44 protein-coding genes and 5 tRNA genes are annotated in these 46,361 nt (G+C 43.8%); 26 read left to right on the top strand and 23 right to left on the bottom strand.

The genetic code is table 11. From position 1 onward, the window contains the following. Window positions 1-1,170: 1,170 nt before the first annotated feature. The 5 genes from DFP76_RS17525 (at window position 1,171) to DFP76_RS17545 (ending at window position 4,996) form a co-directional block, all read left to right on the top strand. Entirely contained in the window at window positions 1,171-1,380 is a 210-nt protein-coding gene (locus tag DFP76_RS17525) for a cold-shock protein (RefSeq protein WP_013795215.1), read from the top strand. A gap of 145 nt (window positions 1,381-1,525) precedes the next feature. Further along, on the top strand, window positions 1,526-2,071 hold the full coding sequence (locus tag DFP76_RS17530) for a DUF2058 domain-containing protein (protein WP_113875856.1): 546 nt from the start codon (window positions 1,526-1,528) through the stop codon (window positions 2,069-2,071). Window positions 2,072-2,329: 258 nt separating this feature from the next. Continuing rightward, complete coding sequence (locus tag DFP76_RS17535; protein WP_113875857.1) at window positions 2,330-3,382, top strand: porin; 1,053 nt, start codon at window positions 2,330-2,332, stop codon at window positions 3,380-3,382. Window positions 3,383-3,633: 251 nt separating this feature from the next. Beyond that, window positions 3,634-4,269 carry a cupin domain-containing protein gene (locus tag DFP76_RS17540; protein WP_245931972.1) on the top strand — a complete coding sequence of 212 codons (636 nt, stop codon included), beginning with the start codon at window positions 3,634-3,636 and terminating at the stop codon, window positions 4,267-4,269. 19 nt (window positions 4,270-4,288) lie between these two features. Next, window positions 4,289-4,996, top strand: a complete 708-nt coding sequence (locus DFP76_RS17545; protein ID WP_245931973.1) for a fumarylacetoacetate hydrolase family protein — start codon at window positions 4,289-4,291, stop codon at window positions 4,994-4,996. Here DFP76_RS17545 and DFP76_RS17550 read toward each other — a convergent pair. Both DFP76_RS17550 and DFP76_RS17555 read right to left on the bottom strand, forming a co-directional pair. Continuing rightward, window positions 4,986-5,444 carry a DTW domain-containing protein gene (locus DFP76_RS17550; protein WP_113875860.1) on the bottom strand — a complete coding sequence of 153 codons (459 nt, stop codon included), beginning with the start codon at window positions 5,442-5,444 and terminating at the stop codon, window positions 4,986-4,988. The two genes, DFP76_RS17545 and DFP76_RS17550, sit on opposite strands and share 11 nt — an antisense overlap. A gap of 115 nt (window positions 5,445-5,559) precedes the next feature. Then, on the bottom strand, window positions 5,560-6,771 hold the full coding sequence (locus tag DFP76_RS17555; protein WP_113875861.1) for an ammonium transporter: 1,212 nt from the start codon (window positions 6,769-6,771) through the stop codon (window positions 5,560-5,562). A 593-nt stretch (window positions 6,772-7,364) separates the two neighbouring features. Here DFP76_RS17555 and DFP76_RS17560 point away from each other — a divergent pair. Then, complete coding sequence (locus DFP76_RS17560; protein WP_063334426.1) at window positions 7,365-7,577, top strand: cold-shock protein; 213 nt, start codon at window positions 7,365-7,367, stop codon at window positions 7,575-7,577. A gap of 106 nt (window positions 7,578-7,683) precedes the next feature. Then, on the top strand, window positions 7,684-8,346 hold the full coding sequence (locus tag DFP76_RS17565; RefSeq protein ID WP_113875862.1) for a glutathione S-transferase: 663 nt from the start codon (window positions 7,684-7,686) through the stop codon (window positions 8,344-8,346). Window positions 8,347-8,369: 23 nt separating this feature from the next. Here DFP76_RS17565 and DFP76_RS17570 read toward each other — a convergent pair whose 3' ends face one another. Continuing rightward, window positions 8,370-9,212 (bottom strand): outer membrane protein assembly factor BamD, encoded by an 843-nt coding sequence (locus DFP76_RS17570; protein ID WP_113875863.1) that lies wholly within the window; start codon window positions 9,210-9,212, stop codon window positions 8,370-8,372. Window positions 9,213-9,372: 160 nt separating this feature from the next. Here DFP76_RS17570 and rluD point away from each other — a divergent pair, with 160 nt between their 5' ends. The 3 genes from rluD (at window position 9,373) to clpB (ending at window position 13,850) form a co-directional block, all read left to right on the top strand. Further along, window positions 9,373-10,356, top strand: a complete 984-nt coding sequence (gene rluD, locus DFP76_RS17575; RefSeq protein WP_113875864.1) for a 23S rRNA pseudouridine(1911/1915/1917) synthase RluD — start codon at window positions 9,373-9,375, stop codon at window positions 10,354-10,356. A 55-nt stretch (window positions 10,357-10,411) separates the two neighbouring features. Continuing rightward, entirely contained in the window at window positions 10,412-11,155 is a 744-nt protein-coding gene (gene pgeF, locus DFP76_RS17580) for a peptidoglycan editing factor PgeF (RefSeq protein WP_113875865.1), read from the top strand. Between the two features lie 115 nt (window positions 11,156-11,270). Then, window positions 11,271-13,850, top strand: a complete 2,580-nt coding sequence (clpB, locus tag DFP76_RS17585) for an ATP-dependent chaperone ClpB (RefSeq protein ID WP_113875866.1) — start codon at window positions 11,271-11,273, stop codon at window positions 13,848-13,850. 105 nt (window positions 13,851-13,955) lie between these two features. Here the strand turns inward: clpB and DFP76_RS17590 are convergent, their stop codons facing one another. From DFP76_RS17590 to DFP76_RS17650, 13 genes are all read right to left on the bottom strand, one after another. Continuing rightward, on the bottom strand, window positions 13,956-14,555 hold the full coding sequence (locus DFP76_RS17590) for a TIGR04219 family outer membrane beta-barrel protein (RefSeq protein ID WP_113875867.1): 600 nt from the start codon (window positions 14,553-14,555) through the stop codon (window positions 13,956-13,958). Window positions 14,556-14,669: 114 nt separating this feature from the next. Next, a tRNA-Gln gene (locus tag DFP76_RS17595) sits at window positions 14,670-14,744 on the bottom strand. 19 nt (window positions 14,745-14,763) lie between these two features. Beyond that, window positions 14,764-14,840, bottom strand: a tRNA-Met gene (locus DFP76_RS17600). Between the two features lie 13 nt (window positions 14,841-14,853). Beyond that, window positions 14,854-14,928: transfer RNA gene (locus DFP76_RS17605), tRNA-Gln, on the bottom strand. Window positions 14,929-14,945: 17 nt separating this feature from the next. Beyond that, window positions 14,946-15,022 (bottom strand) — tRNA-Met (locus tag DFP76_RS17610). Window positions 15,023-15,031: 9 nt separating this feature from the next. Next, a tRNA-Gln gene (locus DFP76_RS17615) sits at window positions 15,032-15,106 on the bottom strand. Between the two features lie 111 nt (window positions 15,107-15,217). Beyond that, window positions 15,218-16,309 carry a redox-regulated ATPase YchF gene (ychF, locus tag DFP76_RS17620; protein WP_113875868.1) on the bottom strand — a complete coding sequence of 364 codons (1,092 nt, stop codon included), beginning with the start codon at window positions 16,307-16,309 and terminating at the stop codon, window positions 15,218-15,220. A gap of 25 nt (window positions 16,310-16,334) precedes the next feature. After that, the gene (pth, locus tag DFP76_RS17625) at window positions 16,335-16,919 is read right to left on the bottom strand and encodes an aminoacyl-tRNA hydrolase (RefSeq protein ID WP_113875869.1); all 585 of its coding nucleotides are present in this window, start codon (window positions 16,917-16,919) and stop codon (window positions 16,335-16,337) included. A 17-nt stretch (window positions 16,920-16,936) separates the two neighbouring features. Then, on the bottom strand, window positions 16,937-17,515 hold the full coding sequence (locus tag DFP76_RS17630) for a 50S ribosomal protein L25/general stress protein Ctc (protein ID WP_113875870.1): 579 nt from the start codon (window positions 17,513-17,515) through the stop codon (window positions 16,937-16,939). Between the two features lie 70 nt (window positions 17,516-17,585). After that, window positions 17,586-18,533 (bottom strand): ribose-phosphate diphosphokinase, encoded by a 948-nt coding sequence (locus DFP76_RS17635; RefSeq protein ID WP_063334411.1) that lies wholly within the window; start codon window positions 18,531-18,533, stop codon window positions 17,586-17,588. Window positions 18,534-18,590: 57 nt separating this feature from the next. Continuing rightward, on the bottom strand, window positions 18,591-19,448 hold the full coding sequence (gene ispE / locus DFP76_RS17640; protein ID WP_113875871.1) for a 4-(cytidine 5'-diphospho)-2-C-methyl-D-erythritol kinase: 858 nt from the start codon (window positions 19,446-19,448) through the stop codon (window positions 18,591-18,593). Window positions 19,449-19,453: 5 nt separating this feature from the next. Next, window positions 19,454-20,029, bottom strand: a complete 576-nt coding sequence (lolB, locus tag DFP76_RS17645; RefSeq protein WP_113875872.1) for a lipoprotein insertase outer membrane protein LolB — start codon at window positions 20,027-20,029, stop codon at window positions 19,454-19,456. Beyond that, window positions 20,026-21,804 (bottom strand): tetratricopeptide repeat protein, encoded by a 1,779-nt coding sequence (locus DFP76_RS17650; protein ID WP_113875873.1) that lies wholly within the window; start codon window positions 21,802-21,804, stop codon window positions 20,026-20,028. Before DFP76_RS17650 ends, lolB begins: the two co-directional genes overlap by 4 nt. Before the next feature lie 238 nt (window positions 21,805-22,042). Here DFP76_RS17650 and hemA point away from each other — a divergent pair, with 238 nt between their 5' ends. Genes hemA through prmC form a run of 3 tightly spaced genes read left to right on the top strand, consistent with a single transcriptional unit; the run spans window position 22,043 to window position 25,262 of the window. Next, window positions 22,043-23,311, top strand: coding sequence for a glutamyl-tRNA reductase (hemA, locus tag DFP76_RS17655; RefSeq protein ID WP_113875874.1), 1,269 nt, complete (start codon window positions 22,043-22,045; stop codon window positions 23,309-23,311). A gap of 2 nt (window positions 23,312-23,313) precedes the next feature. After that, entirely contained in the window at window positions 23,314-24,402 is a 1,089-nt protein-coding gene (prfA, locus tag DFP76_RS17660; protein ID WP_113875875.1) for a peptide chain release factor 1, read from the top strand. A gap of 8 nt (window positions 24,403-24,410) precedes the next feature. Next, window positions 24,411-25,262 (top strand): peptide chain release factor N(5)-glutamine methyltransferase, encoded by an 852-nt coding sequence (prmC, locus tag DFP76_RS17665; protein ID WP_113875876.1) that lies wholly within the window; start codon window positions 24,411-24,413, stop codon window positions 25,260-25,262. Window positions 25,263-25,335: 73 nt separating this feature from the next. On the opposite strand, the gene yaaA is transcribed toward prmC, so the two are convergent. Then, the gene (gene yaaA, locus DFP76_RS17670; protein WP_113875877.1) at window positions 25,336-26,118 is read right to left on the bottom strand and encodes a peroxide stress protein YaaA; all 783 of its coding nucleotides are present in this window, start codon (window positions 26,116-26,118) and stop codon (window positions 25,336-25,338) included. A 91-nt stretch (window positions 26,119-26,209) separates the two neighbouring features. On the opposite strand from yaaA, the gene DFP76_RS17675 reads away from it, so the two are divergent. The 3 genes from DFP76_RS17675 to DFP76_RS17685 all read left to right on the top strand — a co-directional run bounded on the left by DFP76_RS17675 (window position 26,210) and on the right by DFP76_RS17685 (window position 29,000). Continuing rightward, window positions 26,210-26,395: a hypothetical protein gene (locus tag DFP76_RS17675; RefSeq protein WP_113875878.1), complete on the top strand. Its 186-nt coding sequence runs from the start codon at window positions 26,210-26,212 to the stop codon at window positions 26,393-26,395. A 50-nt stretch (window positions 26,396-26,445) separates the two neighbouring features. Continuing rightward, entirely contained in the window at window positions 26,446-27,357 is a 912-nt protein-coding gene (locus DFP76_RS17680) for a hypothetical protein (RefSeq protein WP_113875879.1), read from the top strand. 95 nt (window positions 27,358-27,452) lie between these two features. Next, window positions 27,453-29,000: a methyl-accepting chemotaxis protein gene (locus tag DFP76_RS17685; protein ID WP_113875880.1), complete on the top strand. Its 1,548-nt coding sequence runs from the start codon at window positions 27,453-27,455 to the stop codon at window positions 28,998-29,000. A 65-nt stretch (window positions 29,001-29,065) separates the two neighbouring features. Here the strand turns inward: DFP76_RS17685 and DFP76_RS17690 are convergent, their stop codons facing one another. From DFP76_RS17690 to hemC, 4 genes are read right to left on the bottom strand one after another with little or no spacing between them, the layout of a single operon-like run. After that, complete coding sequence (locus DFP76_RS17690; protein ID WP_113875881.1) at window positions 29,066-30,304, bottom strand: heme biosynthesis HemY N-terminal domain-containing protein; 1,239 nt, start codon at window positions 30,302-30,304, stop codon at window positions 29,066-29,068. Then, window positions 30,301-31,599, bottom strand: a complete 1,299-nt coding sequence (locus tag DFP76_RS17695) for a uroporphyrinogen-III C-methyltransferase (RefSeq protein WP_113875882.1) — start codon at window positions 31,597-31,599, stop codon at window positions 30,301-30,303. Before DFP76_RS17695 ends, DFP76_RS17690 begins: the two co-directional genes overlap by 4 nt. 1 nt (window position 31,600) lies before the next feature. Continuing rightward, on the bottom strand, window positions 31,601-32,353 hold the full coding sequence (locus tag DFP76_RS17700; protein ID WP_113875883.1) for a uroporphyrinogen-III synthase: 753 nt from the start codon (window positions 32,351-32,353) through the stop codon (window positions 31,601-31,603). Between the two features lie 17 nt (window positions 32,354-32,370). Further along, window positions 32,371-33,294, bottom strand: coding sequence for a hydroxymethylbilane synthase (gene hemC, locus DFP76_RS17705; RefSeq protein WP_113875884.1), 924 nt, complete (start codon window positions 33,292-33,294; stop codon window positions 32,371-32,373). Window positions 33,295-33,450: 156 nt separating this feature from the next. On the opposite strand from hemC, the gene argH reads away from it, so the two are divergent. Then, window positions 33,451-34,851: an argininosuccinate lyase gene (argH, locus tag DFP76_RS17710; protein ID WP_113875885.1), complete on the top strand. Its 1,401-nt coding sequence runs from the start codon at window positions 33,451-33,453 to the stop codon at window positions 34,849-34,851. An 86-nt stretch (window positions 34,852-34,937) separates the two neighbouring features. Here argH and DFP76_RS17715 read toward each other — a convergent pair whose 3' ends face one another. Further along, on the bottom strand, window positions 34,938-35,666 hold the full coding sequence (locus tag DFP76_RS17715) for a hypothetical protein (RefSeq protein ID WP_113875886.1): 729 nt from the start codon (window positions 35,664-35,666) through the stop codon (window positions 34,938-34,940). A gap of 183 nt (window positions 35,667-35,849) precedes the next feature. Between DFP76_RS17715 and lptM the strand changes: the two genes are divergently transcribed. The 6 genes from lptM (at window position 35,850) to trxA (ending at window position 39,886) form a co-directional block, all read left to right on the top strand. Beyond that, window positions 35,850-35,969 carry an LPS translocon maturation chaperone LptM gene (gene lptM / locus DFP76_RS18410; protein ID WP_113875887.1) on the top strand — a complete coding sequence of 40 codons (120 nt, stop codon included), beginning with the start codon at window positions 35,850-35,852 and terminating at the stop codon, window positions 35,967-35,969. A gap of 10 nt (window positions 35,970-35,979) precedes the next feature. Then, window positions 35,980-37,233, top strand: a complete 1,254-nt coding sequence (gene lysA, locus DFP76_RS17725; RefSeq protein WP_113875888.1) for a diaminopimelate decarboxylase — start codon at window positions 35,980-35,982, stop codon at window positions 37,231-37,233. Window positions 37,234-37,243: 10 nt separating this feature from the next. Beyond that, window positions 37,244-38,074 (top strand): diaminopimelate epimerase, encoded by an 831-nt coding sequence (gene dapF, locus DFP76_RS17730; RefSeq protein ID WP_113875889.1) that lies wholly within the window; start codon window positions 37,244-37,246, stop codon window positions 38,072-38,074. A 7-nt stretch (window positions 38,075-38,081) separates the two neighbouring features. Then, window positions 38,082-38,747 carry a DUF484 family protein gene (locus DFP76_RS17735; protein WP_245931974.1) on the top strand — a complete coding sequence of 222 codons (666 nt, stop codon included), beginning with the start codon at window positions 38,082-38,084 and terminating at the stop codon, window positions 38,745-38,747. Beyond that, window positions 38,744-39,457: an HAD family hydrolase gene (locus tag DFP76_RS17740; RefSeq protein WP_113875891.1), complete on the top strand. Its 714-nt coding sequence runs from the start codon at window positions 38,744-38,746 to the stop codon at window positions 39,455-39,457. Before DFP76_RS17735 ends, DFP76_RS17740 begins: the two co-directional genes overlap by 4 nt. A 102-nt stretch (window positions 39,458-39,559) precedes the next feature. Then, window positions 39,560-39,886, top strand: a complete 327-nt coding sequence (gene trxA, locus DFP76_RS17745; RefSeq protein ID WP_113875892.1) for a thioredoxin TrxA — start codon at window positions 39,560-39,562, stop codon at window positions 39,884-39,886. 63 nt (window positions 39,887-39,949) lie between these two features. Here trxA and DFP76_RS17750 read toward each other — a convergent pair whose 3' ends face one another. Then, window positions 39,950-41,350, bottom strand: coding sequence for a peptidoglycan DD-metalloendopeptidase family protein (locus DFP76_RS17750; RefSeq protein ID WP_245931975.1), 1,401 nt, complete (start codon window positions 41,348-41,350; stop codon window positions 39,950-39,952). A gap of 105 nt (window positions 41,351-41,455) precedes the next feature. Between DFP76_RS17750 and tyrS the strand changes: the two genes are divergently transcribed. The 3 genes from tyrS (at window position 41,456) to DFP76_RS17765 (ending at window position 46,034) form a co-directional block, all read left to right on the top strand. Next, complete coding sequence (gene tyrS, locus DFP76_RS17755) at window positions 41,456-42,760, top strand: tyrosine--tRNA ligase (protein ID WP_113875893.1); 1,305 nt, start codon at window positions 41,456-41,458, stop codon at window positions 42,758-42,760. Window positions 42,761-42,878: 118 nt separating this feature from the next. Then, window positions 42,879-43,898: an AraC family transcriptional regulator gene (locus DFP76_RS17760; protein WP_113875894.1), complete on the top strand. Its 1,020-nt coding sequence runs from the start codon at window positions 42,879-42,881 to the stop codon at window positions 43,896-43,898. A 120-nt stretch (window positions 43,899-44,018) separates the two neighbouring features. After that, entirely contained in the window at window positions 44,019-46,034 is a 2,016-nt protein-coding gene (locus tag DFP76_RS17765; protein ID WP_113875895.1) for an acyl-CoA dehydrogenase family protein, read from the top strand. The last annotated feature ends 327 nt before the right edge of the window (window positions 46,035-46,361 follow it).

Genomic DNA, 46,361 nt, shown 5'->3' on the forward strand with positions numbered 1-46,361 from the left:
GGAAGACATCCGAAGGATGCCCGTAGGGGATAAAGCGAAGCTTTAGATCTGTGAGGTCGTCTCTAATATCCTCAGTATTCTAAGACCAGCCCCACCCCACACAACACGATCCCAACCAGCGACGCCTTGCGTCACTGCCGTCGTCAGCGGCTTACGCTGCTTGGGATCTGACCCCTGAGATACCATCGCCGATGGTAATAGTAACTTCTTTTGTCTGCAGGAAATGCCATCTTACCATTGCCTTCGCTTGCGCTTGTTTCGCAAGCTCAACGCGTCAGCGCGACGTCAATGCCAAGATGGCATGTATTAGGATATAGTCTCTTGTTCCTTCCCCTTATGTCTTCAAGGGACATACCGTCCCTAGAAGTGTGTCTCGGCGCTTTAATAAGCGCCTCTTTTTCGTTAAATTTATTTTGTTCCGATCAAAACAAACTAAATAACAAAGTAGCGATAGATCAACTTGGTAGAAGTAGAAGAGTTACGATCCCAAACAGCAACGCCTTGCGTCACTGCCTTCGACATAGGCTTACGCTGCTTGGGATCTTACTTATTCAGTCGTTGAATTGGCAAGGGTCAAATTCCTAATCCGTTAATAGTGGAAAGAACCTGATGTGCGGAAAGGTATCTGACCCTCTGAGATACCATTGTCTCAAATTATTGTAACTAAAGGGCCTATATAGGTCGTCATTTCTTTGTCTTCAGTTTTCTAAGTCATCCAGACATAACACGATCTCAACTGTGTCACTGCCATCGACTTGTTTAGCTTTGGCGTGTTTCTTTTAAGTGCATTTTAGTATTGCACGCATTTCTGTTTTTACTTGTATCAAGATTCACTCTTGTGTTGAATTCTTATCTGATCCGTTATTTTGTTGCTATGAGAAAAATAGTGCTCGTTTTTTGATCTAAAGAGTAGAATTAGGGACTTTGCCTCAGAAAAGGGCAGTTGTTTTACAAATAGGTGCAAATTTGTTCAAAACTTGATTGACCCTAGTGTTAAAAGAGGACTACAATCAAGTTCGTTTAAAAGAGTTGGCAATATTTATGTCCAGAGTTGCGAATACTACGTTAAGTATGTTCGATCCTGTTAAGTCATAAGTAATACCGAGTTTTTTTAGCACTATAACGGAAATTTTTCCGTGTAAATTAACTTAACCTACAGGATAAACAGACATGTCTGACGTAGTAACTGGTACAGTAAAATTCTTCAACGAAACTAAAGGTTTCGGTTTCATCACTCAGGATCAAGGTCCTGATGTATTTGTTCATTTCTCTGCTATCAACAGTTCTGGTTTCAAAACTTTGGCTGAAGGCCAAAAAGTTGAATTCCAAGTAGCTCAAGGTAAAAAAGGCCCTGAAGCTCAAAACGTAACACCTTTATAAGGTAGCGTTTTAAGAGATTTGATCTAGTTATAGATTGACAAAAGCGACTCTCGAGTCGCTTTTTTTGTATCTAAATTTTGAGTTCTCAATTAAACCTGAATGATGAATTTGGTGATAGGTATGATTTTTTCTAAAGGAGGTTCTGATGGCCGCTAAATCATTACAAGAGCAGCTTTTAGGTGCTGGTATTGTCGATAAAAAGAAAGCCAAAAAAATTAAGGCTGAGAAATTACAGCAGAAGCAAAAAGTAAAAAACGGTAAAGCCGTTGACGATGAAAAAGATAAGCGTGCAGCTGAGTTGAAGAGGCAAAGAGATGAGAAACTTGAAAAGGATCGTCAATTAAACTTGCAGCGCCAAAAAGACATTGAAAACAAAGCTATTCATGGTCAAATCCGTCAGATGATTCTGCAAAATCGAATTGTCAAAGAGGATGGTGATATTGCTTATCATTTTACCGATAACAAAAAAGTTAAGCAGCTTTATATTAGCCAGAGTATGCATAATGACTTGAGTGGTGGTCGATTGGCAATTGCGAAGCTAGACAGTCAATATGAAATTATTCCGGAGCCTGCCGCAGTGAAGATCAGTGAGCGTGATGACAGCTATATTCTGGTTTGTAATAACAGAGTTGAAACTCTTGATGACGATCCTTATGCAGATTTCCAAATTCCTGATGATTTAATGTGGTAATTCGTACCAAGGTTTTGCTTTAGTAAAGCCTTGGTTGTCTATTTTTAGTTGTTTATGAGCTAATTTCATTAAGATTTTACACTTATCTTTCAATTCCTCTTTTTTTTGTTTAGCCCTCACTCCTTATTATCTCCATATTCTCTTTCTTTAAGTTTTGTAAACTACTGATTTTAATGTCTTTTTAAGATATTCATTTTTTTGCCTCCTTCCTTTTTTAGTAACAGATGTTATGAAGTGTGCATAGTTAATGGATTGCTTATGCAATTAGTGTGTGTGGTATTGTTAATTTCTGCAGAATCTTTAGATTGTTTTGTTGTTGCTTGCACGTATCAAGCGCCTACAAGAAACTATGTACACATTAAAGGGAAAACGAGAATGAAAAAATCGATTATTGCTATTGCTGTATCTAGTGCAGCCCTTGCGTCTGTATCCGTTCATGCAGCTGAAGGTTCAACCGTTGATGTTTACGGTAACATCCAGTACGCATTGACAGACACTGATTCCGGATCAGAGTTCGCTGACAACGGTTCTACATTTGGTTTCAAAGGCGAAACGCTAATTAATGATGATTTAACGGCTTTCTTCAAATATGAGCTTGAAGCCGATGCAGATGAAAAAAGTGGTGATGTTAGTGTTGGTCTTGATCAGGCCTTTGTTGGCTTGAAAGGTGGATTTGGTAAAGTGCAAGTGGGTACGTTTGACAGTATCTACAACAACGCTATCCAAGATTCTGTAGATCAGTTCGAGCAACTAGGGTTTACCAATGCCACAACAACAGCAGAAGGTGACACTCTTGCTTTCTTCTCTCCATCAATGAATGGTTTTGAAGTTCAGCTTTCTACACAAGTGACAGGTGATGGAGAAACAATTCCGACTGCAACAGGTGATGATCTTCAGACTGAAGATGGTTCAAGTGTAACTGGTGTTGTTAAATACTCTACTGGCGCCCTGACCGTTGCTCTAGGTTACGACCAAAACGGAAATTATACTGATGTTGAAGAAACAGTTGGTTTGTCTGCTGGTTATGAACTTCAATCTAATCTGAATGTCACTGCTAAATTTGAAACGACTTCTGATGTTCAAGATGTAATCGGTCTTGCTGCTCGTTACGGTTATGGCGCGGGTGATTTGTATGCGTCTGTACAGTCTGTTTCTCCAGATGCAGGTGATGATTACAACGAATACGGTGCTGGTGTGACATACAGCCTTGCGTCTAACGTATACGTTTACGGTGAAGTGGGTAGCTTTGAAAACGCTAACAACAGCGATACAGACACTCAAACAGCCGTTGGTGTTTACTACGGTTTCTAAAATCAGTTAGTTGATTTTATTTACTCTAAGGTTTCAACTCATTTACGAGTTGGAACCTTATGTTAAGTATGATCATTCAAGGTTCCATATTTCTTCTCTTGTAGGCGGATTGTTGGAACATTTTTGGCACCAAGTGGCAACATTTGGTGCCTTTTTTTATTTCTAATAAGTTGATTCTTTTACGGATTTACTTGATTACAATTTAAGCTAACCGTTAAACTGAGTGTATTTTGTTCAGTTGGTTGTTGCTTATGCTCAATATGGATTTTGCTCAAACTGTCGTTATAGATACGAATCAAGAAGAGTGGATTGGTAGCCCTATGACAGGTGTGTTTAGGAAGCCTCTGGCGCGGGAAGAGGCGGAAAGAGGTCACGCGACTAGCATAGTGCAATATCAACCAAAATCGGTTTTTCGCCCTCACCCTCACCCTCTAGGAGAAGAGATTCTGGTATTGAGCGGTGTGTTTTCGGATGAATCTGGTGATTTTAAGGCTGGCTCTTATTTTCGTAACCCCCCGGGGACCAGTCATGCTCCTCATAGTGATGAGGGATGTTTACTGTTTGTAAAATTGCATCAATTTCATCCATCTGATTTAAATCAGGTTTCCTTAGATGCTTCTAGTATTTGGTATCAACAAGACTCATCAATATTGCCTTTGTATCAATATGGTGAGGAAAGGGTGTATCTAATCCGAATGTCAGGTGAAAATACATTAGCCACATTGGCTTTGTCTAAAGCGGTTGAGGTTTTTGTGATCTCTGGACAAGCGAGCTATGGAGAACACACACTGTCTACAGGTGTTTGGTTTCGAGAGCCTAGCTTTTCGCCCATGGATTGGCGAGTTGATGGTGAGTGCTTTATTTGGCTTAAAACAGGTCATTTTTAATAACAATAAGGTGTGTAATGTGAAGTATATAGTGCCTGTACAGCAACAAACTAGTTTGCCTATTGAAGGTGATGAGCGTTTTTTTCCAGTGGGCCGAGTGTTTTGTATTGGCCGAAATTATGCTGCTCACTCAAGAGAAATGGGGGATGATCCTGATCGCGATCCGCCTTTCTTTTTTAAAAAAGACGCTACTTGCGTTACGCCAGTCGCTTTTTCTGAGAAGTCTTCGATTCGCTATCCGTTAGCTACGTCTCAACTGGAGTATGAAGTGGAGCTTGTGGTAGCGCTTGCGAAAGGGGGGAGTCAGTTGTCTATTGACGAGGCAGAAGACGCCATCTTAGGCTATGCCCTGGGTTTAGACATGACACGCCGAGACCTTCAGGCTCAAGCTAAAAAGAAAGGGCGACCTTGGGAAGTTGGGAAGTCGTTTGATGAGTCTGCCCCCATCAGCCCTATCGTCTTAAAAAGTGCAGAATTAAATGCCAAGGTGCGTAAGGCGGAGATCGGACTAAAAGTAAATGGTGATGTTAAGCAGTTAAGTTCTGTTGATCACTTAACTTGGTCCATTGAAGAGGTTATTTGCAAGTTATCAGAGGTGTATGAATTACGTCCTGGAGACTTAATCATGACTGGAACGCCTGAGAATGTAGGCCCGGTGATAAAAGGAGACGAAATGTTTGCCTGGATTGAAGGGTTAGGTGACATCAGGGTTCGAGTTACTGGTTAAAATCATCATACGCTTTTTGTAGTTTTGTTGCGGCTGGGTGTTGATGCACTGTTAGTAGATGAATCGCCACTTCGGCCGTACATAATCCTGTCTGTTTTTGGTTACGACGTTTAGTGTATGTTGATTGAATGTCACGAATTTCATGATGAGTGAAGTCATGTAGATAAGGGGAGCGGTTGTATATTTTTCGAGCTTGCTGCCATGTTCCATCAATGATAATGAGGTGCTTGATAGGTCGGTTAATCATTGGTTGAGTTTGTTCTTGGGCTTGATTGGATGGGTAGACTAATAAAGTGTTTTGTTTATCGAGTGCTAAGATTTCAGGGTGTGGTTCAACTCTTGACCATTCTATGGTTTCACAATCTTGTTGCAGGGCTTGCTTAACTAATTTTCCGGTACCGGTACTTTTCTTCAGCTCTTCTGAGTGGGTTATGAGCCACAGTTTCATACAATTTACTCACAAAAAAAGCCTAGTATAGCGAGCTTTGTAGGAGAGAGAAGTAAAAAGCCAATTAATTGACTTCTTACTTCTTACTTCTTGGTTTGTTGTTTAGTATTGCGAATTATTCTTTGCCAATTGATCCTATCTTATGAATCGCAAGATCTGCTCCGTTAAATTCATCTTCCTCTGACAAACGTAAGCCGCTGATGGATTTTATGACCCCATAAACGATCAATCCACTGATCAAGGCTACTGCCGCACCAAGAAGGCTACCAACGACTTGTGCATAAAAGCTAACACCACCTAACCCGCCAAATTGTTCAAGACCAAAAATACCAGCAGCGATGCCACCCCAAAGTCCACATACGCCATGTAAAGGCCAAACTCCTAAAACATCATCTGTGTGTTTGAGTTTCTGTTGAATAAAAGTGAAAAGGAAGGTGAAAATAGCGCCAGCGACCACGCCCGTTGCCAATGCTCCGATAGGATGCATGATGTCAGAGCCAGCACAAATTGCCACAAGGCCTGCCAAAGGGCCGTTATGTATAAAACCAGGGTCATTTTTGCCAAAAATCATCGCCGCTAATGTGCCGCCGACCATTGCCATCAATGAGTTAACGGCTACTAAGCCACTGATGCCATCCAGAGTTTGTGCGGACATAACATTAAAGCCAAACCAGCCTATACATAAAATCCAAGCTCCTAAAGCAAGGAAAGGGATATTAGAAGGTGCGAAGGCGACCAATTTCCCTTGTTTAAAGCGTCCATTACGTGTGCCAAGCAAGATAATAGCCGCTAGAGCTACCCAGCCACCAAAGGCATGGACAACGACAGATCCTGCAAAGTCATGGAAAGGCGCACCAAATGATCGCTCCAGCCAAGTCTGAAAGCCATAGTTACCGTTCCAGATTAAGCCTTCAAAAAATGGATAGGCCACACCAACAATGATGGCTGCTGAAATTAACATGGGGTAAAACTTGGCGCGTTCAGCGACTCCCCCAGAGATAATAGCCGGAATAGCGGCAGCGAAAGTCATTAAAAAGAAGAATTTGACCAGTGCATATCCATTGTTCTCAGCTAGGACGCTAGCGCTGTCAAAGAAGCTTACTCCGTAAGCAATTTGATAACCAATTAAGAAATAGACTAGTGCCGATATGGCAAAGTCGGTCATGATTTTTACGAGAGCGTTGACTTGGTTTTTATGGCGAACAGTACCAACTTCTAAGAAAGCGAAGCCTGCATGCATAGCAAACACCATAATGGCGCCGAGAAGTATGAAAAGTGTATTTGAGCTGGAAATCAGAGTTTCCACTGCACTATTTAAGGGGGTCACAAGTGTCTCCTGTGTATTATTTTGCCCCAAAATGGGGTTTCGTTATTGTTGTTTTGCATTATCTTGAGGCTTTTAAGGCCAAAACAATTACAAATACTTTGTTCAGGGTCATCTTATGCAATACTTGTTCCATTCATGCCTCTATTTGGTGCTTTATTTTGTCTTTGCCCTAATATGGGTTGGCTGTTTGGGGCTTTAGGATGCTAAGGAAGGTGCGAATAGGTCTACTAAGACTCGCAGGGCAAGGTCTAAAAGCCTTTATTTTTTGTTGAGTACTTCGAATAGGCCAACGATTCACATTCACATTCGCCACTCGTCTCGAACAACAGGCTTATACCCACATGCTGAGGCAAGAGGACTTGTTCGCACCTTCACTAGGCTCATTGAAGTGAGTTGTAAAGTCAGTTTACTTTTTTTAACAATACTTATATTCGAATGGCTTTCTATTTTTTTTGTAACATCATATTATCTGTTGATTGTTAATTTTATTAAGGTACATATTATCTTATGTAAACTTAACATTAAGTTGTTTCTTAAAATTATGGAACAATCGATTTTATTTAATGGATATTATTTATAATAACGAGGTTATTATGTCTGATCAGTTAGTTTCTGGTGTTGTTAAATGGTTTAACGACGAGAAGGGTTTTGGTTTTATTGAGCGTGAAGGTGGTGCTGATGTGTTTGTTCATTTCAGAGCTATCAATGGTACAGGCCGTAAAACTTTGCTTGAAGGACAACAAGTAACTTTTGAGGTAACTCAAGGTCAAAAAGGCCCTCAAGCAGAAAACGTTACGATTGTATAATTGACATAATTTGTCATTATAAAACACGAAACCATGTTGCCTAAGTCATTCTAATTGAATGCTTTAGGCAACATGGTTTTTTTTTGATTCATTGGTGTATTGTTCCATGCCTATTTTGTATTCCTTTAGACGTTGCCCTTATGCTATTAGAGCTCGCTATGTATTAGCTTTTTTGGGGTGTGAGGTGGTTCTTCGAGAGGTTGATTTGAAGTCGAAGCCTTCTGCTTTATTGGCGTTAGGAGGCAGAACCACTGTGCCTCAAATGCTTGATGATAAGGGAAATCGTTATCCTGAAAGTCTGGATGTTATGTTTTGGGCTATAAAGCAGACAATTCGAAAAGAGCAGGCAGAACGGCTTTGGCCTAACTCTGCTGTGCGACAGAAAAAAATAAACACTTGGATTGCTTGTAACGATAACCGGTTTAAGTATTGGTTGGATCGATACAAATATGCCGATCGCTACCCCGAGAAAACGGAGTTGGAATATCGACAGAATGCAGAAGTGTTTATTAAACGTTTGAACAAACGGTTAGGGAAATGTCGGTATTTATTAGGTGATGATATGAGTTTGGCTGATATCGCTATTTTTCCTTTTATTAGGCAATTTTCTAATGTTGATAAAAGCTGGTTTGAAATATCTGAATACGATAATTTAAAATTATGGCTTGACTCATTTATAAAAGAAGATTTTTTTACGGATATCATTATGAAAAAATTACCTGCTTGGCAAAATGGTCAAGAGGATGTCTTGTTCCCATTTTGCCAATAGGGCAAATTTTTTAAATATGTTTTTTAATCAATTAAGCCAAATGAAACCCAGTACCAAAAACCAGGGTCGGCATCATTTGGTAGTTTAAACCGAATAAAGTTACCTTGATTATCTATATATTTAGAAGTAGGAAAGTTTGCTTTCAATATATCAAGGTTTAGTTTTGCTAACTTTTCCTGTGACAGGTCTTGATAGGCTTGAATAGTAACGGCTAAAGCTTCTTCTACAGAGTTGGTGCTTGGATAGTGCTGTAATACTTCTTGGCCGCGACGTAAGGCTGAAATGGGTGCCTTTCGCTTCATATAGTAGTGCGCTACTTGCAATTCGTGACGGGCAACCATTTCTCTTAAAAAGTACATTCTGGCTTTTGCATCAGGTGCATATTGACTTTTTGGGTAACGTGCAGAGAAATCCGCTAGCTCATTAAAGGCTTTGGTGAGCTCTTTTGAGTCTCGCTCGCTGGGATCCATGCCTAAATAACGAGAAAGTAAACTCTCAGCGCCTTTGTACGTGGCTAAGGCTCTCATATAGTAGGCATAATCAATGGAATCATTATCTGGATGGTTTTTGATAAATCGTTCAGCTGTAGCGTGAGCAGCAATAAAGTCCCCTGCTTCGATTTGAGCATAGATTAAGTCGAGTTCTGCACGCGTGCTAAATTTGCCAAAAGGGTAGCGTGAATCCAAATCTTTTAAATGTTTAATGGCGGTAGAAGGTAGATTTTCAGACAAAGCTTGCTGTGCTTTATCATAATAAACACGCTCTGGTAGATCTGGTTCTTGTACTTTTTGGCTAGAACAGGCAACGGTCAATAAAGAAAAACCGACTATTCCTGTGAATCGGAGTAATGAGTGGTAAAATCCCATGTATAATCAAAACCTTGATGTAGTTGATTGGCCTTGTTTGGCGTTCGTAGCGTTATATTGCGAATCCTAACTCGGTGCAAGTTGCTACACATTTTTATTCACTTTCAGACATCATATTTACATTGGGATGGACTGAAAACAATTAGTTAAAGTGTATTGTATGGCAGAGCGCATAGTAAAAGAAGCCCAAGTTCCGTTTGATTTGGGAGGAAGTCGATTTGATCAGATTGCCACAGATTTATTTAGTGACTATTCTCGTTCTCGTATTCAGGCTTGGATAAAAGAAGGGGTCATCTTAGTAGATGGTCAACCTACAAAAGCAAAAGAGAAGCTTTTTGGTGGTGAAACTATCAGTTTGAATGTTGAGATTGAAGCACAAGAAGAACATCAAGCACAGGAAATGGATCTTGATATCGTTTATGAAGATGAAGATATTATGATCATCAATAAGCCTGCTGGTTTGGTGGTTCATCCCGCGGTCGGTAACCGCGATGGCACTTTAATGAATGCGATACTTCATCATGCGCCAGAAACGGCGCACGTCCCAAGAGCTGGGATAGTTCATCGTCTTGATAAAGAGACAACAGGCTTAATGGTTGTGGCTAAAACGCTTGTAGCACAAACGGATTTGGTTGCTCAGCTGCAGGAACGCAGCATGGGGCGAGAATATGAGGCCATTAGTATTGGTGTCATGACTGGTGGCGGGATTGTGGATGAGCCGATTGGGCGCCATCCTCATAACCGTCAAAAACAAGCTGTTGAACCCATTAATGGCAAAGACGCTGTAACGCACTATCGTTTAGTGAATCGCTATAAAAATCACACCCATATTCGTTTGAAGTTGGAGACGGGGCGCACGCACCAGATTCGTGTGCACATGGCTCACATCCAATATCCTTTGGTGGGTGACCCGCAATACGGTGGTCGTTTAAAAATGCCCAAGGCTTGCTCGCCTGAATTGCAAGAAGCCCTAAGAGACTTTCGTCGTCAGGCGTTGCATGCGAAAAAGCTAGAATTGGCCCATCCTACTACTGGTGAATGGATGGAATGGGAAATTGATCTACCGGATGATATGCAGCATCTGCTGGACGCGCTAAAGCGGGACATGCAGGAATCCGGCAGTGAGGACTCGGAATACTATTAAATTTAAATAAAGCAGCTAAGGCTGCTTTTTTATTATGACATGAAAGGAGTTTTTTATGTCAGGAGCGTCTTATATTACACCAAATTGGCCGGCGCCATCTTCTATTAAAGGTTTTGTGTCTACTCGAGAGGGAGGCATTAGTCAGTCACCATTTGCGACTTTAAATTTAGGGGCACATGTTGGTGATGAGCCGCAAGCTGTGGAGACCAATCGAGAGACATTTGCTCAGAAAATCAATATGCCTGGCAGTGTTGTTTGGCTGAATCAGGTTCATGGAACTGAAGTGGTGACCTTGCCAACGAAAGAGCAAATTGATTCGGCAGATGCGGCGTATTCTAAGTCAATAGGGCAAGTGTGTGCGGTATTAACAGCAGACTGTCTTCCTGTCTTTTTTTGTGATTTGGCAGGTCAGCAGGTGGCGGTAGCACATGCTGGCTGGCGCGGTTTGTGTGCTGGTGTTTTAGAGACCACGCTGGCTAAGTTTACTGATCCTAAGCAGGTTATGGCGTGGTTAGGACCTGCTATTGGGCCGAATGCTTTTGAAGTGGGGCAAGAGGTATATGAAGCTTTTTGTGAACAGGAGGCAAATGCGCATGTGGCGTTTAAGCCGACTTCAGAAGGAAAGTGGTTAGCGGATTTGTATACCTTGGCGCGACAACGCCTAGAAATGGTTGGGGTTGAGCGAGTATACGGTGGCGATTATTGTACCTATACCGAGGAAGAGCGGTTTTTTTCGTACCGGCGTGATGGGCAGACCGGAAGAATGGCTTCCGTTGTTTGGATCGAGGCGGAAAAGTGACATTTTATTGATGGGTGTCAAAAAAATGACACCTCTGTCTTGAAAAGTGTTTTTTGATAACCATTAAGTCCTTAAATGAACTATTTGACCTTATTTATTTAAAGGATGTCAGATTATGCGTATTGACCGATTAACAAGTAAATTACAGTTGGCTCTTTCTGACGCTCAGTCCGTAGCGCTCGGACAAGATCATTCTTATATTGAGCCTTTGCATTTAATGATCGCTCTGATTGATCAGCAAGGTGGTGGCGTTCGTCCAATCCTTCAGCAGGCGGGTATCCCTGTCGCTAAGTTCCGTGATGGTTTAAATGAATTACTGAGTCGCCTACCAAAGGTTCAGGATCATGATGGCAATGTACAAATGTCCCCAGAATTGGGACGTTTATTAAACCTAGCAGACAAAGAAGCGCAGAAGCGTAAAGATCAATATATTTCTTCAGAGCTTGTTTTGCTGGCAATGTTTGATGGTAAAGATGATTTAGCGAAAAGCCTCAAAGATACTGGCGTTACCAAAGCCGACATTATTAGTGTGGTAGACAGCATTCGCGGCGGTGATTCGATAAATGATCCTGATGCTGAGGAAAGTCGTCAGGCCCTAGACAAGTATACGGTTGATTTGACAGCAAGGGCGGCTGAAGGTCGTTTGGATCCAGTCATAGGTCGCGATGATGAAATTCGTCGTACGATACAGGTCTTGCAGCGTCGTCGTAAGAATAATCCGGTATTAATTGGTGAGCCGGGTGTAGGTAAAACTGCCATTGTAGAAGGTCTGGCTCAGCGTATCATTAATGGTGAAGTGCCAGAAGGACTAAAGAAAAAGCGTGTCTTGTCTCTAGACATGGGGGCGTTAATTGCCGGAGCTAAATATCGAGGCGAGTTTGAGGAAAGACTAAAAGCATTGTTGAATGAGCTGTCTAAACAAGAAGGGCAGGTAATCTTATTCATTGATGAGATTCATACCATGGTTGGTGCGGGTAAATCCGAAGGTTCAATGGATGCCGGTAATATGCTGAAGCCAGCATTGGCAAGAGGTGAGCTTCATTGTGTTGGTGCGACGACATTGGATGAATATCGTCAATACATTGAGAAAGATGCAGCACTTGAAAGACGCTTTCAAAAAGTGCTGGTGGATGAGCCAAGTGTGCTGGATTCCATCGCCATTTTACGTGGTTTAAAAGAGCGATACGAAGTACATCATGGCGTTGATATCACTGATTCCGCCATTATCGCATCGGCGAAATTATCTCAGCGTTATATTACGGATAGACAGCTTCCGGATAAAGCCATTGATTTGATCGATGAAGCCGCCAGTCGTATTCGTATGGAAATGGACTCTAAGCCAGAAGACATGGATCGATTGGAGCGTCGACTTATTCAATTAAAAATTGAAAAAGAAGCGCTTAAAAAAGAGAAAGATAAGGCTTCTAAACTGCGTTTGGATGAATTAGGCAGTGAAATAGATCGTTTACAGAAAGCGTTTTCTGACTTGGAAGAGATTTGGAACGCAGAGAAAGCAGCTGTGCATGGCGCGCAAAAGCTGAAAGAAGAGTTGGAAGGCGTCAGACATGAAATGGAAGAGGCTCGTCGTAATGGCAATTTGGCGAAAATGTCGGAGTTGCAATACGGTGTGATTCCAATGCTGGAAGCGGAAATTGAAAAAGCGGGTCAAGAGGAAGAGAACACCGAAACTCGCCTATTGAAGCGACATGTGTCAGAAGAGGAAATCGCCACGGTGGTTTCTCGCTGGACAGGGATTCCAGTAGATAAAATGTTGGAAGGTGAGCGTGATAAACTGTTGCGTATGGAAGAGGCATTGCATGAGTCGGTTATGGGGCAAAATGAAGCGGTTTCAGCTGTCTCTAATGCTGTGAGACGATCTCGTTCTGGTTTAGCTGACCCTAACAAGCCAAATGGCTCTTTCCTCTTTTTGGGGCCGACAGGTGTTGGTAAAACCGAGTTATGTAAATCCTTAGCCAAGTTCTTGTTTGATACTGAGCAAGCGATGGTGCGAGTAGACATGTCAGAGTTCATGGAAAAACATTCTGTTGCGCGCTTGATTGGTGCGCCACCAGGGTATGTTGGCTATGAAGAGGGCGGTTACCTAACCGAAGCCGTTAGACGTCGACCATACTCTGTGTTGTTGCTTGATGAGGTCGAAAAGGCGCATCCAGATGTGTTTAATATCTTATTGCAAGTATTAGACGATGGGCGTCTGACAGATGGACAGGGTCGTACCGTGGACTTTAGAAATACGGTGATCGTCATGACGTCGAACTTGGGGTCGGATCTGATTCAAGAATATCAGTCTGATGATCAATATGATGAGATTAAAGCTAAGGTGATGTCAGTGGTCGGAACGCACTTCCGTCCCGAGTTTATTAACCGGATTGATGAAACGGTTGTTTTCCACCCATTAATGCGTTCGCAGATTAAAGGGATCGCTGCTATCCAGTTAGCTCACCTTAACGACAGGTTGACTGAGATGGGTATGAGCTTAACTCTTACTGAAGAGGCTCAGGAGCGTCTGGCAGAGGTCGGTTATGATCCAGTATATGGAGCGCGACCATTGAAGCGTGCCATTCAGCAGTGGATTGAAAACCCATTGGCAAATGAGCTGTTATCTGGCCAGTTTGTTACGGGAGATCAGATCTTAGCGGATGTAGAGGGGAGTAATATCGTCTTTACTAAGGGCTAATTTTTCGTTGGCTTAAAAAAATCCCCAGTATCTTTGATGCTGGGGATTTTTTTAAGCCAACGTCATGAACCTTAACAGTGACTTAGTTTAAAGTCGCTTTCAGGATTAGAAGTCGAGGAATGCGCCAATGAAGACACCTGTAAACTTGATGTCAAAAGCAGAACCATCAATATCATCAATGTCTTCTTCAACTTTACGGTAACCCGCTTCTAGGCCACCAAAGTATAGAGCTTGATATTTGATTTTAAATGTTGTGTCCGTGATATCAGCATCGCTACCACCGCCAGTTTTGTATTCAGCGCCGACAGATAGGTTGGTGCCTGGGAAAGTAACGTAAGCCGATGCATAACCTAGAGGGTATGAATCACTTACATCTGTTGAGCCGATAGAGCCATCAATGCTGCGCAGTGTGATACCTGCGTCTAGGTCCAGCCAAAGTAGGCCATCTAGAAACTCGTAATAAAGCGTGTAGTCATTGTAAGACGTGTCTACTGTAGTGCTACCCACTTTGCCTTCAAGGCTTTGGCTTTGCAGACGAACGTTAGGGATAACTGGAATTGGGTGTTCAACAGCCACACCAAAGTATGAGTTGAAGTCTTCACCGTCGTTTGTCACGTAAGAGCCAGCCTCAGCCGTCAGTCCTAAAACATCAGCTTGTGCAGCGCTTGCTAGCAAAGCGGTGGAAAGTAAAAGTGCAGATTTCATAATCAGTATCCATATCTCGTTAGACGGTTAAAGCTAATTATAAATTTTAGTGGGGTAAAATCCAGTAAAAAAATTGCATGCTTTGTATAGGGAGGGGGATTCGAGTAAGAAATATGGCTGGGGTAGCTGGATTCGAACCAACGCATGACGGGATCAAAACCCGTTGCCTTACCGCTTGGCTATACCCCATTAGATTGTGTATCTTTCGTGGTGGCTATGACTAGATTCGAACTAGTGACCCCATCATTATGAGTGATGTGCTCTAACCAACTGAGCTACATAGCCTTTGAAATAAGAGTGGCTGGGGTAGCTGGATTCGAACCAACGCATGACGGGATCAAAACCCGTTGCCTTACCGCTTGGCTATACCCCAATACTCTATTTAAAAGTTGGTGGCTATGACTAGATTCGAACTAGTGACCCCATCATTATGAGTGATGTGCTCTAACCAACTGAGCTACATAGCCGTTTGTCTGTGGCTGGGGTGGCAGGATTCGAACCTACGCATGACGGGATCAAAACCCGTTGCCTTACCGCTTGGCTACACCCCAACAGACAACACAAAAACAAATCCTCTAAGAAGATACTCTGTCTCTGTGGCGCGATATTATTCATATAACCCATTCATGGGTCAAGTGTTTTCTTTAATGTTTTCCAATTAATCAAACATTAAAACGGAAATGCATCACGTCGCCATCTTTTACGATGTAATCTTTACCTTCTAGGCGCCACTTGCCGGCTTCTTTTGCTCCGCTCTCACCCTTATATTGAATGAAATCATCATAGCTAACCACTTCAGCACGGATGAAGCCTTTCTCAAAGTCCGTATGGATCACACCAGCGGCTTGAGGTCCTGTTGCACCTTGCTTTACTGTCCAAGCTCGAACTTCCTTTACACCCGCTGTGAAGTAGGTCTGTAGGCCTAATAGTTCATAGCCTGCGCGGATGACTCGGTCAAGGCCGGGTTCTTCCATGCCCATTTCGTCTAGGAAGTCTTGCATCTCTTCGGCATCAAGCTCAGAGATTTCAGCTTCTAACTGGTTACAAATTGGTACTACCATAGCGCCTTCGGCAGCGGCAATTTCTTTGACCACGTCAAGGTGTGGATTGTTTTCAAAGCCATCTTCAGACACATTGGCAATGTACATAGTTGGCTTGGTGGTCAGTAAGTGAAGTTGTTTAATTTCTTTCGCCTGATCATCACTCAGTTCCATAACGCGAACTGGTTTGCCATCTTCCAAGTGCTGTTTAACAGATTCTAAAAAGGCTTTATGTGCAATGGCATCTTTGTTACCGCTTTTGGCATTTTTGGCCGTGCGGACGATTTGCTTTTCAATGGATTCAAGGTCCGCGAAAATCAATTCTAGGTTGATGACTTCAATATCGGCTTTTGGGTTTACTTGATTCGATACGTGAATAACGTTGTCGTCTTCAAAGCAGCGAACAACGTGCGCGATTGCATCCGTTTCACGAATGTTTGCAAGAAACTTGTTGCCTAGGCCTTCCCCTTTGGAGGCGCCTTCTACTAGACCTGCAATGTCTACAAATTCCATTGTTGTCGCCAGAACTTTTTCCGGTTTAACAATGTCGGCTAATGCGTCGAGTCGTGGGTCTGGCATGGCGACCACACCAGCATTGGGTTCAATGGTGCAGAACGGGAAGTTTTCAGCGCCAATGCCCGCTTTGGTTAATGCATTAAATAGAGTGGATTTACCAACGTTAGGTAGACCTACGATGCCGCAGTTAAAGCCCATAATGAAATTCCTAATATATGTGTGTTTATGCTTTGAAGCTATGTAGTTGGTTCATTACGGCATTTAAATTGCCTGAAACAATGTCATTTACATAGCGCAATGATTCGTCAATGGTTTGTTCTATTTTAGCGTATTCTACCGGTGCGGCTTTTTTAAGTACGTAATTCGCTACTTGACTGGCATGGCCAGGGTGGCCGATACCAATTCGTAAACGCCCAAACTCTCGGTTATTGCCCAGTTTTGCAATGATGTCTTTTAAACCATTATGGCCACCATGACCACCACCTTTTTTTAGCTTCACTGAGCCGGGTGGAATGTCCAGTTCGTCATGAATGACTAAGACTTCTTCAGGAGGGATTTTATAAAATTGACAGACAGCTTGAACCGCTTTGCCACTTAAATTCATATAGGTGGTGGGAATCAATAAATAACATTCTTCACCAGCTATAGAAACTTTTCCGAATTGACCAAAAAATTTCTTTTCTAAACGAAGAAGACACTGGCTCTGACGAGCCAGTGTCTCAATCCATTGAGCGCCAGCATTATGGCGAGTGTTCTCGTATTCGCTGCCTGGATTTCCCAAGCCGACTAATAATTTGAAACCTGCCACAATACTGCCTTCAATGCTTAGCGTTTAGCTTTACCAATACGAGCGATTGGTTGGTCATGATCTTCGCCTTTCAACAAAGAAATCAACTCAACGCCTTCTGGAGCAATAACGTCAGATAGGTGGAAGATGTCACCAAGTTGACCTTTTGCAATGTCTACTTCCAATACTTCAGGTAGATTTGCAGGTAGGCAACGAACTTCAGCAAGCTTAGCTTCGATAGTCAAACGACCACCTTGCTTAGCAACACCGTCACTTTGAGCGGCATTAATGAAGCTTAAAGGAACACGAGTTGTGATCACTGCATCTTCTTGTACACGCTGTAGGTCCATGTGCATAACATCGCCCGTTGCTGGGTGACGTTGCAATGCTTTAACTAGTACTTTTTGAGCGTTGCCATCAACAGTTACTTCAACAACAGATGTCAAAAAGCCAGGTGTAGAAACGGCTTTAAGAAGTTCGTTGTCTTTTAGAGAGATAGAAGCTGGCTCAGCGTCGCCACCATAAATGACAGCAGGTACTAGACCTTGGTTACGAAGGCGGCGGCTCGCACCTTTACCTTCTTCAGAGCGTGCTACGGCATTAATAGATAATGACATGATATTTTCCTAATAATAATCAAAGTTTGTGCCCAAAACTGCGACCCGTTCCGAGCGTAAATGTTTGGTTTTAGGCCCCAAACATGGCACTGATTGACTCTTCGTTGCAAACGCGACGAACAGCCTCCGCCATAATGTCAGACATCGACAATTGGCGAATTTGAGGGCAGTTAAGCGCCTCTTGTGTTAATGGAATGGTGTCAGTGACAACCAATTCATCAAGCACAGAATTCTTAATGTTTTCAATGGCTTTGCCGGATAAAACCGGGTGAGTACAATAAGCCAGTACTTTTGCTGCACCGTGTTCTTTTAGTGCTTTTGCTGCGGCACATAAGGTACCACCGGTATCGCACATGTCGTCTACGAGGACACATGTTTTGCCTTCAACGTCACCAATCAAATGCATGATTTGAGCTTCGTTGGCGCGCGGACGACGTTTGTCGATGATAGCCAAATCCGCGTCTTCTAATAATTTGGCAAAAGCTCTTGCTCTAACCACACCGCCCACATCTGGTGAGACGACAGTAATATTTTCATGGCCTTGACGTTGCAAATCATCTAGCAGTAAAGGCGTTGCATAGACATTGTCCACAGGGATGTCAAAAAAGCCTTGGATCTGATCCGCGTGTAAATCGACGGTTAGTACACGGTTAATGCCGACTGCCGAAATCATATCCGCGACCACTTTCGCTGTAATTGGCACTCGTGCAGAGCGTACGCGACGATCTTGGCGAGCGTATCCAAAATATGGAATAACTGCGGTCACGCGTGTTGCAGAGGCACGGCGCAAAGCGTCGGCCATCACAATCAGTTCCATGAGATTGTCATTACTAGGCGCACAGGTAGACTGAATAATAAAAACGTCTTTACCTCGTACATTTTCATTGATCTCAACCGTAATCTCACCGTCACTAAACTTTCCAACGGTTGCGTTACCGATGGGTAGTCCTAGGCGGCGTACCACCCTGCGAGCGAGTTCAGGGTTTGCATTACCGGTAAAAACCATCAACTTGGACACTGTGTATACCCTTTGTTTTTCATAGCGATGTAATAGACTGGTCTGACAAAAAAATGACTATTTGTCTTTGTGTTGCTTAATCCACTGGTTTAGCGCTTCATGAGTAGGAGATTGATTGCATCCAAGACAAACCCAAGCTTGCCATTTTGATGGTACTAATCGTTTTACTCGCTCTGCATCCTGCTGATTATCAAAGGCAATAAAGAGGCAAGCTCCAGTCCCAGTTAATTTCGCATCGCCATGGTTTTTCAGCCATAAATACGCTTCATCGACTTCGGGATTGTGCTTTCTGACCACGTCCAAGCAATCATTGTGCCCACCCAGCTTCAAGGCGTGCGATATTTTGATGGGAGGGGTGTCTCTTGTCAAATGTTTATCGGTAAAAATTTGACCAGTTGTCACATGGCAATCGGGTTTTAAAAGCAAATAATAAGGAGTTGCTGGTTGAACCGCTTGTAGCTTCTCACCAACCCCTTCTGCGAAGGCCGCAAACCCCATAACAAAAATGGGGACGTCGGCGCCCAATGTTACGCCAATGTCAGCCAACTGTTGATGAGATAATCCGCATTCCCATAATTCGTTAAGTGCTAACAACGTCGTGGCTGCATTGGAGCTACCACCACCAATACCGCCGCCCATGGGTAAGCATTTTTCAAGATGAATGTCGGCACCCCATTGAGAATGTTTCCGATAAGGAAGCAGTTGCTGAGCGGCTTTGTAGATCAGATTATCAAAGACAGGTAATTCCGATATAACGGGAGTGATTACTATGTCATCAAGTGTATTTAGATGAAACGTTAAGGTGTCACATAAATCGATGAACTGAAAAACAGTTTGCAGTTCATGGTAGCCATCGTCTCTTTGTCCTGTGATGTGTAAAAAGAGATTAAGTTTTGCGGGGGATGGTAATTGCATAGTACTTACTGAATGGTCCATTGATTGATAATAAGGTTGACCTTGAAGGGCGGTTTAGCGACTTGGATTTTTTGTGGCAGTTCTAATCCGTCAACGTCGGTGAAGCGAGTATAGTTCACCAGCCAGCCATCTTGTTCGATCGACTTGAGGCGCTGTTCCTCATCCAGTTCAATGTTTGCGTCTGTCTCTGGATATGCCATTCCTCGAATCCAGTATGTCACTTGTTGAATTGGGAAATCCCACCCTAACTCGTTGTAAAGAAGCTGACTTGGGTCTTGGCCCGTAATGGTTTTATCTTCATACGTTAAGGTCACTGTGTTGTCTTGGCTTTGACTGAGTTTGGTTGCGCCTTGACCAAATGGACCGACAATATTTAACGAGAAAGTAGTAGGAGTATGGTGCCAATTAAAGTTACCTGAAATGGCATCATCAGGGGTGCGTATTCCAACTCGACCAGAGGTTTCCCACTGCTTAATTGCACTCACGCTTTGTGGTGGTGGCACAATAGGTCCTTTGGGTTGAGTGCTACAGGCAGCAAGAACAAGACTCAAGGCCAATAGGCTGGTCAATCGGTACATCATGAATTTTCATCCTGTTGGTGGTTTTCAAGCAGCGACGGTGAAAGGCGCTTGATGGTATCTAATAAAATAGTGGCGTTCGGCGACTGTTGTAAGGCCGTTTCCCAAATGCTAAGTGCTTGATCGTAATGACGCTGTCGCCATAGTGATTCACCATAGTGAGCCGCAATTTCGGCATCTTGTAAAATGGACCAAGCTTTTTCAAGGTAATAGGAAGATTGCTCGTATTCACCCTTCAAAAACATGCCCCATCCCAAGCTATCTATGATGGCAGGATCATCACCTGAGAGTTCATAGGCTCTTTCGATATAGATCATCGCTTTATCTAGCTGGTCGGTACGAGTCAATAAGGTATATCCCAGCGCGTTTAGATACTGAGCATTGTCAGGGTGTTTTTCTAATAAATTGTTGAGCTCTTCAAGGGTGATGTCCCAATAGCCTAAATGTTCAGCAAACAAAGACTTTTGATAACGTAATTCGTCTGATTCTGGAAATAAGTCGACGGCTTTTGTTAATAGATCATAGGCCAGCATAGGTTGGCCTTTTTCTTGGTGAAGCTGACTAATGGTGGTGACTTGTTCTGGTAGGTATTCACGATTGGTTCGAGTGAGTACTAAATCATTAATGTCTTTTTGTCTGCCTTGATCATAAAGCCACAAAGCCATTTGGTTGGTGGCACTGCTTTGTAACGTTCCATGGACTTTATTCATTATTTCAATGGCATCGTTATGACGACCTAATTCATCTAGTGCAATGGCCTGCAAATAATGTATTTGATTGCGAAAACCTCTTTGTTGCGGGAGCCCGTTAAGTACGTTAAAGGCTAACTCTGGTTGTTTGTATTCGAGTAGCGTGCGCGCTAAGTTTAGGCAGGCTTGAAGTTTGTCGTCTTCGCTGAGTGAAGCGTTGTCTAATAGTTTAATGGCTGTTTGAGCTTGTTCGTTTTCGACCAATAGGCTCAATAATGGGCTTAGGATGTTGACGCTTTGTGGATAGATCTGATTAGCCGTTGTAAGTGTTGAGATGGCTTTGTCTGATTGATTTTGATTCTTTTCACTGTACGCCAGTATCAAGTATAAGGCTTCACTTTTTTCTGTACTTGGATCTTCTATAAGAGCGTTTGCCTGTTGACGGGCTTGTTCATATTGACCTGATAGTAACCACAAATGGGCTTGGCTCAAGCGAATAAACTGATTTTTTTGAGTTAAAGGAGACGCCATTTTGATGGCGCTTTCTAATGTATCCATCACCTGACTGTCACGTACATTGTCTTCAAGGTACAGAGGGAAAAAGCGTAAGGGAACATGATTTAGCATTGCCGTATCAAGTAGCTTGGCGATGTCATTTGGCCGTTCACCTTGCGCATATACTTGCATGGCGAGTGAGTAGGCTTGTTCTGATGTTGGTTCAACAGAGCGCCATAGGTCGGCACTTTGCTCTATGTAGACTTTGTTTCTGGACGCGACGGCGATACGAACAAGTCGTTCAATGAAGGTAGGGTCTTTTGATTCTTGGGCTATGCTGTAAAAATTGTCGTAAGCTTTATTGGGGCCTTCTCGTTGTAGAGTGAATTCGGCCTTGAGTAAATCACTGATTTGGCTTTCTTCATGGCGTTGCGTTTGGTCATTAGCTGTTTCTTGAAACACGGTACTTTCTGGTGGGCGAGTTTGGCTACAAGCAAACAAAAAGGGTAAACAGAAAGACACTAGCCACCACTTAGCTCGAGTGTACGATGCCGTTGAGCGTTGAGCCGATGATGGGGTAAAACCAAATAGCATGAAATTCCTTAACAATATCGTTTTAAGCCACTTATAGTATCCATGGTGAACTTGAATGTCAGTGGTCACCAGATCACTTGTGCTAACTATAAACTAATCCTATTACTTTTATTGACTTTTTGGGGTGCGAAAAAAAGCGAATTTCTCGTATAATGTGTCTTCTTTATGTAAAGAGTCATGTAGAGACGGTATTGTCCTGTCGTTATCTTAATATCTCGATTTTTGAGAAGAGTCCTGAATGCCGCTAATTACCGTAGGTGTCAATCATAAAACTGCTCCTGTTTCGATACGCGAGCGGGTGGCGTTTGCGCCGGAGAAAATGATTGAAGCGTTGTCTTCTCTGGTGGCAGAGAAGCGAGCGCAGGAAGCCGTTATTGTGTCGACCTGTAATCGCACCGAGTTGTATTGTTCGGTTGAAGATTCAGATAAAGCACAAGAGGTAGTGGACTGGCTAGGGCAGTATCACAACATTGACTTGGCTGATCTGAAGCAATATTGCTATACCCATGTGGCGGATGACAGTGTTCGTCACATTATGCGAGTGGCGTCTGGACTGGATTCTCTGATATTGGGCGAGCCACAGATCCTTGGACAAGTGAAGTCAGCATACGCTGTTTCTCAAGAAGGCGAATGCATAGGTCCAGAACTTGAGTCCTTGTTTCAGCGTACTTTCTCAGTGGCAAAGCGAGTCAGAACCGATACGGCCATTGGTGAAAATCCTGTGTCGATTGCGTTTGCCGCCGTTAGTTTGGCGCAACGAATTTTTGCCGACATCAAACGCAGCACCGCTTTACTGATAGGTGCAGGGCAAACCATCGAATTAGTGGCGCGTCATTTAAAAGAGAATGGTGTCAAACGAATTATTGTTGCTAACCGAACATTAGCCAGGGCCGAAGCTCTTGCTAATGAATTGAATGCCGAAGCCATTATGCTTGGTGAGCTTGGAGACTATCTGTCACAGGCTGATATTGTGATCTCCTCAACCGCCAGTCAGTTGCCGATTATTGGTAAAGGTATGGTGGAACGTGCGACGGCAAAGCGACGCCATTCACCAATGTTGTTGGTGGACATTGCGGTCCCTCGTGACATTGAACCAGAAGTTGAAGACGTTAAGGATGCTTACCTTTATACCGTTGATGATCTGCATTCTGTTATCGAAGAAAATGTCAGGGCGCGGCAAGATGCGGCGAAAGCTGCTGAGGCTTTAATTGAACAAGGTGTTGAGTCTTACCGCAAAGCGTTGGACTCCAGAAAAGTATCGGACTTAATTGTCAGCTTTCGCCAATCCGCTGAAATGACCAAGCAGGTTGAGTTGGAAAAGGCCTTAAAAAGTTTAGAAAGTGGCCAATCTCCAGAACAAGTTATGAATAAACTTGCTCATGGCTTGATGAACAAGCTGATCCATGCTCCGACCCGTTATTTACGGGAGGCTGGTAGTGAAGCCGACCAAGAAGCATTAACCATTGCCGCAGATGTGCTCGGCATTAATGAAGAAAAAGATAATTAAAAATGAAAGAATCGATTAAGTTAAAACTAGAAAGCTTGGCAGAACGCTATGAGGAATTGGCCGCTTTATTAAGTGAAGCCGACGTGATCATGGATCAAGATTTGTTCCGCACCTATTCAAAAGAGTACGCGGAGCTTGAGCCAGTAGTTCAGTGCTTTAATGAGTATCAGCAAGTAATGGAAAATATCGAAGAAGCTGAGCTGATGATGACGGACTCTGACCCAGATATCAAAGAAATGGGTGTGGAAGAGATGAAAGCAGGTCAGGAGCAACAAGAAGCCTTGCAGCTCACCTTGCAGAAACTCTTGTTGCCAAAAGACCCAAATGACTCACGTAACGTTTTTCTGGAAGTTCGTGCCGGGACGGGTGGTGATGAAGCCTCTATTTTTTCTGGTGACTTATTCCGCATGTATTCTCGTTATGCTGAAACCCAGCGTTGGAAAGTGGAAATAGTGAGTGCCAGCGAAGGTGAGCACGGCGGTTACAAAGAGGTGATTGCTCGAATTGTTGGTGACGGCGCTTATTCTAAATTGAAGTTTGAGTCAGGGGCTCACCGTGTACAGCGTGTGCCTGCGACCGAGTCGCAAGGGCGAATTCATACCTCCGCTTGTACGGTTGCCATCATGCCAGAAATGGATGAAGTAGAAGGCATTGATATTAATAAGGCTGATTTGCGTGTGGATACTTTCCGTGCCTCTGGAGCCGGTGGTCAGCACGTTAACAAAACCGATTCTGCGATTCGTATTACACACATTCCAACCGGTGTAGTAGTGGAGTGTCAGGATGAACGTTCGCAACATAAGAACCGTGCTAAAGCCATGTCTTTATTGGCATCTCGTTTGTTGGCTGCTGAGCAAGAAAAAGCGGCCAGTGAGCAATCCGAAGCACGTAAATCCTTGGTGGGAAGCGGCGATCGATCCGAGCGTATTCGAACTTACAACTACCCTCAAGGTCGAGTGACAGATCACCGAATTAATTTGACCTTGTACAAGCTAGACGAGATTGTCACAGGGGATTTGGATGTTCTGATTAACCCTTTGGTTAATGAGTTCCAAGCAGAACAGCTTGCTACTTTGAGTGGTGATAATTGATTTCGCCTATGCGCATAGATGAATCCTTACAAGGCGCCTCTGAGCGCCTTCGTTTTATATCAGATACCGCATTACTTGATGCTCAGCTGTTATTGGCGCAAGTGCTGAAGGTTACAACATCTTATTTTTACTCTTGGCCAGAAAAGACATTAACGGACAAAGAGCAGTTTCAGTTCGACGTGCTTTTGAAACGCCGAGAGCAAGGTGAACCGATTGCTTATATTTTGGGCAAACAAGCATTTTGGACCTTAGATCTAGAAGTCTCACCTTGCACGCTAATCCCTAGAGCGGATACGGAATGTTTGGTTGAAGCGGCATTGACGGTATTACAAGCAAAAGGCAAGCAAATATTGGACTTAGGCACAGGAACCGGTGCGATTGCCCTGGCATTGGCGACTGAATGTCGTGATTCAGAGGTGCTTGGGGTGGACCTGATTGCCGATGCGGTGTCGTTGGCTAAGCGAAATGCGGCCAGTCATCAGATTAGTAATGCTCGTTTTGTGCAAAGTCGTTGGTTTGAACAGTTAGCAGAATCAAGTAAATTTGATTTGATTGTATCAAACCCGCCTTATATCGACCCTGAAGACCATCATTTGTCTGAAGGTGATGTGCGTTTTGAGCCAAAGACGGCGCTGGTGGCGGAAAATCATGGCTTGGCTGATATTGAGCACATTATTGAACAAGCCCCAACATTTTTGAAAGCAGGCGGACATCTTATGTTTGAGCATGGTTATGACCAAGCGAGAGCCGTCCGTGGTTTGTTGATTGACGCTGGTTTCAGTGACGTTCAAAGTGTCCAAGATTTTGGTGGTAATGACCGTGTGACAATGGGGTGTTTGTCTCAACTTAACCCTTCATAAAGGACTTCTCAGTGATACTAAGGGTATGTAATCTATCCTGAGTATCACTGAGGTCATTTTGCTTTATCTGTGTTTACTTATTAGGTTGTGCGCTTTCCGGGCGGACAAACACAGGAACGTCGGCAGTTGAGCGATCAGCGTCATAGCGATAGCCTGCCAGATCAAAAGCTTTTAACTCTTCTAATGTCTGACAACGATTTTCAATTAAGTATCGAGCCATTAAACCTCGCGCTTTTTTAGCGTAGAAGCTGATGACTTTAAATTGACCGTTTTTCTCGTCTAAGAAGTTAGGGCTGACCAGTGGTGTCGTCAGCTTTTTCTTATTGACGGCTTTAAAATACTCATTAGAGGCAAGGTTAACCAATAGCTCACCTTCATCCAATTCTTGGTTAAGTTTGTCGACAATAATGTCACCCCAAAACTGGTAAAGATTAGAGCCGCGAGGGTTGGTGAGTTTAGTGCCCATTTCAAGGCGATAGGCCTGCATGAGATCAAGCGGTTTCAATAGGCCATATAGCCCACTCAAGATTCTTAAGTTTTGCTGTGCATACTGCATGTCTTCTTCGTTTAGGGAATATGCATCTAAGCCAGTGTACACATCGCCCATAAAGGTATAAATCGCCGGGCGGCTATTGTCACTGGTGTGGTTTTCTTGCCATGCTTGGTAGCGTTCCACGTTTAGTGTTGCTAGTTTGTCGCTGAGTTTCATTAAGCTGGCAATATCAGCGGGAGAATAGTTAGACAATGTCTTGATTAATAATTGAGACTCCTGCGTTAGTTGCGGCAAGCTGGAGAGGGGCAAGCTTGGTTCAGAGGTTAGATCCAGAGTTTTCGCTGGGGAGATTAAAAATTTCATAATATTCTCATCTACGTCGAGTTTGCGTTTTCTAAAGATTATCCATAGAGTGTCGATAGATATCCAGACAATGCATTAATAGAGATAATTTATGAATGATAATCTGATACTATTCCCAAGAATAAATCAGCGTTCTAATGAAAGTCTATGGCCGGTTGAAAAGCGTGCTGAGTTGATTGCTCTACGTGAAGAGTTCGATCGTGCTCGTGAGGACTGGCCATTAGAAATGGCTGAATTGCCTGAAAATAATAAACGATATTGTGGCTCAGAAAAATAATCGCACTTACGGACGAATTTTATCTAGGGCTGCCTAACTAAGGTGCCGTCATGTTGTCCTTCTTGGTTCGCCATTCTCTTCCTGTTATGTTTTTGTTTGCCTTACTAGGATTTGTCTTCCCGTCTCTCTCTCTAGCTGTCTTTCCTTATTTACCTCTGGTGTTATTTAGTTTAATGACGTTAACGCTGCTTGGTATGAAACAGAGCGAACTGCTGAAACGACTGAGCCAAGTTCGTGTTTGGCGATATGCTGCTTTACACGCGTTCCTTTTTATGGGGCTGGCGACACTTTTAGGTTGGGTGTTTTCATTAACGGCCGATTTGTTGCTAGCGATACTCGCAGTTGCTGCGACGGGTTCTTTGTTTGCTACGCCAGCCATCGTTAAGGCATTAGGCTTTGATAATATTGAAGCCATGGCAATGACCATTGCAACGACCTTGCTCTTACCTGTTACGGTAAGTGTGGCGTTATTGAGTGCGCCTTTGAATGACTTGGGGCTTGATTGGGCCAGTTACTTTGCTCGTCTTGTTATTTTTATTTTTGGTCCCATGGTGTTCTCATTTTTAGTGCATGCTTATTGCCCTACAGAGCGGCTTAATCGTGTGTTGTTGAAAATTTCCCCGTATACCATATTGCTCGTTTTTGCTTTTCCTTTAGGGTTAGTGGGGAGTTTTCGTTTGATGTTTGATGCTGATCCTATGATGGCGTTGCGCTACTTTATAATTGCGGTGGTACTGTGCATGGTGTTTTTCGTGACTACCTTTATGGTGTTTCGTAAACAGGGAGTGGAAATTGCGTTAACGGCGGCGATTACATCAGGAAATCGAAATGTGTTGCTAACTTACAGTGTGGCTGGAGTTTTGTTGGGACCTGCTTTTTTACCTTTAGCTGGCGCATTACAAATCCCTACATATCTGTTGCCTGTTGTTACTCGCTGGCTACATAAAAACTTACTACAGTAATTCTTAATTCATTGTTTATGAATTTGTTATCCTCGCTGTATCTTAGGGGGACCTAGGATGAAGGAGATAATTGTAAACTGATTAAGGATAATTTTATGCGCAATAACACCCCAGTAACGGATCAAGAAAGAAGTTTTGATCCAAGTGTTAAACTGGTGTCCACAACAGATCTAAAAGGTAAGATTCTTCATTGTAATGACGCTTTTATTCAAGTTAGTGGTTTTGAAAAAGAAGAACTGATCGGCAGTCCCCATAACTTAGTTCGACACCCAGATATGCCGAAAGAGGCGTTTGAGGTGATGTGGCAAACCCTTAAACAGGGTAAGGCTTGGATGGGGTTGGTAAAAAATCGTTGTAAAAATGGCGATTTTTATTGGGTAGATGCCTATGTCACACCAGTGACGGAGAATGGCAAGGTCGTTGGCTATGAATCGGTGCGAACGGTACCGAAGCGTGAAGACGTGACTCGAGCGGAGAAACAATATAAAGCGATCCGCCAAGGGAAACAGGTCATTCCTAAAAAATGGCAGTCTTGGCAGCTGCTTTTGCCGCTAGCTTTAGTGGTGGTGTCTTTTCTGTCTGCGTTGCAAAATCTCTACCTTGGCTTAGGCGTGTTGCTGTTAGCCAGTTTGCTGGCGAATGTTTTATTTTGGCGTTATCAAGTCAACTTGAATCAACAGCTTAAAAGTCGATTACCTGATGCTTTTATGCACCCGTTAGCGGCCGTGACCTATTCAGATCAAGCGCTTTCTATTGCTCAGCTGGAAGTCGGGGCGAAGAGTATGATGTCACGCATTGATACTGTGTTAACACGCTTTGAAGATGAGTCATCTAAAGTCTCTGAACAATCGAGAGTTGGGCTTTCTTTCACCATGGAAACGACCAAGGGCATGGTAAGTCAACAGCATGAAACGCAAGATGTGGCTACCGCTATGCAAGAAATGACATCGACTATTAATGATGTGGCGCACCATGTTCAAGTGACGGCCGACAGTGCGAAATCCTCGCTTCATTCTGCGCAATCTGGTCAGGTGATCATTACGGATGCACAAGCTTCAATTCAAGACCTCAGCGAAACAGTAAATGAGATCAGTGCGACTGTTCAGGACTTAGCTCAGCATTCGGAAAAAATTGCAGATGTGGCTCAAGTGATCGATCAAATTGCAGAGCAAACGAATTTACTGGCGCTTAATGCGGCCATTGAGGCGGCTCGGGCCGGAGAACATGGTCGAGGCTTTGCGGTGGTTGCTGATGAGGTTCGTCAGCTGGCGATGCGCACGCAGGGCTCGACTCAAGATATTCATAAGATCATCGAAACCTTGAGGGCAGGTGCTGGAAGTTCGGTAAAAGTCGCTCATCAGGGTAAGTTAGATGCCGAGCAAGGTTTGCAAAAAATCGTTGAAATGGCTCAGGCTTTTGAGGAAATTGTGGCTTCTGTGTCGAATATCACTGACATGTCGATTCAAATGTCTGCTGCAGTAGAAGAGCAAGCACAAGTGTCGGAAGACATTAACCGCCAAGTTGTCCGTATTTCTGATTTGGCTGAGCAGAGCTCTGAGAAATCGCAACTTTCCAGTGACAGCATTCGTTTGTTACAAAGAGTGGCAGACGATATGCATGAACTGGTCGTGCGCTTTAAATAGTTTTAATTCATTTAATTAGAAATGAAGAAGTAAAACAAAAAGCTGCCCAAGGGCAGCTTTTTTGCTTAATGATGTGAGGGTAAAGGTAAAGGCTTTAACTGATTGCTGGCTTGATTTAGGTTGATCATCATCAAGTTTTGACTGGCTTTACTGTCCCCCATAGCATCAAGCAAGCGGCTCAACTCTGCTAAAGCCTCGCTTTGTCCATCGAGAGAGAGAGCTTGTTCATAATAGTCTTTCGCCTTCCCCCATAACATCATGGTTTGACTTAAACGTCCTGCCACTAGATATAAGTTTGCGCTGGCAGGTTCTTTCTTTAGCCAGCCTTCGCAGTTTGTTAGACGTTTTTTCACATTGCCTTGTTGAATGTTTGCGTATTCGTAGACAAGTTTTTCTGACCATTTTTGGTTTAGGCTTTGGCGAATAAAATGTTCTGCCTTGGTATCATCACCAAAGTGAATTAAGGTTTGAGCATAAAGCTGACGCATACGATCGTCTTGTGAGAGGGTGTCCAGCTTATTCCATAAGGACTCTACTTCAGCAACCAGTTCCTTGCTGTTTTGGCCTAGTTTATTGCGGAATTTGATTTTATCCAACAAGGCTAAAAAGGCATTGCGCTCTAATTCCAGCATATTGTCTTCATCAAAAATGCCGTCTTTTTTAAGTGTTGGGGTTAACGCTAACAGAGCATCCCAATCTTTCAGTTTGGTGTAAACGGACACCAGCATTTTAACGACTTGTCGATGCTTAGGTTTTAGTTTATGAAGTCGCAATAGTGAAGCCAATGCACCTTCGTAATGCTCTTGTTTGATTTGCAATTGGCTTTGTGCAAAACCAATTGCAAACTCTGCTTCAGGGGTGGATTTGTGAGCTGAACGAAGTAGGGATTTAGAGCGCTCATGTTCCTCTTGTTCACTCGCGGCGTAAGCCGCGCCAATGTAGTTAATAAGTGGGTAAGGTACGCGATCAGCACTGTTCGTCAGTAGTTTTTCGGCTCGATTCCAGTTGCCGCCGACCAGTTCTAATAGACCTCGAATAGCATTACGTGAGGCTCTTTTTTGAGCTAGGTTGTCAGTCACTTTAGCAATGGAGTTACTGGGTCTGAGAGTGATAAATAAAATGCGTTTGACCCAGCTCATCACAAATAACGTGACGATCATAGCGGCTAGCAATACCCAAAGACTAGTCTCGATTGTGACACCGTTGAAGGCAATAAGTACATAGCCAGAGTCTTGGCGCATTAGTAGTCCTAATACACCACCTGCTGCCATCATGATGACCAGTAGAAAGAGTAGCTTTCTCATGAATTTTCTCCTTCAGAGCGAGCGTCATCCACAGCGTTTGCGTTTTCTTCTTGGTCCATTATTTTTGTCTTGTTCTCAACAGCGGATGGTTGTTCCGTGCTCGCTGGGTCAGCATTATTATCAGTGGGTTGGCGCTGATTCCAGTCTTTCATTAGGTTTTTCATGGCTAATAATGACGACCGAGGTAAAGGCAAGGTGGGGGATGGGTCGATTTGTTGTAACTCGGTTAAGCTGGCAAGGAAAGACGTGACTAGGTTTGATTGGGTGTCAAAGTGTTCCGTGATGGCCGTAGCGACACGGGATAAAGCTTGCTGATAAATGAGGGTTTCACCTTTCATCAGGGCGACCTGTGCCACATCCAACTGTAACTGTAGGCCTGTTGTTAGTTCTTGATATTCTGCCGGCGGTAACAAAGCTTTGATTGGTTTGTGCTGATAGTTAATTACCACTAAAGAGCGCAATGATTGCCAGAAATTTTGCAGTTCTGACTCAATACGACTGGTTGTTGTCGTGTCTTCGGAGCTGGCATCTTGCTGACTCTTTTGCCATTCTTTTGAGGGTTCTCGTTGTGGCAAAGTGATAATGCTGTCATGCAACGCTGTGAGTTGCAGATATTTGCCTTCCAAATCAAATTGGCTGGTTGCACTCAACGCTTGAATGTCTTTCGCCAAGGCCTTGCGTGTGTCAAACGTAATTGGATCTTGCTGCTCTTTTAAAATGTCATCGGCATTGCTTAACAAGGAGATAGCCCCTTTAGTATCTGCTTCAAGCAATAAACGCTGGTTAGCAAGGCGGATCAGGTATTCTGCTTCGGCCAGTTTCCAATCTTCTTTGGTGGTGTTGTTTAACCGTTGTAATTTAGCCTCTAAGGACTGTATTTTATTGCTTTGCTCAATCTGTTGTTGCGTAAGCTTTTTCGTTTCTTGCTGAGCGGACTGTTGAGCTCGGATGACGTCTTTTGCCACTTGATCGAGTTGGGCTTTGTTGGTTTGGTTGGTTTTCAATTCGGCAGTGAGTGTGTCTTGCTGCACTTTAAGTTGCTGGATGTTCTGAGAAATGGGGCTGATAGTTGACTGATAATACAGCCAGCCGCTGGTGGCGATTGCAATCAAAGAGACGCATAGAGAAACAGACGTCAAAGTCATTGTGAGACCATGATTGCTCCCCTTGTCTTTGGCTGGGGCAACGGAATTAGAATGAGTAACCTCATCAGCACTTTCGGTAGCGGCGTTGTTTTGCTCTGGGCTCTTTGAGAGGCTGGTGTCATTGGATTCGTGCTTGTTGTTATCAGTCATTCTAATGTCCTGTGTGAATTTCCGTCGCGTTGATTAGGCTTGTGTCATCCGCACCGTGAGCGCATATCGCCTTTTTCCAACCTAATTCTAATGCCAGTTGATTGACTCTTTCGCTGGGCGTAAAAATAGGCAGAGACAGCCATTCCGGTTTATGTTGCATCGCATACTCTGAAAGATGTGTTAACCCTTCACCACTGGTGACCCATATTAAATTAATATCGGGCAGCATGAAGAAAGTTTGAGCGTGATACAGAGGTTTTTTTCTTTCGTAAAGAGAAAGATAACTGACTTTTGCGCCTCTGTCTTCCAGTTGTTGTGCGAGTTCTGGTCGACCGCCATGGCCACGAACGATGAGGATTTTTTGATCACGCATTTTAACTGGCTTAAGCCAAGCCAATAACGCCTCTGTTGTATGACCCGGATTCGCAATAGCGGGGACGCCTTCGTCTAACAGGGTTTGAGTGGTGCCTTGACCAATACCGATCCAGTTGACGCCGACAGGTAGCATGGGCCAACATTGATCAAGCCATTCACAGGCTAATCTCGCAGCGTTCTTGCTGACGAAAATGACGTAGTTAAACTCGTCGATATTAAAAACTTGTGAGCGTATTGCGGCGATTTTTTGTGGGTCATTAACCGCTTCTATGCTCAGCATCGGTAAGGAGGCAGCTTGCCAGCCATGAGCAATGACTCGCTCACAGCTTAACTGGTTTTCAGGTTCTGGACGTGTAATCAGAATATGATGATTGGGCACGGCTAAAAGACCTTAATTTATTGGTAAATGGCATCAAGGATGGTATTGGCACCACGAGAAAGTAACTCTTCAGCCAGTGTTACTCCCAATTGTTTGGCGTTGTCTTTGTGTCCTCGTATGTCACTTTGGATCATGGTTTTGCCATCAGGACTTCCTACTAATCCTCGTAACCAAATTTCATCTTGTTGAAGAATCGCAAAGCAAGCGATTGGTGCTTGGCAACCGCCATTTAATCGTTCGTTTAAAGCACGCTCAGCGGTCACTCGGTAGGTGGTTTCTTCGTGCTGAAGTGGCACAAGTAATTCAAGCGTGGGTCGATCATCGGCACGGCATTCAATTCCCATGGCACCTTGTCCGCCAGCGGGAAGGCTTACTTCAGCTGGTATTTTCTGACGAATCCTTTCCTGCATTTCGAGGCGAAGCAAGCCTGCGGTTGCCAAAATGATCGCGTCATATTCCCCCTCGTCCATTTTTCTTAGGCGGGTGTTCACGTTACCACGCAAATCCTTGATGATGAGATCTGGGCGTTGCATTTTTAGTTGGCAAGAACGGCGCAAACTGGAGGTGCCGACAACCGCCCCAGCGGGAAGATCGTCTAAGCTTGAATACTGATTAGAAACGAAAGCATCACTAGGATCTTCGCGCTCGCAAATAACGGCAAGACCTAAGCCTTCTGGAAAGGCCATCGGTACGTCTTTCATGGAATGAACGGCGATGTCAGCTCGCCCATCTAGTAGTGCCGCTTCAAGCTCTTTGACAAATAGCCCTTTGCCACCGATTTTGGATAATGGGGAGTCTAAAATTTGATCGCCTTTGGTGGTCATGCCAAGGAGTTCCACGGTTAAATCTGGATACAGGCTTTCGAGTTGTGCTTTGACGTTGTTGGCTTGCCAAAGAGCGAGTTGGCTTTCTCGAGTTGCGATCACAATTTTATCTTTCACTGTGTCTCCTAGTGCGTTGCGGACCGATGAAAATCCTTAAAATTTGCTGCTCATGATACTCGTTAAGAGTCCCTTCGTCATCTTTCAATACTTTATAAGTGGAGGCGCATAAGGTACTCTTTGCAGCAAAATGAACCTAGTGTAGGAACTAACCGAATGACGGATACAAATAAAACCACAAACCAGCAATGGGGTGGTCGTTTTTCTGAGCCTGTTGATGCTTTTGTTGCGCGTTTTACGGCTTCTGTTGAGTTTGATCAAAGAATGGCGAAACAAGACATTCAGGGGTCCATTGCCCATGGCAAAATGTTAGCCAGTATTGGTGTGCTAACAGAAGACGAGCGTGATCAGATTATTCAGGGCTTGACTGAAATTGAAGAAGAAATCGCCCGTGGTGAATTTGAATGGTCAATTGAGCTAGAAGACGTTCATATGAACATTGAAGCGCGTCTGACTCAAAAAATCGGTATTACCGGTAAAAAACTGCACACAGGTCGTTCTCGTAATGACCAGGTTGCAACAGATATCCGCCTTTACATGCGTGACGAAGTGGACTTTTTGTTAGAAGAAGTGACGCGCTTGCAACAAGGTATTTTAAGTCTAGCGGAAAAAGAAGCCGATACGATTATGCCAGGCTTCACGCATTTGCAAACAGCACAGCCTGTGACGTTTGGGCATCATTTGATGGCTTGGTATGAAATGATGCAGCGTGATTATGAGCGTCTTGTGGATTGCCGTAAGCGAATTAACATCTTGCCTCTTGGTGCAGCGGCGTTAGCGGGCACAACGTACCCCATTGACCGTAACATGACAGCAGAGCTGCTAGGTTTTGAACGTCCTACTTATAACTCCTTGGATTCAGTCAGTGACCGTGATTTCGCTATCGAATTTACCTCGACGGCTTCCATTATCATGATGCACTTGTCCCGTTGGGCTGAAGAGTTGGTCATGTGGACGTCAGCTCAGTTTAACTTTATCTATTTGCCGGATCGCTTCTGTACGGGGTCTTCAATCATGCCGCAGAAGAAGAATCCAGATGTGCCAGAATTGGTACGCGGTAAAACGGGTCGAGTTTATGGTCACTTAATGGGATTACTTACCTTAATGAAGTCTCAGTGTTTGGCTTACAATAAGGATAACCAAGAAGATAAAGAACCTTTGTTTGATACTGTTGATACCTTAAAAGGCTCTCTACGTGCCTTTGCTGACATGATTCCGGCGATCGAATCTCGTAAAGAGCACATGTATGAAGCCGCGCGTCGAGGGTTCTCAACGGCAACGGATTTGGCCGACTATTTGGTGCGCCATGGTGTGGCATTCCGTGATGCTCACGAAATTGTTGGTAAAGCGGTTGGATACGGTGTGAAAGAAGGCAAGGATTTGTCTGAAATGACCTTGGAAGAACTGCAGTCATTTGGCGATATGATTGAGCAAGATGTGTTTGATGTACTGACATTGGAAGGTTCTGTTGCTGCTCGTGACCACATTGGTGGGACAGCGCCAGCACAAGTATTAAGTGCTGTGGAACGTGCAAAATCTGAGTTAGCCGCTCGATAGTCGAACGGTATAACGTATCTTGTTGAAGATAAAACGACGACCTAGGATCGTCGTTTTTTTGCAAAAATAGAATGCCAGTTTGGTGGTTACTCAGAAAGTGGGAATGCTCCGTCAGGGCCTAAGAAGGTACTAGGGGCAATGTTTAGTTCGAAATGGAAGGTTTCTTTTTGGCCATTACAGCCCGCAAAGACGATCGCCCAAGCTTCATCGCTTCCTGGTTCTGGTATGCGCCAACAGACACCTTCAATATTGACGTATTTTGTGCCATCCGCATCTTGAGTAATGGGGTAGGCTGTCTCTTTTTGTTGCCCTTTCAAATAGGCTTCTTGGTCTTGTTTGGCTTTTTCTATTTTTGCCCTTAGTGATGGAGAAAAGATGGCTTCTGCCTCGCCGTTATCTTCACTTGATGAAGAGCTGCTTAAGTCCAATAGTGGGGATTTCCCATTGAGGTCGTCGACAAGTTGAGACGACGTCTCTATCGGTAAATCGGTTTGATGATTAAACGCCGAAGAGGGGACGGATGACGCTTCTAGTTTAACATTTTTGTCACTCGTACTACTGGTGTCAGTGGCCGGTATGCTGTTGATGTCGTTTGGTGTATTGTCTTGTTCATTGCTTGTCGAGTCTTTTGATGGCCGACTGTCTATTGTCTGCGGTTGCGATGGCGCATTTTTCTTAAGAATAAAAAGTTCTGGACGAGTGGCATCCGCTTGATCGTTTAGCCAGCTTGCTGGTGCTGACCATTCTAGTAACAGTATGTGTAGAACAATGGCGCAACCTAATGCGATGCTCCATGGAAGGATTTTGTTCTTCATTCTGCTTTGTAAGCTAACCTCTGTTGAAAATGTCTGTCTTTATCTTGGTGTTTCTATGGTGAAATTCAAGCTTTCTTCATTTTCTTTAGGGCAAAGAATATCCCGCTATTTCGTGTGCTAGGGTTGGGAAACCCATGATTGGCAAGGTATACTAGCGTCATCAAAAAATGAAGAGATATGACGATGTCTAAGTGGCTAGCAATTTTTATTTTGACCGGACTTATAGTTGCTTGTGGTAATAAAGGTGCGCTTTATTTGCCTGAGAATAAACTGCCGTCACAACCAACATCGTCACAAAATTGAGGATACCCCTTTGGATTTATTTACTTATGCAAATCAGACTCTACATGCAGAAGGCGTTGCCTTGTCTGATGTTGCTGAACAGTTTGGCACCCCTTGCTATGTTTACTCACGTGCGATGTTTGAACGCCACTATATGGATTATGCCGAAGCATTTGCAGCTCACCCAACGCTGATTTGTTATGCGGTTAAAGCTTGTTCGAATATTGCGATTTTGAATGTTCTAGCACGCTTAGGAGCGGGCTTCGATATTGTCTCTATTGGTGAGCTTGAGCGAGTATTAAAAGCAGGAGGCGATCCTGCGAAGGTCATGTTCTCTGGCTTGGGTAAGCAAGAAGTAGAAATGCGTCGTGCTTTGGAAGTTGGTATTCACTGCTTCAATGTTGAGTCAGAGGCAGAATTGTATCGCTTAGACAAGGTGGCAGGAGAAATGGGCAAACAAGCTCCGATTTCCTTACGCGTTAATCCTGATGTCGATGCGAAGACTCACCCTTATATTTCCACTGGCCTTAAAGAAAATAAATTCGGTATCGACATCAAAGATGCGGTTCGTATTTATCAAATCGCTAATGAATTACCGAATCTTGATGTGATGGGCGTGGATTGTCATATCGGCTCGCAATTGACGGAATTAAAACCTTTCTTGGACACGTTCGACCGTTTGGTTGGATTGTTGGAAGAATTGGCCGCCGTAGGGATCAAAATCAAGCATTTGGATTTAGGTGGTGGTCTTGGTGTTCGTTATCGTGATGAAGTGCCACCAAAACCAGCGGATTACGCTAAATTACTGTTAGAAAAAGTCAACGGTATGGACGTGACGTTGGCGTTTGAACCTGGCCGTTCCATTGCTGCCAATGCTGGTGTGATGTTGACTCAGGTGGAATTCCTGAAATGTAATGATCATAAAAATTTTGCCATCATTGATGGCGCGATGAATGATTTGATTCGTCCTTCCCTTTACAGTGCTTGGATGGATATTGTGCCTGTTTCTCAGCAACCAACAGCGGAAGGTAAGCGCGTATACGATTTAGTGGGCCCGGTATGTGAAACGGGTGACTTCTTAGGTAAGGATCGTGAACTGGATATTCAGGCGGGTGATTTATTGGCTGTTCGCTCTGCGGGTGCTTATGGTTTTACGATGGCATCGAATTATAACAGTCGAAATCGTGCTGCTGAGGTGATGGTGGATGGTGATAAAGCGTATTTAATACGAGCACGTGAAACCATTGAGCATCAGTTGGCTGGCGAACAAGTTCTGCCAGACTGAGGAGGCGGTTGTGTTATTGAAATTTACAAAGATGCATGGCCTCGGTAACGATTTTGTGGTGGTGGATGCGGTTTCGCGTAAAGTGTTTTTTAATAAATCGCAAATCGAGCGTTTAAGTGACCGTAATTGGGGAATTGGTTTTGACCAATTATTGGTTGTTGAGCCACCTTCTAATCCGGATATGGACTTCCGCTACCGAATTTATAACTCAGACGGCAGTGAAGTCGAGCATTGTGGTAATGGCGCGCGTTGTTTCGCTAAGTTTGTATTGGATCGCGAGCTGACTCATAAGCGAGTTATTAATGTTGAAACCAAGCGTGGCGCCATTCAGCTGAGAGTAATGGACAGTGGGCTAGTAACCGTTGACATGGGTGCGCCTAGTTTCGTTCCGGCGGATTTACCTTTCTCTGCAGAGCTTGACGACGGTTTGTACCCACTAACGGTTGATGGTGAGAATTATCAAATTACACCTGTTTCTGTCGGTAACCCTCATGCAGTGTTAAAGGTTGATGCATTGCAAGATGATCAGGTGCAGAGCCTAGGCGCTAAAATAGAGTCACATGAACGTTTTCCAAGTAAGGTTAATGTGGGCTTTATGCAAGTGGTTAACTCATCTGAAATTAACTTGCGAGTGTTTGAGCGTGGTGTTGGTGAAACTCAGGCTTGTGGTACTGGCGCTTGTGCGGCCGTTGTAGCAGGTATTAAGCAAGGTTGGCTGGCACCTAAAGTGACAGCGCATTTACGTGGCGGTGATTTGCATATTGAATGGGCTGGTGAAGGCGAACCGATTCTTATGACGGGACCGGCTGAAAAAGTGTTTGAAGGTCAAATTTACCTATAGAGGTGGTATGAGCGAAGAGGAAATCATTCAATATTTATCCAATACGCCGGACTTTTTTGTGCGCAATGCAGATGTGTTGGATGCTCTCACGATTCCTCATCCTGTTAATGGTCGGGCGATTTCCTTATTGGAATATCAGGTCAACCATTTGCGAAAGTCGACTGCGGAATACCGCGGTCAATTTGAGCGCTTGGTGGAAGTAGCTCGCGAAAATGAATCGACTATGCAGAAAAGTCGTCGCCTGATTTTGGCTGGATTGAATTGCCGTTCGCTCGATGATTTAGCTGTGGCGGTTGATGATATGGTGAGGGACGATTTTGAGGTCGCTTTCCATACATTGATTCTTTTCGGCGATCATCAAGACTGTTCAATCAAATGTCATAATCTGGATGTCGATCAAGGTTTAATGCCTTTTACCATGAATCTTGATGAGTGTTTTTGTGGCATTTTACCTGAAAAGGAAATGGCTTATCTGTTTGCTGAAGAAGCAGGGCAAGTAAATTCTGTTGCGGTGCTTCCTCTTCTATCTCGTGCTGGTGGCGACATCGAAAAGCGAGGTTTGTTGATCTTAGGTTCAGATAAAGCCACCACCTTTGACCAAGAAAAAGGCACCTTTTTCTTACAGCATTTAGCGGATCTATTAAGTGCCATTTTATTAAGGCTAACACCATGACGGTACTTATAACCTTTGATTTGGACAATACATTGTGGGATGTTTCGCCAGTGATTGTCCGTGCTGAATACGCTATGGAATCCTGGTTTGAAGAGCGTTTTCCTGGTTTCTACTTACAGTATGGCAGCGATGGTCAACAGGCAATACGACAAGCGCTTTTAGCGCAGGAACCAACCTTGATCGCAGACTTAACTCGTTTGCGACTGTCTGTTTATCAGCGAGCATTAAAAGCATTTGGTCTGCCGACAGAGGAAGCCAATATGGTTGCTCAAGCGGCCTTGGTGCATTTTTGTGAGTGGCGTCAAAAAGTAGATTTGTTTCCTCATGTGAGCGATGTGTTGGCTGAATTGCATCAGGATTATCGTCTAGCGGTCATCACCAATGGCAATGCCGATGTATTTCACCCTTATGTTGGGTTAGGGCGCTATTTTGAATTTGCGGTACGTGCGGATCAACATGGTGTGGCGAAGCCTGCTCCTGAGCTCTTTCACTATGCTGCTAATCAGGCTGGTGTCGCGGCGGAAAGCCTGATTCATATTGGTGATCATCCAGTTGATGATGTGCTTGGGGCGGCGAATGCGGGTGCTCGAAGTATCTGGTTTAATCGCCATGGTGCTCGTCGTTGGGGTGATGATTGGGGCGCTCGTTCTCATGCAGAAATCCACTCTCTATTGGAATTACCTTCGGCTATTCAAGCTCTTACGCAATAGTGTTTTTCTATTGTGGAATTAAAGAGAATCGATTTTTACCCTAGGGATTTAGTGTTACACTAGCCTCATTCATTGAACAATATAGATTTTAAGGAATTTTTTATGAGTGAAAATATTAGCCAAATTACGGATGCTCAATTTGCTGAAGAAGTGTTGAGCTCAGACGTACCTGTACTTGTTGATTTTTGGGCACCTTGGTGTGGTCCATGTAAAATGATCGCGCCTGTTTTAGAAGATGTGGCTGATGAGTATGCTGGTAAGTTGAAAGTGGTTAAATTGAATGTTGACGAAAACACTGAAACGGCACCTAAGTACAATGTACGTGGTATTCCAACTTTAATCATCGTTAAAGGTGGTGAAGTGGTTGCAACAAAAGTTGGTGCTGTTTCTAAGTCTCAACTGATTGAGTTTGTAAACAGCGCTGTTTAAGCCTGTTTCCATAAGACATAAAAAAAGCAGCCTAGGCTGCTTTTTTTATGTCTTTATTTTGTGTTACCGCTTCAAGGCCGCTAGTTTTCGAGCAAAAGCAGGTGAATGAGAGTTGGTTAACGTGGCGACCACCTTTTGAGCGTAAGGTAAGTATTTTTTCAAATCGCTTTTCGGCATAGGGTCGTCGTTGGGCAGCTTCACTGTAACAGGGTTCTTGTGAACGCCATTAATGCGAAATTCATAATGCAAGTGTGGACCGGTTGCCCAGCCTGTTTGGCCAACATAAGCAATGATCTTGCCTTGTTTTACACGAGCGCCACGCTTGGTTCCTCGGGCGAAACCTCGTAAGTGTGCATACAGAGTTTGATAGCCGCGCCCATGGTCGATGATGACGACATTACCATAACCGTTTTGTTTGCCTGCGAAGGAAATTTTACCGTCGCCTGCCGCTTTTACAGGGGTGCCACTGGAAGCGGCATAATCCACTCCTCGATGTGGGCGGCTAGTTTTGAAGATCGGATGCAAGCGATTAGGGTTGAATTTCGATGAAATGCGTGAAAAGTCGACCGGTGTACGGATGAAGGCTTTGCGCATTGCTAATCCATCAGGGGTGTAATAATGAGCGCCTTTTTTCGTTTGGAAACGAATGGCTTGAAAGGTTCGTCCATTGTTAATGAACTGTGCGGCAATGATGTTGCCATTGCCAATTTTTTCACCGTCTAAGAACTTCTCTTCATATAGTACGCTAAGACTGTCACCCTTACGAATGTCTAAGGCAAAGTCGATATCCCAACCAAAGATGTTGGCAATCTCAATAATGAGAGGCTCACTGATGCCGGCTTTTAGGCCATCAACAAACAGTGAGTTATTAATCTCTGCTTCTTTATAAGTTTGAACGATTTCAGGCGTTCTAGATTCCGTTGTACGAGTGAACTTGTTTTCTTCTCGTTCAAATATAACGCTGTCTAAACGGTTTTGAATAAGCGTCAGTTTTGTTAGCTCACCACTCTTTTCATTGGTCGTGAAGTTTAATGTTTGGCCTGGCAGCATTCTAACCAAAGATTTCTGTTTTTTGTCTGCTTGTGAGACCTTGTAGATATCTTGTGGTGAAATGCCTCTACTAGAAAGTACTTTTGATAAAGAATCTCCAGACTTGACGGTGACTGAGTGGTCTTTGAACGTTGGGGCGCTGTTCTTTTTAACGAGGTTGTCTGGTGTTGGTACATCGTAACCGGAGACGATCCCGGATGTTGAGATAGATGGCATGATGTTGCTTTTGGGTGTTAGTTCTTGCAACTCAGTTAACATAACTTGCGATTGATCTACCAGCTGTAAGTTGGCATGGATAGAGATGGGTGTTTCGTCGGTCGCCTCGTCTGCAGGAATTGCAATCAGGACAATGGCTAGCAGGACGCATACCACAGCAATAAGAAGTAGATGCTTAGTGGGTATCAGTTTAATCAAAATATGTACCTAAAATTCTTTGTTAAAGCTCTGTAATCGTACCAATATTACTTTTATAATTGAATGCTTTGACGAAATTAACTCTATAAGAAGTGGATCTATAAAATGACAGTAAGCAGTAACGACCTTTTAACCGACTTGCAAGCTCGTGGTTTGATCGCGCAGATGACCTCAGAAGACGAGCTGAAATCTCATTTGGCGAGTGGCAGTCGTACGCTTTATTGTGGCTTTGATCCTACGGCTGATAGTTTGCACCTAGGTCACTTAGTGCCTCTGTTGGTGTTGAAGCGATTCCAAGATGCTGGCCACAACCCGATCGCTTTGGTGGGTGGTGCCACAGGGTTAATTGGTGATCCAAGTTTTAAAGCGGCAGAGCGTCAGTTAAACACGTCTGATGTTGTGGCTGGTTGGGCTGAAAAAATTCGTGGTCAAGTGAGTCAGTTTGTAAAATTTGCTGATGTTACCAATCCTGCTCGTGTGGTGAATAACCTAGATTGGGCGGGGAACATGAATGTGCTCGACTTCTTACGTGATATTGGTAAGCATTTTTCGGTAAATGCCATGATCAATAAAGAGTCCGTACAGCAGCGTTTGAATCGTGAAGGCGCTGGTATTTCGTTTACCGAGTTTTCTTATGCCTTATTGCAAGGTATGGATTTCGCGGAGTTAAATCGTGAGTACGACTGTACCATTCAAATCGGTGGTAGTGATCAGTGGGGCAATATCGTTGGTGGTATAGACCTTTCTCGTCGTCAGAATAAGTCCCAGGCTTTTGGTATGACTGTGCCTTTGGTGACGAAGTCAGATGGTACAAAATTTGGTAAAACAGAATCGGGCGCTGTCTGGCTGGATCCTAAGAAAACATCGCAATATGCTTTCTACCAATTTTGGATGAACACGGCGGATGCGGATGTTTATAAATTCCTTAAATACTTTACTTTCCTTAGCATGGAAGAGATCGATGCGATTGAGCAAACGGATAAAGAAAGTACTGGCAAACCGCAAGCGCAATCTATTTTGGCTCGCGAAGCTACGCGCCTAGTTCACGGTGAAGAAGGTTTAGCCGCCGCAGAGCGCATTACCCAAGCATTGTTTAGTGGTGAAGCCGATCAGTTAAGCGAGCAGGATCTTGAACAAATTCAATTGGATGGTTTGCCAAGCAGTTCTCTTGCTGATGCTAATCTAGCGGAAACGCCTTTAACAAGTTTGTTGGCGGAGGCTGGTTTGGCGGCTTCTGGTAAGCAAGTAAAAGACGCATTACAACGTAACTCTGTGTTTGTAAATGGTGACGCGAAAGGCATGGACGACAATATGTCAGCAGCGGACATGTTTTCGCCTGAGAAAGGTTACTACGGTAAATTTTTCCTAGTGAAGCTGGGTAAGAAGAAGCACCATTTGTTTACCCTGTAACGGGCTTAACTTGTTATGTTTAAAAAGGCGCTACGGCGCCTTTTTTAGTTTTGTCAGTGCTCGTTCAGGGTGAATAGTGTATACAGAGTATGGAATTGATTGCGACACGGGAAATGCTATGTCTCACGATAGACAAACCTTAACCACACCAAATCATTATATAGGGCGTTTGTATCATTTGGCCTTAGCAAAAGGTTTGGATGCAGATGCGCTATTTAAACAAGCTGATTTGTCGCCAAGCGTGATTGATGATGTCCATGTTGAGGTAGAGATTGAGAAGCTTGCTGGTATTGTCGAGGGGATTTGGGATTTGTTGCAAGACGAAGCCATGGGATTAGCCAGTTCGCCTTTACCCGCAGGGGCTTTTTTTATGATGGGGCGTGCCACCGTTCATGAAGCGACGTTGGGTAAAGTTCTGCAGCTGGCGTGTCGCTTCTACAACATGGTGTCTGACGCCTATGAAATGACGTTAAGCGAGGTGGATAATACTGCCGTATTAGCGTTTAAGTTGGCGGATACGAGTTTGGATACGTCTCACTTATTTTCGGATATAACCTTATTGGCTTGGCACAGTTATGCTTCTTGGTTGATTCAAGAGCGTATTCCTTTATTGGCGGTACATTTTCCATATACGGAACCGCAACAACATGATTATGCAAAGCTTTATCCTTGCAAGCGTCTGTTCAATCAAGAGGCGTTGAAATTGGTTTTTAGTCAATCTTATTTGGCTCGACAAAATGTTCAAAGCCTAGATGCATTAAAAGCTTACATGAAGCGTTGTCCAATTGAGTTGTTTTTGAAGCAACCGGGAGAGATTAGCGTAGCAAGTGATCTACGGGCTTTGCTTAATCGCTCGTTTGTTACGGGTTTTCCTGATATTGATGAGGCGGCTAGGCGCTTGCATATGTCCAGACGAACTTTGATTCGTAAGTTAGAGAAAGAGGGGACATCCTTTCAGCAAATTAAAGATCTTATGCGTCAAGATCGAGCAAGCTATTGGTTAGCGCAAGATGGTATTTCCATTGCAGCGGTAGCTGAAAAAATTGGCTTTTCCGATGCCGCAGTGTTTGCGCGTGCTTTTCGGCGTTGGACGGGGTTAAGTCCAACTGACTATAGAGCGTTACACATTCGGGGTTAGTTTGATGTGCACAACTCAGTGGTCTGGCACTATTTGCATTAATGATCGGCATCTTATGCCATTCCTCAATGCGCTTTCCTCACGTACCTTTTCCTTAATTACTTTCTTGAGGAATATTGTATGTCTCACCACTCACCTGACTCTATTTCTGCGCAGGCATTAAAAGCCGCTGGCGACCATGCACAAGCCGAAGACGTGGCTGCTTTAGAACAAGCAGCAGATGCGGCGGGTCGACACCTTGCAACCACTCAATCCAGTTTAATTGAGCGAATGATTTACGGCCCCAAACCTGACATAGAAGAGCTGCTTTCGGGTGTCGATAACATGAAGCAATCCGCGACCTCAGAAGCGTCCGCAATCTTACAGGCTGGATTGTCCTGCTTGGAGCAAGGTGACGCCTTTGGCGAGGATGGGAGAATAACATCTGCATTACGTAATGCAGTGGCCAAAGAAGGGGCTTATGGTTTTACTGTTCCAACCCAATATGGCGGACAAGGTAAGCGTTACAGCGAGTTTGCTTGTTTAATGGAAAATTTTGCTGCTAATGGTTTAGGGGCTTTATCTGTTGAAATCTCTGGACAATTAACCATAGGTTCTAGTGCCTTGCTTGGTTATGGTACTGAAACCCAAAAAAGCAAATATCTGCCAGCGATTAGTGGCGGGCAGCTTATTGCGTTTGCGCTTACCGAAGTCGGGGTGGGCGTGAATGCTAAACGTGTCAAAGCTTATGTGGAAGAAGATAAGGAAAATGCATGTTGGCGGCTTTTTGCCGAAGGCGAATGTAATAAGCTCTACATTACCAGCGCTACCCATGGTGGTCTAATGGCCATCGTGGCAAGGAAAGGTAAGGACAGTAAAGAGTTGGCGTTGTTTATTACTGAGTTGCCCGAATCCGATATTGATGGTGAGTTTTCTTTTCATTGTCAGAGTTCTAATGTAAGTGCCTTTCAACAGAATATTAACTCAAGAATTCATTTTAAAAACTTCCCCATTCCATATGAACAGGAAATTTTAGGCAATGGCGTCGAAGTATTGTTTTATTGTTTAAGGATGGGGCGTTGCATGTTGGCTGCGCAAGCTGCGGGTTTTCAGCGAATGATGGCAGCTGATGCTGTGTATTATGCGACACAAAGAGAAGGTGTTGGTGGGAAGGTTATTAAGCATGAATTGCCTCGCTTGGCACTGGCAAAAATATTGGGTGGAGCACTTACGGCACAAGCTCTATCACATTTAGCCTTAGCACAAGATCAGGATAAAGTAGATTTGGCGGGATTGAGAGACGTCACTAAATCGGCCAGTGCCCATTATTTGTTGAACTCTTTAATTGCCTGTGAGCGGGTTATGGGGGGGCGCAGTTTGGATAAAGGTTCTCGTATATCAGATATTAGAGCGACAGCGCATGCCTTTGGTATTGTTGAGGGGGAAGACGACCTGATTCGACTAGGAATGGTAAGGGACCTAACCAAATCGTTCACAGAAAACTACATGGCTGGGTTGCTACATCTTTTGCAGCGAGCAAACATGGATAAAAATGGTCAGCCGGTTGTTAAGGAAAAACATATTCTAAAGCTTTCTTTAGGACGCTTTATTAAGTCGCCAATAAGAATGTCAAATCTTCTGTTGTCACTGGCAAGTAATGCAGGAGTTTGGCGGTTGTTGGGTTGGGTGGCGCGTAATCTGGTATCAAGCCTTATTGATCGTTGTGCGCTATGGTTTCCTAGTAAATTGATGGTTAGGTATAAAAGTATACCGTCGCCATTAAAATCGCATCTAAGGTTTGCGGAATATCAGCTTCGAAAATGTCGTTGGCATTACTTTAAAATTAGTGCTGCCTATCAATTAGAACTGACGCAAGCACAATTACCGTTGCAACGATTGGGTAAGCGCATAGAGACGTTGATGTGTATTGCAACTCTTTGTGCACATGCCAGTCAACTTGATGAATCGACTCAAAGAGTGGCATTGGCGCAAATTGAAATCTTGCGTTCGGAGCTGGAGGGGAACTCAATGTCGGTAAAGCGTATGGAATCATTACGCATCGCCGTCAAAGGAGTTGCAAAGGATTTATCAGAAGAACAATGCAGTTTGATTAAGTCGATAAAAGCACAACCTTTTGCCCACCCTTGGGATGAGTAAAAGGGTGGAAGAAACGCCGCAAAAGTATTTTTTAAAAAAGAATTAAAAAGTACTTGCTAAAAATCTGTAGATCCTTAATATACGCCCTCGCTGACACGGACAGGGCTTCACTCTCTAGCAGAGGGAAAGCAGCTTAAGTGTAACGGCAACGCTCTTTAAAATAGATAATCAGATAATTTGTGTGGGCGCTCGCTGGGGCTTCAAAAAAGAAATTGAAGTCTTACGAGAGTCTAACACGTCAATTCGCTTTATTAAGTAATTGTTAGTGTTTCGAGATTTGAGTGAGCAAACTTTTTAACTGAAGAGTTTGATCATGGCTCAGATTGA

The sequence above is a fragment of the Marinomonas aquiplantarum genome, from assembly GCF_003314975.1.
Taxonomy (GTDB): domain Bacteria; phylum Pseudomonadota; class Gammaproteobacteria; order Pseudomonadales; family Marinomonadaceae; genus Marinomonas; species Marinomonas aquiplantarum.

Bases quoted from the DNA above. Each gene is read 5' to 3' on its own strand.
- DFP76_RS17530 (WP_113875856.1), top strand. From the start codon at position 1,526: ATGGCCGCTAAATCATTACAAGAGCAGCTTTTAGGTGCTGGTATTGTC.
- lolB (WP_113875872.1), bottom strand. From the start codon at position 20,029: ATGATGTACCGATTGACCAGCCTATTGGCCTTGAGTCTTGTTCTTGCT.
- DFP76_RS17590 (WP_113875867.1), bottom strand. From the start codon at position 14,555: ATGAAATCTGCACTTTTACTTTCCACCGCTTTGCTAGCAAGCGCTGCA.
- DFP76_RS17525 (WP_013795215.1), top strand. From the start codon at position 1,171: ATGTCTGACGTAGTAACTGGTACAGTAAAATTCTTCAACGAAACTAAA.
- DFP76_RS17675 (WP_113875878.1), top strand. From the start codon at position 26,210: ATGAATGATAATCTGATACTATTCCCAAGAATAAATCAGCGTTCTAAT.
- DFP76_RS17715 (WP_113875886.1), bottom strand. From the start codon at position 35,666: ATGAAGAACAAAATCCTTCCATGGAGCATCGCATTAGGTTGCGCCATT.
- hemA (WP_113875874.1), top strand. From the start codon at position 22,043: ATGCCGCTAATTACCGTAGGTGTCAATCATAAAACTGCTCCTGTTTCG.
- DFP76_RS17630 (WP_113875870.1), bottom strand. From the start codon at position 17,515: ATGTCATTATCTATTAATGCCGTAGCACGCTCTGAAGAAGGTAAAGGT.
- trxA (WP_113875892.1), top strand. From the start codon at position 39,560: ATGAGTGAAAATATTAGCCAAATTACGGATGCTCAATTTGCTGAAGAA.
- clpB (WP_113875866.1), top strand. From the start codon at position 11,271: ATGCGTATTGACCGATTAACAAGTAAATTACAGTTGGCTCTTTCTGAC.
- lptM (WP_113875887.1), top strand. From the start codon at position 35,850: ATGTCTAAGTGGCTAGCAATTTTTATTTTGACCGGACTTATAGTTGCT.
- tyrS (WP_113875893.1), top strand. From the start codon at position 41,456: ATGACAGTAAGCAGTAACGACCTTTTAACCGACTTGCAAGCTCGTGGT.
- rluD (WP_113875864.1), top strand. From the start codon at position 9,373: ATGGCAGAGCGCATAGTAAAAGAAGCCCAAGTTCCGTTTGATTTGGGA.
- DFP76_RS17740 (WP_113875891.1), top strand. From the start codon at position 38,744: ATGACGGTACTTATAACCTTTGATTTGGACAATACATTGTGGGATGTT.
- DFP76_RS17690 (WP_113875881.1), bottom strand. From the start codon at position 30,304: ATGAGAAAGCTACTCTTTCTACTGGTCATCATGATGGCAGCAGGTGGT.
- argH (WP_113875885.1), top strand. From the start codon at position 33,451: ATGACGGATACAAATAAAACCACAAACCAGCAATGGGGTGGTCGTTTT.
- DFP76_RS17570 (WP_113875863.1), bottom strand. From the start codon at position 9,212: ATGGGATTTTACCACTCATTACTCCGATTCACAGGAATAGTCGGTTTT.
- DFP76_RS17550 (WP_113875860.1), bottom strand. From the start codon at position 5,444: ATGAAACTGTGGCTCATAACCCACTCAGAAGAGCTGAAGAAAAGTACC.
- DFP76_RS17685 (WP_113875880.1), top strand. From the start codon at position 27,453: ATGCGCAATAACACCCCAGTAACGGATCAAGAAAGAAGTTTTGATCCA.
- DFP76_RS17535 (WP_113875857.1), top strand. From the start codon at position 2,330: ATGCAATTAGTGTGTGTGGTATTGTTAATTTCTGCAGAATCTTTAGAT.
- prfA (WP_113875875.1), top strand. From the start codon at position 23,314: ATGAAAGAATCGATTAAGTTAAAACTAGAAAGCTTGGCAGAACGCTAT.
- ychF (WP_113875868.1), bottom strand. From the start codon at position 16,309: ATGGGCTTTAACTGCGGCATCGTAGGTCTACCTAACGTTGGTAAATCC.
- DFP76_RS17560 (WP_063334426.1), top strand. From the start codon at position 7,365: ATGTCTGATCAGTTAGTTTCTGGTGTTGTTAAATGGTTTAACGACGAG.
- pgeF (WP_113875865.1), top strand. From the start codon at position 10,412: ATGTCAGGAGCGTCTTATATTACACCAAATTGGCCGGCGCCATCTTCT.
- prmC (WP_113875876.1), top strand. From the start codon at position 24,411: ATGCGCATAGATGAATCCTTACAAGGCGCCTCTGAGCGCCTTCGTTTT.
- DFP76_RS17765 (WP_113875895.1), top strand. From the start codon at position 44,019: ATGTCTCACCACTCACCTGACTCTATTTCTGCGCAGGCATTAAAAGCC.
- DFP76_RS17565 (WP_113875862.1), top strand. From the start codon at position 7,684: ATGCCTATTTTGTATTCCTTTAGACGTTGCCCTTATGCTATTAGAGCT.
- ispE (WP_113875871.1), bottom strand. From the start codon at position 19,448: ATGCAATTACCATCCCCCGCAAAACTTAATCTCTTTTTACACATCACA.
- DFP76_RS17695 (WP_113875882.1), bottom strand. From the start codon at position 31,599: ATGACTGATAACAACAAGCACGAATCCAATGACACCAGCCTCTCAAAG.
- DFP76_RS17680 (WP_113875879.1), top strand. From the start codon at position 26,446: ATGTTGTCCTTCTTGGTTCGCCATTCTCTTCCTGTTATGTTTTTGTTT.
- DFP76_RS17735 (WP_245931974.1), top strand. From the start codon at position 38,082: ATGAGCGAAGAGGAAATCATTCAATATTTATCCAATACGCCGGACTTT.
- DFP76_RS17540 (WP_245931972.1), top strand. From the start codon at position 3,634: ATGCTCAATATGGATTTTGCTCAAACTGTCGTTATAGATACGAATCAA.
- DFP76_RS17650 (WP_113875873.1), bottom strand. From the start codon at position 21,804: ATGCTATTTGGTTTTACCCCATCATCGGCTCAACGCTCAACGGCATCG.
- DFP76_RS17760 (WP_113875894.1), top strand. From the start codon at position 42,879: ATGTCTCACGATAGACAAACCTTAACCACACCAAATCATTATATAGGG.
- yaaA (WP_113875877.1), bottom strand. From the start codon at position 26,118: ATGAAATTTTTAATCTCCCCAGCGAAAACTCTGGATCTAACCTCTGAA.